Raw genomic sequence first — 56,068 nt, 5'->3', positions numbered from 1 at the left:
AGGGAGACGCGGCGGATGCCGAGGCCGGGGGCGGCCTGGAGGGCGGCGACGATGAGGAGTTCGTTCATGCCGGGGTCGGCGGAGCGGTCGCGGCGCATGAGCTCCAGGGACATGCCGTCGGGGCCCCAGGGCACGAAGTGGATCATGGCTTTGAGGTCGCCGTAGGGGGAGGCGCCGCCGGGGTCGTCGGGGTCGGTGAGGTGGGCGGTCGCTATGACGGCGTCGCCGTCGCCGGGGGCGCCGATGCGGCCGAGGGCCATGGAGAAGCCGCGTTCGGTGTCGGTGCCGCGCCAGTCGGCGGCGGCGCGGCGGACGAGGGCGAGTTCGGCGTCGTCGAGGTCGCGGACCCGGCGTACGCGTGTGGTGTAGCCGTTGCGTTCGATGCGCTTGACCATCTGGCGGACGTTGCGCATGGAGCGGCCGGAGAGGGAGAAGGCGTCGACGTCGATGACGGCCTCGTCGCCGAGTTCGAGGGCGTCGAGTCCGGTCTCGCGGGTCCAGACCTGGCCGCCGGTCTCGGAGCAGCCCATGACGGCGGGGGTCCAGGAGTGGGCGCGGGCCTCGTCCATGAAGCGTTCGATGGCGCCGGGCCAGGCTTCGACGTCGCCGATGGGGTCGCCGCTGGCGAGCATGACGCCGGAGACGACGCGGTAGCAGACGGCGGCCTTGCCGCTGGGGGAGAAGACGACGCCCTTGTCGTGGCGGAGGGCGAAGTGGCCGAGGGAGTCGCGGCCGCCGTGGCGTTCGAGGAGGGCGCGGAGGCGGGTCTCGTCGTCGGCGGTGAGGCGGGCGGCGGGGTGTTCGGGGCGGAGCGCGAGGTACAGCGTGGTGAGGGCGGTGAGCATGCCGAGGGCGCCCAGGGAGTAGCCGACGGTCCAGTCGACGCCGTGGGTGTAGGCGACGGGGCCCTCGACGCCGAAGAGTCCGAGGAGGACGTGTTCGAGGCGGTCGGTGAGGCTGGGGTCGCCGACGACGCGGCGGGGGTGGGCGCTGACGACGACGAGGCCGAGGGCGAGGGAGCCGGCGCCCAGGACGACGAAGTTGGCGAGGGCGCGCCAGCGGCTGCGGGGGTCGGGGAGGGCGGCGAACTGGTCGCGATGGCGCAGCAGCAGGGCGAGCAGGGCGAGCGAGAGCAGGGAGCCGAGGACCGAGTGGCGCCAGACGAACTGGGCGGCGGCGCCGAGGGGGAGGAGCAGGACGACGGCTCGCCAGGCGCGGCGCTTGTGGCGCTTGAGGCCGTGGGCGAGGAGGAGCAGGAGGACGCCGGCGCTCATGGAGACGGCGGCGGAGAGCGGGCCGAGGGTGCCGGGGAGGACCTCGGCGAGGGCGTGGACCCGGCTGGCGCGGAACCGGGGGAAGACCCCGCCCGCGATGTCGAGGAGTCCGATCAGGGTGCAGGCCGTACCGACGAGGGAGGGGACCTTCTCGGGGGCCGGGCCGCGGAGAATTCGGCGGACCCGAACCGGAACCGATGATGTTTTGTCCCCATCTACCGTGACAGACATCGCTTCCCGCGCTTCCCGTGCGTCCGTGGTCGTTTTCGGCCCCGTTCGGGGCTCCCCTTAGGACGTGGCTGCGCGCGGGCGGGTTCATCCGGTCACAGGAAATTCTCAGGAAGTCGTCGGGACGTCCGGGAAGTCGTACGCAGGAAGGTTCGGGCGTCTGATGGGTCTCACCAGCGGCAAAGCCCTCGTCACGGCGGTGGCGTTGGCCGTCGCGCTGTTCTCGGTCACGGTGGTGCTGTGGCCCCGGCTGGCGCGGCGGGGGTGGCGGCCGGTCTTCGGCAGGGTGGGGCTGTTGCTGGCCACGCAGGTGGCGTTGTTCGCGGCGGTGGGGCTCGCGGCGAATCGTTCCTTCCTCTTCTACGGCTCCTGGGCGGACCTGTTCGGCCAGGAGCAGGAGATGGGGGTGGTCGTCGACCACGGCGCCGGTTCCAAGGACGTGCGGGTGGTGGGGACGCGCGCCCTGGACGTGCCGGGCGGGGCGCGGCCGGCGGTGGGCGGGCAGATCCAGGAGGTGGTGGTCCGCGGGGACCGGTCGGGGATCACCTCGCCGGCCTTCGTGTACCTGCCGCCGGAGTACTTCCAGGAGCGGTACGCGAAGCGGTCGTTCCCGGCGTCGGTGGTGCTGACGGGGTATCCGGGCACGGCGGAGAACCTGATCAAGGGGCTGAAGTACCCGCGGACGGCGTACCTCCAGGCGAAGGAGGGGCGGATGCAGCCGATGGTCCTGGTGATGCTGCGGCCGACGGTGGCGCCGCCGAGGGACACGGAGTGCGTGGACGTGCCGGGCGGTCCGCGGACGGAGACCTTCTTCGCCGAGGACCTGCCGAGGGCCGTGTCGGAGACGTACCGGGTGGGGACGAAGCCGCGGAACTGGGGGTTCATGGGGAACTCGACGGGCGGGTACTGCGCGCTGAAGATCGCGCTGAACCATCCGGACCGGTTCGTGGCGGGGGCGGGCTTCTCCGCGTACTACAAGGCGGCGGAGGACGTGACGACGGGTGACCTCTTCCACGGCGACCAGGCGCTGCGGCACCGGGCCGACCTGCTGTGGAGCCTGGACCACCGGGCGCAGCCGAGGTCGTCGTTCCTGGTGACGACGTCGAAGTCGGGCGAGGGGAACCGGAAGGGGACCGAGGAGTTCATCCGGAAGGTGAAGAGCCCGGCGCGGGTCTCCTCGATCACGCTGGACAGCGGCGGGCACAACTTCACCACCTGGAACCGGGAGATCCCGCCCGGCCTGGTGTGGATGAGCGGGAAGCTCCGGGCGGACTGACGCCTACGCGGTGGCGCGGCGCAGCGCGCGGTGGACGCCGGCGGGGGTGAGGGTGCCGAGCGGCCGGCCGCCGGCGTCGGTGACGGTGAGCCGCCCGGAGTCGTCCTGGAGCAGCAGGGCGAGCGCGTCCTTCAGGCTCCCGCCGAGGGGGACGGTACGCGCGCGCGTGGCGGGGGTCCCGGCGGGGCCGGCGGGGTCCGTGGGGTCCGTGAGGCCGGTCGGGTCCGTGAGGCCGGCCGGGTCCGTGGGGCCGCTCGGGTCCGTGGGGCCGGCCGGGTCCGTGGCCGCCTCGGTGGTCCCGGCGGGCAGCGGGTCCAGGTCTTCGGCGGTGACGGGGGTGACCGCCAGCCGCTTGAGGGCGCGGTCGCCGCCGACGAAGTCGGCCACGTACGGGGTGGCGGGTGAGGCGAGCACGGTGGCCGGGGTGTCGAACTGCTCGATGCGGCCCTGCCCGTAGACGGCCATGCGGTCGCCCATCCGGACGGCCTCCTCGATGTCGTGGGTGACGAGGAGGACGGTCTTGCGCACGGTGGCCTGGAGGGCGAGGAACTCGTTCTGGAGCCGTTCGCGGACGACCGGGTCGACGGCGCCGAAGGGCTCGTCCATGAGGAGGACCGGCGGGTCGGCGGCGAGTGCGCGGGCCACGCCGACGCGCTGGCGCTGGCCGCCGGAGAGCTGCGCGGGGTAGCGGGGGCCGTGCACGGCGGGGTCGAGGCCGACGAGTTCGAGGAGTTCGGCGGCACGCGCGCGTGCCGCCGCCTTCTTCCAGCCGAGCAGGGCGGGGACGGTGGCGGTGTTGTCCAGGACCGTGCGGTGCGGGAAGAGCCCGACCTGCTGGATGACGTATCCGATCTTGCGGCGCAGGGCGACCGGGTCCACCCCGGCGATGTCCCGGCCGTCGACGAGGACGCGGCCCGAGGTCGGTTCGACCAGCCGGTTCACCATCATCATCGTGGTCGTCTTGCCGCAGCCCGAGGGGCCGACGAGCGTGACGAGCTCACCCTCGGCGACCTCGAAGGAGAGGCCGTCGACCGCGGTGGTGCCGTCCGGATAGCGCTTGGTCACCTGTTCGAACCGGATCATGGGCCCATTCTGTCCCCTCGCCACCCGGTGTGTGTGAAGGCGGTGTTGCGGCGACGTGGCGGAACGGCGGCGCGGACCGCCGGATCGGCCGGATTGTCGGTGGCGGCGGTTAGGGTCGTCCAGACACACGTTCTAGCGGCGGCGACCTGGGGGAGGTCCGGATGAGCGCGCCGAACTGCCTGGTCGCCAACGACTGGATCTGCGGGGAGTATCTGCGCACCCGCCGCGAGGAGCTGACCGACGCCCTGGTCCAGCACATCGGCATCACCACCGCCTCGGTGGTGATCGCGCTGCTCGTGGCCGTGCCGCTGGCCCTCCTCGTGCGGGCCCGGCCCCGCCTCGCCGCCCCCGTCCTCGGGCTGACCACCCTGCTCTACACGGTGCCGTCGCTCGCCATGTTCTCGCTGCTGCTGCCCGTCTTCGGGCTCTCCTCCGCCCTCGTCGTCACCGGCCTGGTGCTGTACGCGCTGACGATCCTGGTACGCAACACCCTGGCCGGCCTCGAAGCCGTCCCGGCCGAGACCCGGGCGGCCGCGCGCGGCCTGGGCTTCGGCCCCTGGCGGCTGCTCTGGCAGGTCGAACTGCCCCTCGCCCTGCCGGTCCTGATGGCCGGCGTCCGGATGGCCACCGTCTCCACGATCGCGCTCACCACCATCGGCTCGGTCGTCGGCCGCGGCGGCCTCGGCAACCTCATCGAGGACGCGCTGCCCACCTTCTTCAAGGCGCAGGTGCTCGCCGCCTCCGTGCTGTGCGTGCTGCTCGCCGTCGTCGCCGACCTGCTGCTCCTGGGTGTCCAGCGGCTGCTCACGCCCTGGTCCCGGGTCCAGGGCGCGCCGGGAGGTGGGTGAGGTGGGGGTCGTGACGGACGCGTGGGCCTGGCTCACCACCGGCGCGCACTGGTCCGGCGAGGACGGCATCACCGCGCGCCTCGCCGAGCACGCGTACGTGAGCGCGCTGGCGCTGCTGATCGCCGGCGCGGTCGCGCTGCCGCTCGGGCTCTGGCTCGGCCACGTCGGGCGCGGCGGCGCGCTGGCGGTCAACGTGTCGAACGTGGGGCGGGCGGTCCCGGTCTTCGCCGTCCTCGCCCTCTTCATGGTCTCCCCGCTGCGGAACGCGGGCTATGTGCCGACCGTCTCCGCCCTGGTCCTCTTCGCGATCCCGCCGCTGCTGACCAACGCGTACGTGGGGGTGCGCGAGGTGGACCGCGCGGCGGTCCGCGCGGCCCGGGGCATGGGCATGACGGGCGGTCAGGTCTTCCGGCGGGTCGAGCTGCCGCTGGCCGCCCCGGTGGTGATGACCGGCGTCCGCTCCGCCGCCGTGCAGGTGGTCGCCACGGCGACCATCGCCGCCATGGTCGGCCAGGGCGGCCTCGGTCGCATCATCACGGCCGGCTTCGCGCTCTACGACACCGCCCAGGTGGTCGCGGGCGCCGTCCTGGTGGCCCTGCTCGCGCTCGTCGTCGAGGGCCTGCTGATCGGCCTGGACCGGCTCCTCGTCCCCCGGCCGCCCCGGACATGACGCCGCCGCCCGGTCACGACCCGGCCGCCCCGGACATGACGTATCCGCCCCGGACTTGACGTATCAGGACACCGAGAGAGCGAAGGACTTCATCCGTGAACAGGATCTCGCGCGCCACCGGCGCGCTGCTGGGTGCCGCCGCGCTGGCCGTCTCGCTCGCCGCGTGCGGCGGCGACAGCCTGGAGCAGGGCAAGGAGAAGACGTCCGGGGGCTCCGGCGGCGACAAGGGCTCGCTGGTCGTCGGCGCGGCCGCCTTCACCGAGTCGAAGGTGCTCGCCGAGCTGTACGCGCAGCTGCTGCGCGACGAGGGGTACGCGGTCTCGGTCACCACCGTGAAGAACCGCGAGCTGTACGAGCCGGCCCTGGAGAAGGGCGAGATCGACGTCGTACCGGAATACGCGGCGACGCTCGCGGAATTCCTCAACGCGAAGGTGAACGGGCCGAAGGCGCCCGAGGAGAAGCCGGTCGCCTCCGGTGACGTGAACTCCACCGTGGCCGCGCTGCGGAAGCTCGCGGAACCGCGCGGACTGAAGGTCCTGGACGCCGGCGAGGCGGTCGACCAGAACGCCTTCGCGGTGTCGAAGGAATTCGCCGAGAAGAACAAGCTGAAGACGCTTTCCGATCTCGGCGCCGCCAAGCTGAAGGTGAAGATCGCGGCGGGTGACGAATGCGCGGTCCGCCCCTTCTGCGCCCCCGGTCTGAAGACGACCTACGGCATCGACGTGACGGGCGTCGACCCGAAGGGCGTCGGCACCCCGCAGGCCAAGCAGGCCGTCAAGGACGGCGTGGACCAGCTGGTCCTGACGACCACCACGGACGCCACGGTGGACAGCTTCGGCCTGGTCTTCCTGGAGGACGACAAGAAGCTCCAGAACGCGGACAACGTGCTGCCCGTGGTGAACGCGAAGGAGGCCGGGGCGCCCGAGGTGACCGCCGCGCTCGACAAGATCACCAAGGTGCTCACCACAGCGGATCTCGCCGAACTCAACCGCAAGGTCGACGCCGAGCGGGCCAAGCCCGAGGACGTGGCCGCCGCCTATCTGAAGGAGAAGGGGCTGGTCGGCAAGTAGGTCCCGGAGAGGGGAAGTCGGCCCGAAGCGGAAGCGGAACGCGCTCTCTCCGATTCCGTTGTCGAGAAGTGGCCAAGAGATTGCCGGGCCGACTCCCCACACCGTGCCTACGCACGGTAAATTTCAGGCCATGCCACGTGGACGCCACCGCCATTCCCCGCCTCTGCACAAGCTGATGCCGCCCTCGGCGGTCGCCGGCGCCGCGGTTGTCTGCGCCGGGGCGGCCTGGATTCCAGGGGAACTCGTGGTCGTCCGGCTGCTGGCCGTCGCGGCGGCGGCCGCCGCCGTCACCGGTGCCGTCCTCATGCGCGGCTGGGACCGCAGCGCCGGCCGCCAGGTCGCCGAGCTGACCCGGGCCCGCACCGCCGACCAGTGGAAGGCCGACGAGCGCCTCGCCGAACTGGAAGCGGACCTGGAGGAGTCCCGCGCCCTGCGTATCCGCCTCGACGCCAAGCTCCGCGCCAAGCGCGTCGAACTGGCCGGGCTGCGCGGCGAGCACGCCGACCTGCTGCGCCGCTACGCGACCGCGGAGACCGAGCGCGCCAGCGCCCTGGAGGGCCGCCGCGTCCTGGCCCAGGCGAACGCCGAGGCCCCCAAGGAGCTGCCCGCCGGCGGCTCGACGCCCACCCCTGAGGCGTACCGCCGCGCCGCCGAGGCCCTGCGCGACCTGCCCCGCAACGCCGCCGCCCAGCGGGCCCGCCGCACCGCGGCGGCGGCCCGCGCCCGCGACCTCGCCGAGCGCGCGGCCGAGACGGACGAGCCGCGCGGCCGGCACGCCGCCGAGCAGCACGCCCGCCCGGCGGCCCAGGACGGCCGGGGCGAGAAGGGAGACCCGGAGGACCCGGCGGGTCCGGCGGCCCTCGCCCCCGTGGCCGCCGCGAAGGCGCTGCCCCCGGCCGCCCCGGCGCAGGACCGCGCCCCGGCGGTCCCCGCGGCCAGCGCGATCGTCCCCTACGCGGCCCGCCGCCCCGTCCAGCGCACCGAGGGCGGCTTCGACTTCTTCGGTACGCAGAAGGCGGCGGCGATCGAGGCCGTCCAGGACACCGACCTCGCCGACGTGGTGGGCGAGGAGGTCCTGGAGGAGGTCCGCGCGGCTGCCGCGACCCCGGACCTCGCCCCGGTCCTCACCCCGGTCCCGGCCACGGCCGCCACCGGGATGCGCGAGAAGCCCGCAGCGGAGGAGTCGGAGGCCGGGCAGTCCGCGGCCGGGCAGCCGGCGCCCGAGCAGCCGGCCGCCGACGAGCCCGTCGTGGTCCGCCCCTCCGCCCACGGCCCGATCGGCCAGGTCATCGACCTGACCGCGCACGACGAGACCGAGCAGCTCGACCTCGCCGAGCTGCGCGCCGTCAACCAGTGACGCACCGCCTCGGCCTCCTCCTCCCGGAGGAGGCCCCGGCCCGCCGCGACGAGCTGATCGCCCTGTGCGCCCAGGCGTTCGCCGGAGCGCCCTGGCACGAGCCGCCGCTCGGGGCCGTACGGACCGTGAACCGGCTCCTCGACTCCGCCGCCCGGCGCCCCGACTTCCACGCGGCGACCGCCCTCGGCCCCGACGGCGAACTCCTCGGCCTCGCCGCGGGCTGGACCGACACCGCCCTCTCCGGCGCGGACCCCGCCTTCGAGCTCGCCGAACTCGTCGTCGCCCCCGCCCACCAGGGCCGGGGCCTCGGCCGGGCGCTCCACGACGCCCTGCTCGTCGTCGCCGAGGCCGGCCCCGCGCTGCTGATGACCCTCGACGTGCCGGAGCTGACGGGCCGGTACGCCCGCTGGGGCTGGTCGGTCGTCGACCGCCGCCGCCCCGCCCGGGAGGAACGCGACTACGTGGTGATGCGCCTGGCCCGGACGGACCGCGCCTGAGACACGACCGCCTCCGACCGGGCGGACCCGGACCGGGCGGATCCGGGCCGGGCGGATCCGGGCCGGGCGGATCCGGACCGGGCGGATCCGGACCGGGCGGACCCGGCCGTCACTTGTCGATGTCGCCGACGACGAAGAAGAACGAGCCCAGGATCGCCACCATGTCCGCCACCAGCGTCCCCGGCAGCAGCTCCACCAGCGCCTGGATGTTGTTGTACGAGGCCGAGCGCAGCTTCAGCCGGTACGGGGTCTTCTCCCCCTTCGACACCAGGTAGTAGCCGTTCAGCCCGAGCGGGTTCTCGGTCCAGGCGTACGTGTGCCCCTCCGGCGCCTTCAGGACCTTCGGCAGCCGCTGGTTGACGGGCCCCTGCGGCAGCTCGGCCAGCCGGTCCAGACAGGCGTCCGCCAGCTCCAGGGAGTTGTGCGTCTGCTCCAGCAGGCACTCGAAGCGGGCCAGGCAGTCGCCCTCCTCGCGGAGCACCACCCGCAGGGTGTCCTGGAGCTCCCCGTAGGCCAGGTACGGCTCGTCCCGCCGCAGGTCGAAGTCGACGCCGGAGGCGCGGGCGATCGGACCGGACACCCCGAAGGCGTGCACCGTCTCGCGGGCCAGCACGCCGACCCCGCGTGTACGGGCGCGGAAGATCTCGTTGCCGAGGACCAGACGGTCGTACACGTCCATCCGCGACCGCACGTCCGCGACCGCCTGCCGGGCCCGGCCGAGCCAGCCCGCCGGCAGGTCCTCCTTGAGGCCGCCCACCCGGTTGAACATGTAGTGCATCCGGCCGCCGGACACCTCCTCCATCACCGTCTGGAGCTCCTCGCGCTCCCGGAAGGCGTGGAAGACGGGGGTGATCCCGCCCAGCTCCAGGGGGTACGACCCCAGGAACATCAGGTGGTTGAGGACCCGGTTCAGCTCCGCGAGCAGCGTCCGCAGCCACACCGCCCGCTCCGGCACCTCCATGCCGAGCATCCGCTCGACGCCCATCACCACGCCGAGCTCGTTGGAGAAGGCCGACAGCCAGTCGTGCCGGTTCGCCAGCATGACGATCTGGCGGTAGTCACGCGCCTCGAAGAGCTTCTCGGCGCCCCGGTGCATGTAGCCCACGACCGGTTCCGCGTGGCGGATCACCTCGCCGTCGAGCACGAGCCGCAGCCGGAGCACGCCGTGCGTGGAGGGGTGCTGCGGGCCGATGTTCAGCACCATGTCGGTGCTCTCCGCCGCGCCGCCGATGCCGACCGTGGTCTCCGTCATGCCGCACAGTATCCCCCGCCGCGCACCCCCTCCGGCGGGTCGGCCCCCAGCCTGTGGACAACCCGCCCACCGGCCGGCCGGGCCCTGTGGACAACCCGTCCGCCCGTCACCCGGGCCCCGCGGACAACCCGCCCGCCCGTCACCCGGGCCCCGTGGACAACCCGCCCGCCGCTCACCCGGGCCGCCCTCCGGACGACGGCCCGGCCCGCCTGATCCCGCCGCCGGAATCCCCCGGACCCGCTGGGGTTCAGCCGCCGGAATCCCTCAGACCCGCTGGCTCAGCCACAGGAAGTCGCCCAGGCCACCCCGCGCGGTCAGCTCCGCCGCCTCCCCGGCGGCGGACAGCGCCCGCACGTACGCCACCGGGTCGGTCGAGGCCAGTGCCAGCGGCGGCCGCCCGCCGGAGACCCCGAGCCGGCGCAGCGCCTCCCGCTGGGTCGTCAGCTCCGGCGCCACGCGCGCGTGGACCGCCGCCGCGCACGCGTCCAGGGCCACATGGGCGGTGAGGTCGCCGGCGCCGTCCGGGACCGGCGCGACCTCGCGGCCCGCCCGGAAGCCGGTCAGCGTCCCGAAGGGCGGCCGGGAGTCCCGTACGTGCCCGTAGTCCACCGCCACCGCGAGGCCCGCCGCCAGAGAACCGGCCGCCGCCGCCCACGCCGCGTCCCGGGGCCCGCCGATCTCCGCCCGCTCGCCGGGTGCCGACAGCGGCCACCAGCGGGCCAGCCACTCCCGGTCCGCGCCCTCGACCGGGCCGCCGAGACGCTCCGTACCGTCGCGGCGCACCTCCACGTACCGGACCGTGCCGTCCTCGTCGACCTCGGCGACGTCCACCGGCACGTTGTCCAGCCACTCGTTCGCGAAGAGCAGCCCGCGCACCCCCTCCGGCGGCCGGCCGGTCCACTCCACCCGGGGGTCGAGCCCCTCCGGCCGGGCGGCCCGCTCGACCGCGTACGCCCGCACCCGCAGCCCCGCCGGGACGGCCGCCAGCACCCCGGTCACCAGCTCGCCCCGGCCCGCGCCCATGTCCACCAGGGCGACCTCGTCGGTGTCCAGCTCCCGCGCCGTGGCGACGAGCAGCCGGGCCACCGCCGCCGCGAAGAGCGGCGAGGCGTGCACCGAGGTGCGGAAGTGGCCCGCGGGGCCCTCGGGCCGCAGGAAGAACCCCCCGGGGCCGTACAGCGCCCGCTCCGCCGCCTCACGCCAGCCCCGCCACTCCCGCCCGTCGTCCGCGGGCGGCCGCGTCCCGTCCGTCACCTCATCCGTCACGGACCCCAGTCTCCACCCCCGGTCGTACGGGTCCCGCCGCAAGGATCGACCGCACGGTTGATCCCCCGCCCGCACGCTTTCCCTACTCTGGGTTACGTGCAGCGCCTCTACGACTTCATCCGCAGCCACCCGACGGGTTTCGACGTCTTCTGGGCCGTCGTCCTCCTCGGGATGTCCGTGCTGTGGATCGGGTCGCTCCCGGCCCTCGGCAACCCCGTCGGCTACGTGGCGGTCGCCGCGCTCTACTCGCTGGTCGTCGCGCTGCGGCGGCGGGCGCCGGAGCGGATGCTGGTGCTCACCGTCGGGCTCGGCCTGGTGCAGCTGGCCCTCGACGTCGAACCGTTCGTCGCCAACTTCGCCATGCTCGTCATGATCTTCACCGTCGCCGCCCACGACGGCCCCCGGTGGGCCTCCCGCCTCGCCCTCGTCGGCGGGCTCTGCGCCGCTCCGATCTCCCAGCTGAGATGGCCCCTGGAGGAGACCGTCTCGGTGCCGGCCCGGGTGTTCTTCACGGTGATCATGGCCGTGCCGTTCGCCCTCGCGTGGGTCCTCGGCGACTCGCTCCGGACCCGCCGCGCCTACTTCGTCCAGCTGGAGGAGAAGGCCGCCCGCCTGGAGAAGGAGCGGGAGGCGCAGGCCAAGGTCGCGGTCGCCGCCGAGCGGGCCCGGATCGCCCGCGAGCTCCACGACGTCGTCGCGCACAACGTGTCGGTGATGGTGGTGCAGGCGGACGGCGCCGCGTACGTCATGGACTCCTCCCCGGAGACCGCCAAGCAGGCCCTGGAGACCATCTCCGGCACCGGCAGGCAGGCGCTCGCCGAGATGCGCAGGCTGCTCGGCATCCTGCGCACCGGCGAGCACAAGGAGGCGGGGGAGTACGTGCCGCAGCCCGACGTGGAGCAGATCGAGGAGCTGGTCGAGCAGGTCAGGGGCGCCGGTCTCACCGTCGACCTCACCGTCGAGGGCACCCCGCGCGAGCTGCCCACCGGCGTCGGCCTGACCGCCTACCGGATCGTCCAGGAAGCCCTCACCAACACCCGCAAGCACGGCGGCCCCGACGCCGGTGCCAGCGTCCGCCTCGTCTACTTCGACGACGGCCTCGGCCTGCTCGTCGAGGACGACGGCAGGGGAGCCCCCCAGGAGATGTACGAGGACGGCGGCGCCGACGGGCGCGGGCACGGTCTCATCGGCATGCGGGAGCGGGTCGGCATGGTGGGCGGCACCCTCGACGCGGGCCCCCGCCCGGGCGGCGGTTTCCGGATCAGCGCGCTGCTGCCGCTCAAGCCAGCACACTGAGAGCCCGAGCTTCGTCCCCACTCACCGAAGGAACCGCATGTCCATCCGCGTGATGCTCGTCGACGACCAGGTGCTCCTCCGCACCGGTTTCCGCATGGTGCTGGCCGCCCAGCCGGACATGGAGGTCGTGGCGGAGGCGGGCGACGGGGCGGAGGCCCTGGAGGTGCTGCGGGCCACCCAGGTCGACGTGGTCCTCATGGACGTCCGGATGCCGCGCCTCGACGGCGTGGAGGCCACCCGCCGGATCTGCGCCCAGCCCGACGCCCCCAAGGTGCTCATCCTGACCACCTTCGACCTGGACGAGTACGCGTTCTCCGGCCTGAAGGCGGGCGCGAGCGGCTTCATGCTGAAGGACGTGCCCCCGGCCGAGCTGCTCGGCGCGATCCGCTCCGTGCACAGCGGCGACGCCGTCGTCGCCCCCTCGACCACCCGCCGCCTCCTGGACCGCTTCTCCCCGATGCTGCCGTCCTCCGGCCGCGAGCCCGAGCACCGCGAGCTGGAGAAGCTGACCGAGCGCGAGCGGGAGGTCATGCTCCTCGTCGCCCAGGGCCTCTCCAACGGCGAGATCGCCGCCCGGCTCGTGCTCTCCGAGGCGACGGTCAAGACCCACGTGGGCCGCATCCTCACCAAGCTGGGCCTCCGCGACCGCGTCCAGGTCGTCGTCCTCGCGTACGAGACGGGCCTGGTCCGCGCGGGCGGCGGCGCCAAGGGCTGACGGCGGTGCTGCGCTGAGCCGGTCCCGCCCGGCTCGGCGCAGGCCACGCCCGGCTCGGCGCGGCAGCGAGTCGGTCCCGCCCGGCTCAGCGCAGCACCGACTCCAGAAAGTCGCTGCCCAGGCGGGCGACGACCGAGAAGTCGAGCTGGTGGAGGACGTACCGGCCCCGGCGGCGGGTGGTGAGGAGCCCGGCCTTCCGCAGCACCGCCAGGTGCCGGGAGACCTCCGGCGCGGTGATGCCGTACGTGTCGGCCAGCTCGCTCGTCGAGTACGGGCCGCGCGCCAGGCTCCGGCACATCCGCATCCGCACCGGGTGGGCGAGCGCGTCCAGGCGGAGCCGCACGGTCTCGACCGACTCCAGGCCGCCGACCTCGCGGCTCGCCGCCGGATACATGATCACCGGCTGCCAGCCGGGCGAGTACAGGGCCATCAGATGCGGCCGGCCGAAGACGCTCGGCACCAGCGTGACGGCTCCGGCGCGGGCGTCCGCCCGCGCCTCCATCAGCTTGTCGACCACGATCCGGGCGCTCTCGCCGTCCTCCTCCAGGCTCAGCGCCGGAGACGCGTCCGCGAGGGCCTCGGCCAGCCCCTTGTGGCGCATCAGCTCCGTCTTGTGGCGGGCGTCGGCGGCGAGCTGCACCCGGATCCGCCGCCAGGCGTCGGCGAAGAACGCCTCGTCGCAGTCCTCCATCAGACGCCGGATCCACGCGCGCGTGGCGGCCGGCGCGGCGAGCATCCGCTCCACGAACGCGGCCTGCCGGGGACCGCGCGCGGCGGCCAGGTCCAGGGCCCGCCGCGCGGACCGCTCGTCCACCAGCGGCGACGGGATGCCGCCCCGGGCGTAGAGCGGGCTGCACGAGATCTCCAGGGCGGCGCCGACGAACTTCTCGTCGTCCAGCCGGTCCAGGTCGTCGAGCTCCTCGGCCAGCGTCTCCCGGGGCCGGGCCGGCAGCAGGAAGTCCGAGCGGGTCGACCGCCACATGAAGTCGGCCTCCAGGAGCCGGTCGGCGAGACCGGGCTCCAGGGCGGCGGTGGTCGCCGTCGCCCACGCGTGGTGGCCGGGATGGTGGCCCGGCTCCGCCAGGACGTGGACGGCGTTGCCGAGCTCGGCCAGCGGCGAGGGACAGAAGACGATCCGCTCGGGCGGCACTCCGGTGATGTCGATGGTCACGCTCACGCCCCCATGGTGCGGGACGCACCGGGGCCCGCGTCCCTCCGATTGACGAGGGCCGTCAATCGGAGCGCGGGGCGGCCGCCGGCGGCCCCAGGGTGAGGCCATGGACGCGCTGCAACAGCACCTCTTCGACAGCTACCGGGCCGCGCGGCGGGGCGAGCCCGCCCCGCCCGCCCCCGGCACCCACGACCTGGCCGTGCTGCGCGAGCTCCGCGACCACCGCCGCTTCGCGCGCGTGGTGGCCGGCCGGCCCGCCACCGGCCGCCTCGGTACGGCCCTGGCCCGGCTGCTGCGGGGCCTCAGCCGGCGACGAGCGCCAGGAAGTCCCGTACGGCCGTCCTGACGTCCTGGGGCGTCCAGTCGAGACCCGCCGCCGCCACCGTCACCTCGGTGACGGCGGTGCCCGGCGGGCCGGCCGCGCCCGGCGCGAACCACCGGCGGAACAGGCAGGTCCCGGTCCGCTCGGTCAGGGCGAGCGACGCCGCCGTGAGGACGTCCGGCGCGTACGGCAGCCACACCTGGAACTGGTGGGTGTGCGGCGCCTCCGGGTGGATCCGGAACCAGCCGGGACCGTCCTTCCCCGCGAGCTCCTCGCGCAGGGCGTCGGCCACCACGCGCGCGTGGGCCACGTACGACGGCAGCCGGGGCAGCTCGGTGTCCAGGCCGCGCAGCGCCGCGAGCGCCACCGGGTACTGCTGGAAGACCCGGCCCCCGTACCGGTGGAGCCAGACCCGGGCCTCCGCCACCAGCTCCTCGGGCCCGGCCAGCGCCGCCCCGGACATCCCGTCGAGGGACTTGTAGAAGGAGACGTACACGCTGTCCGCGAGCCCGGCGATCTCCGCGAGCGGACGGCCGAGCCGCGTGGGGCACTCCCACAGCCGGGCGCCGTCGAAGTGGACCACCGCGTCCCGCTCCCGGGCCGCTTCGACGGTCTCGGTCAGCTCCTCCCAGGACGGCAGCACGAAGCCCGCGTCCCGCAGCGGCAGCTCCAGCATCAGCGTCCCGAAGGGCTCCGGGTGGTCCCGTACCTCCTCGGCCGTCGGCAGCCGGGGCGCGTCCGTCGGGTGCACCGTCCGCAGCCCCGACACGGCCCCGAGGGCGCCGCCCTCGTGGACCTCGGGGTGGGCGAGCGGGTGGAGCGCGACGACCGGGCTGCCGGTCCGCGCCGCCCAGCAGCGCAGCGCCACCTGCTGGGCCATGGTGCCGGTCGGGAAGAAGACGGCGGCGGGCATGCCCAGCTCCGCCGCGATCCGCTCCTCCAGGACCTCCACGAGCCCGTCGCCGTACACGTCGACGGCGGCGTCCGCGAGCCCGGCGGCGTCCGCCCAGTCGGCCAGCGCGCGCAGCCGGCCGCCGGCCGTGCCCTCCACGGACGGGCGCCACAGCGAGCGCGTGGCCCCGCCCCACACCTGGGCCCGGTACCGCCGCGCCGCACCCTCGTCGGGCGCCTCTCCGGCCGCGCCGCCGATCGTCTCCCCGGCCGCGCCACCGCTCACCTCACCGGGCGTCTCCGGTGGCAGTTCATCCACATCCATGGGCAGATCATCACACCGTCATCCGCGTACCCGCTCACGACTTTCGGGCGACCGGGGGAGGGACGAAACGCTGGCGTAGCATGACCAGAAATCGTCCGGTACCCGCCGAGGACTGGAACGGAAGGCCCGTACCCACCGTGAACGCACCCGCAGCGCCAGAGCCCAGGGCCGAGGACCGGCCCGCCCGGCTCGCCGTAGGAGTCGTCGGCGCCGGCCGCGTCGGCCCCGCCCTCGCCGCCTCCCTCCAGCTCGCCGGGCACCGCCCCGTCGCCGTCTCCGCGGTCTCCGACGCCTCCCGGCGCAGGGCCGCCGAGCTGCTGCCGGACGTGCCCGTGGTGGAGCCCGCGCGCGTGCTCGCCCTCGCCGACCTCGTCCTGCTCACCGTCCCGGACGACGCCCTGCCGGGCCTCGTCGAGGGCCTCGCGGGGACCGGCGCCGTCCGGCCGGGCCAGCTGATCGTCCACACCTCCGGGCGGTACGGGGCCCGGGTCCTGGACCCGGCCCGCCGCGCGGGCGCCCTGCCGCTCGCCCTGCACCCCGCGATGACCTTCACCGGCACCGCCGTCGACGTGCAGCGGCTGGCCGGCTGCTCCTTCGGGGTGACCGCGCCGGAGGAGCTGCGGCTCGCCGCGGAGGCGCTGGTCATCGAGATGGGCGGGGAGCCCGAGTGGATCGCCGAGGAGGCCCGGCCGCTGTACCACGCGGCCCTCGCCCTCGGCGCGAACCACCTGGTCACCCTGGTGGCCCAGTCGATGGAGCTGCTCCGCACGGCCGGCGTCGCCGCCCCCGACCGGATGCTCGGCCCCCTCCTCGGCGCCGCCCTGGACAACGCCCTGCGGTCCGGGGACGCCGCCCTGACCGGCCCCGTCGCCCGCGGCGACGCCGGCACGGTCGCCGCCCACGTGGCCGAGCTCCGCAAGCACGCGCCCGGCACCGTCGCCGGCTACCTGGCGATGGCCCGTACGACCGCCGACCGGGCGCTCGCGCACGGCCTGCTCAAGCCGGAGCTGGCCCAGGACCTGCTGGGCGTCCTCGCCGCCGACCCCGCCGCCGACACGACCGGCCCCGCCGACGGGCCGCGAGGAGACGACCGATGAGCCCGTCCGACCGGAACAGCCCCGGGCGCCACGCGCCGGCGGAGCTGGTCTCCACGCTCACCGAGCTGGCACGCGCGCGTGCCGGCTTCGGCGGCACGCCCGGGCACGACGCCGTCGTCATGACCATGGGCGCCCTCCACGAGGGTCACGCGACCCTGATCCGGGCCGCCCGCGAGCGGGTCGGCCAGGACGGCTTCGTCGTCGTCACCGTCTTCGTCAACCCGCTCCAGTTCGGCGCGGGCGAGGACCTCGACCGCTACCCGCGCACCCTCGACGCCGACCTGGAGCTGGCCTTCGCCAACGGCGCGAGCGTCGTCTTCGCCCCCTCCGCGGACGAGGTCTACCCCGGCGGGCAGCCCGAGGTCCGGATCACCGCGGGCCCCATGGGCGACCTGCTGGAGGGCGCCTCCCGGCCGGGACACTTCGACGGCGTCCTCACCGTCGTCGCCAAGCTGCTCCACCTCACCCGGCCCGACCTGGCCTTCTTCGGCCAGAAGGACGCCCAGCAGCTGGCCGTCATCCGCCGCATGGCGCGTGACCTGAACTTCCCCGTCGAGATCGTGGGCGTGCCGACCGTCCGCGAGACCGACGGCCTCGCCCTGTCGAGCCGCAACCGCTACCTGTCGGCCCGCGAGCGGCACACCGCGCTCGCCCTGTCCCGGGCCCTGTTCGCCGCCCGCGACCGGCTCGCCGCGCAGGAGGCGCTGCACGCGCGTGCCGTCGCCCTGCCCGGGGCCCAGGGGCGGGCCGAGACACGCGCGGAGGCGCTGTCCCGGCTCGGCGAGGCCCGGGCCGCCGCCGACGCGCACGCGGTCGCGCAGGCCGCCGAGGGCGGTGGCGCCGAAGCCGTACGGGCCGCCGCGAGGGCGGTCCTGGACGAGGCCGCGAAGGCAGATCCGCCGCTGGTCCTCGACTACCTGGCCCTGATCGACCCGGCCGACTTCACCGAGGTCGAGGACGGCCACCGGGGCGAGGCGATCCTCGCGCTCGCCGCGCGCGTGGGCACCACCCGACTCATCGACAACATCCCGCTGACCTTCGGAGCCACCCAGGGAGCCGCCACGTGACCGGAATACGGCTGCACGCCCCCGAGCCGGGCTGGGCCATCGACGCCGACGTCGTCGTGGTCGGCTCCGGCGTCGCCGGACTGACGGCCGCGCTGCGCTGCGCCGCCTCCGGCCTCCGTACCGTCGTCGTCACCAAGGCCAATCTGGACGACGGCTCCACCCGCTGGGCCCAGGGCGGCATCGCCGCCGCGCTCGGCGAGGGCGACACCCCCGGCCAGCACCTGGACGACACCCTCGTCGCCGGAGCCGGGCTCTGCGACGAGCCGGCCGTCCGCCTCCTGGTCACCGAGGGCCCGGACGCCGTCCGCCGGCTGATGGCCACCGGCGCCGACTTCGACCGCACCGACGACGGCGAGATCGCCCTCACCCGCGAGGGCGGCCACCACCGCCGCCGGATCGCCCACGCGGGCGGCGACGCGACCGGCGCGGAGATCTCCCGCGCGCTCGTCGAGGCCATCCGCGAGCAGAACATCAGGACCGTCGAGCACGCGCTCGTCCTCGACCTCCTCAAGGACGACGAGGGCCGCACGGCCGGCGTCACCCTGCACGTCATGGGCGAGGGCCAGCACGACGGCGTCGGCGCCGTCCGCGCCCCCGCCGTCGTCCTCGCCACCGGCGGCATGGGGCAGGTCTACTCGGCCACCACCAACCCGTCCGTCTCCACCGGCGACGGCGTCGCCCTCGCGCTGCGCGCCGGCGCCGAGGTCTCCGACCTGGAGTTCGTCCAGTTCCACCCGACCGTGCTCTTCCTCGGCGCGGGCGCCGAGGGCCAGCAGCCGCTGGTCTCCGAGGCGGTACGCGGCGAGGGCGCCCACCTGGTCGACGCCGACGGCGTCCGCTTCATGCTCGGGCAGCACGAGCTGGCCGAGCTGGCGCCCCGGGACATCGTCGCCAAGGCGATCACCCGCCGCATGCAGCAGCAGGGCGCCGAGCACATGTACCTCGACGCCCGGCACTTCGGCGCCGAGATGTGGGAGCGGCGCTTCCCGACGATCCTGGCCGCCTGCCGGGCGCACGGCATCGACCCGGTCACCGACCCGATCCCGGTCGCCCCGGCCGCCCACTACGCCTCCGGCGGCATCCGCACCGACCTGAGGGGCCGCACCACCGTGCCCGGCCTGTACGCGTGCGGCGAGGTCGCCTGCACGGGCGTGCACGGCGCCAACCGGCTCGCCTCCAACTCGCTCCTGGAGGGCCTGGTCTTCGCCGAGCGGATCGCCGCGGACATCGCCGAGCACGGCCCGCACCGCGAGGGCGTGGTCCGGACCGAGCCCGCGGCGACGGTGCTGACCCTGCTCGCCCCCGAGGTCCGCCGGGAGATCCAGCGGATCATGACCAGGGACGCGGGCGTGCTGCGCTCGGCCGCCTCCCTGACCGCCGCCGCCGACGCCCTGGAAGCGCTCCGGCAGGACGCCGAGGAGGAGCGCAAGGCCGCCGAGCCGGGCGTCGACTCCTGGGAGACCACCAACCTGCTCTGCGTGGCCCGGGTCCTGGCCGCGGCCGCCCTGGCGCGCGAGGAGACCCGCGGCTGCCACTGGCGCGAGGACCGCCCGGACCGGGACGACGAGCGGTGGCGCCGCCACCTGGTCGTCCGCCTCACGCCCGACCGCCGCCCGGTGGTGCGCACCACCGAGACCGCGGACTTTCCGCCCGTAACCCCCGAAGCCCCCAGGGAGCCGCAGCCGTGAGCACGCCCGAGGAAGCCCGTCCCGAGCCCGTGGACGTCCCTCTCATCCAGATCAGCTCCTACGAGGAGTCCGGCGGCTGCGGCGACGGCTGCGGCTGCGGCGGCGAGGAGGAGTACGAGTGCGGGCTCGACCCCGCGCTCGCCCAGCTGCTCGCCGACGCCGGTCTCGACCCCGTCCAGGTCGAGGACATCGCCCACCTGGCGATCGCCGAGGACCTCGACGGCGGTGTGGACGTGACGACCGTGGCGACCGTCCCCGAGGACGCCGTCGCCACCGCCGACTTCGTGGCCCGCGAGGCCGGCGTGGTCGCCGGACTGCGGGTGGCCGAGGCGGTCCTGTCGATCGTCTGCACCGAGGAGTTCGAGGTCGAGCGGCACCGCGAGGACGGCGAGCGCGTCGAGCCCGGCGACCTGCTGCTCAGCGTCACCGCCCGCACCCGCGACCTGCTGACCGGTGAGCGCAGCGCGCTGAACATCCTCTGCCGCCTCTCCGGCATCGCCACCGCCACGCGCGCGTGGGCGGACGCCCTGGAGGGCACGAAGGCCAAGGTCCGCGACACCCGCAAGACGACGCCGGGCCTGCGCGCCCTGGAGAAGTACGCGGTCCGCTGCGGCGGCGGCGTCAACCACCGGATGTCGCTCTCGGACGCGGCGCTCGTGAAGGACAACCACGTGGTGGCCGCCGGCGGCGTCGCCGAGGCGTTCCAGGCCGTCCGTGAGGCGTTCCCCGAGGTGCCGATCGAGGTCGAGGTCGACACCATGCACCAGGTCCGCGAGGTGCTGGACGCGGGCGCCGACCTGATCCTGCTGGACAACTTCACCCCGGGCGAGACCGAGGAGGCCGTGGCCCTGGTCGGCGGCCGCGCGGTCCTGGAGTCCTCCGGCCGCCTCACCCTGGAGAACGCGGCGGCGTACGCGGCGACCGGGGTGGACTACCTGGCGGTCGGCGGCCTCACGCACTCCTCCCCGATCCTCGACATCGGCCTGGACCTGCGCGAGGTGCGCGACTGATGCTGCTCACCATCGACGTCGGCAACACGCACACGGTTCTCGGGCTCTTCGACGGCGAGGAGATCGTCGAGCACTGGCGGATCTCCACGGATCCCAGCAGGACCGCCGACGAGATGGCGGTCCTGCTCCAGGGCCTGATGGGCATGCACCCGCTGCTCGGCGCGGAGCTGAGCGACGGCATCGAGGGGATCGCGATCTGCGCGACGGTCCCCTCGGTGCTGCACGAGCTGCGCGAGGTGACCCGCCGCTACTACGGCGACGTGCCTGCGGTCCTCGTGGAGCCCGGTGTGAAGACGGGCGTCCCGATCCTCACCGACAACCCGAAGGAGGTCGGCGCGGACCGCATCATCAACGCGGTCGCCGCCGTCGAGCTCTACGGCGGCCCGGCGATCGTGGTCGACTTCGGCACGGCGACCACGTACGACGCGGTCACCGCGCGCGGGGAGTACGCGGGCGGCGCGATCGCCCCCGGCATCGAGATCTCGGTCGAGGCGCTCGGCGTGAAGGGCGCGATGCTCCGCAAGATCGAGCTGGTCCGGCCGCGCGGGGTGATCGGGAAGAACACCGTCGAGGCGATGCAGTCCGGCATCGTCTTCGGGTACGCGGGCCAGGTGGACGGCGTCGTCGCCCGGATGAAGCGCGAGCTGGTCGGCCCGAAGGGCGACCCCTCGACCGTCACGGTGATCGCCACCGGCGGACTGGCGCCGATGGTCCTGCGGGACTCGGCCGAGATCGACCGGCACGAGCCGTGGCTGACGCTGATCGGCCTGCGCCTGGTCTACGAGCGGAACGTCTCCCGCATGTGACCGCGCGCGCTCCACGCGCGCGTACGGGCGTACGGGCAGCGAGCCGCCCCACGCGCGCGTGGGGCGGGAATCCGCAGGTGGAGGGCGTCCGGCGCCGACGCGCCGGATGATCGCTTAGAGAAAATTGTCCGATTAGCGCGTATCGTCGCCCCATGCCCACGCCATACGGATCCCGCGGCGGCATGGCGTTCAGCGCGGACGAGCTGCGTGTGCTCCGACGCGCCCTCGCCAACGCCCTCCACCCCGCCCCCCTCCCGGACGAGGACGTCCGTGACGCCCTCCGCCTGGCACTTTCCGTGGACGAGGCCGTGCGCGAGGCCGGCCGGCTGCGCGCCTTCCTCCTCGACGACCTCGCCCGCTACCGCGAGGCCCTCCCCGGCTCCCTCGCCGGCTACCTGGACCTCCTGGAGGACGCCCTGGACGGCGGGTACGACCCCCAGGCCGACGACCTCGCCGCCCTGCGCGCGCTGCGCGGCCACCCCGCCGCCGCCCGGCTGCTCACCCGCTGCCAGGTCCTCGCCGAGCGTTCCGTGCGGGCCCGCCTCGCCCGCGTCTCCCAGGCCACCGCCAGCGCCCCCGCCGCCTCCCGGGCCCGGCTGCTCGCCCTGCCCGGCGGCCGCGCGGCCGAGGAGCCCCGGCCCAAGCCGCCCACCCCGGCCCCGTCCGAGCGTCCGGTGCCCAAGCCCTCCGAGGTCTTCCCGCCGCGCCGCAGGCCCGTCCCGCCGCCCCCGCCCGAGGAACGGGTCGCGGGCTAGCTACCCTGGTCGCCATGGACTACGTATCCGCGCTTTTGCCCCCCGTCGTGATGGCTGCGTTCTTCATCGCCCTCATCGTCGTGATCGTCAAGTCCCAGGGCGGCCCGAACAAGGCCAAGGAGGACGCGGCGGTCGACGCCGCGCTCGCCCGCGCGGAGGCCGCCCGCCAGCCGGACGGCAGCGACGCGTAGAACTCGCGGAACCCCGAGGGGCGTCCGGCCGCACGCGGCCGGACGCCCCTTTTGTCTTCTTCTGGCAGCATTTCATGGGCAGTGCACGCCAATAACCGTCATTCCCTATATCTCCCACTAGGGTGGACCTGTGCCCCGCCCCTTGGGAGAACTCGAAGACGCTGTCATGACGCGCATCTGGCAATGGAACCGCCCGGTGACCGTCCGGGAAGTCCTGGAAGACCTCCAGCGGGAACGCTCCATCGCCTACACCACCGTCATGACCGTCATGGACAATCTCCACCAGAAGGGCTGGGTGCGCAGGGAAGTCGAAGGCCGCGCCTATCGATATACGGCGGTCTCCACCCGCGCCGCCTACTCGGCCGCACTGATGAACGAAGCCTGGGCGCAGAGCGACAACCCCGCGGCCGCCCTGGTCGCCTTCTTCGGGATGATGTCCCCGGAACAGCGGGAGTCCCTGAACGACGCCATCCGCATCGTCCAGCGCGACAACCCGCTCCCTTCGCCCGAGGAGGGCGGAGGAGAGCCGGCGGCCTCCTAGCGGTACCGTCCCCCCATGTCGAAAGCCGTCACCGTTCGCCGTGCCCGCACCTCCGACGTCGCCGCCGTACGGCGCCTGGTCGATCCCTACGCGCGCCGCGGCATCCTCCTCGACAAGGCCACGGTGACGCTTTACGAGGACATCCAGGAGTTCTGGGTCGCGGAACGCGACGAGGACGCCGAGGTCGTCGGAGTCGGCGCCCTGCACGTCATGTGGGAAGACCTCGCGGAAGTCCGCACACTCGCCGTCGATCCCGACTTCAAGGGCGCCGGCGTCGGGCATCTGCTGCTCAACCAGTTGTTGCAGACCGCACGCTGGCTCGGTGTGCGCAGGGTTTTCTGTCTCACCTTCGAAGTCGACTTCTTCGCGAAGCACGGCTTCGTCGAGATCGGTGAGACCCCGGTCGACGGAGATGTCTACAGCGAGCTCCTCCGTTCCTATGACGAGGGTGTCGCCGAGTTCCTCGGTCTCGAACGAGTGAAGCCGAACACCTTGGGCAACAGCCGGATGCTTCTGCACCTGTGACCGGAAGCCCGGCGGAACCCCGGCGGAACCCTATGTCCGGATCGCGCACGTTTCCCGCGTTGCCGGGCTTCTGAACCTCTGCCAGGGGTTTGTGTTTTTCCGGGAAAAGCGGTTTCCTTTCCGCGTACTGCATTTTCGATGAAAGGAAATCCGGTGGCACAGAAGGTTCAGGTCCTTCTTGTCGACGACCTCGACGGCGTCGAGGCGGACGAGACCGTGACGTTCGCGCTGGACGGCAAGACCTACGAGATCGACCTCACCACCGCCAACGCGGAAAAGCTCCGTGGCCTGCTCGAGCCGTACACCGCGAACGGGCGTCGCACCGGCGGCCGCACCGCCACGGGCCGCGGCAAGGGCCGCCCCGCCGCCTCCGGCAGCCAGGACACGGCGAAGATCCGCGCGTGGGCCAAGGAGAACGGCTACGAGGTCAACGACCGCGGCCGCGTCCCCGCCCACGTCAAGGCGGCCTACGAGGACGCGAACCGCTGAGGCGTCCCCCGTCGGCCCGCCGGCCCGCCGGCCCGGGCGTCCAGCAGCCGCAGCCGATGGCACTCCACCGCGGCGGCGGCGACCAGGGGCGTCAGACACGGGGCCCCCGCACGGCCCCACGGCCCGGACCTCGGCGCCGGCAGCGAGGACTCCGCCTCGCGCCCCGGCCCGGGAGCCCGCAGCCACACGGCGGCGCCCGGCGCGCCGGAGCCGGCCCGCCCCGGAGGCGGGGGAGCGGTCATCCGGCCGTCGGCGCCCAGCGCCACGAGATCCAGTGAGATCCCGCCCCACTCCAGCCACTCCAGCAGCCCGGGAAGCTCCTCGGCGCTCCCCGCGGCCACCAGGAACCGCATGCGGCGCCCCATCAGCGCCACCGGCCCCGTCGCGGCGCCCACCCGGCGCAGCACCGCCCGGCCGGCCGCCGAGGGAAGCTCCAGCACGTCGAAGCGGAGCCCCGTCACCAGCTGTACCGGCGGGCCCGGCACCGTCGCCCAGCCGAGCTCCCGCTCGTACCAGAGCGAGAGCGCCCGTCCGCCGTCGAGCGGCGAGCGGGGAAACGGGACGGTGAGGGCCATGCCCGGGGAACTCCCGGGGAGCCGGGGAGGTTACGGCCCCGGGCCTCACCGGTGACGTAACGTTCCGGTCCGGGGACCCGAGGTGTCCGTTATCGAGACGTACGGGCGCATTCGAGAGTGCGACCTTGTTCGCTGGTAGCGGAGGGACCCCGGGTGCGCCGCATGGAGTGTCGGACCCCACGGGTAAGACATTCCTAGTGGAGAGGGGTGACTCCGCGGGTCCGGCCGTCTCACGTTCGCCATCGGCGTACTCAAGGCGTGGGTAACTGCTTGGCCTGCGGGAACATCGTCTCGCACCATCGAGTTGGAGCATTTGTCGGCTGTTCGGCAGTGGGCTACCCCAAGGACAAGGGGGTGATCCGGACGGATGTCGGCAGTTGGAATGAGCGGTCCCCGCTTGCGGGACTAAGCTGCGGAAGGACAGGGAGGGGATCGACCCCTAACTGACTGACCGCTCTGAGGAGCGATTAACGATGTTCGAGAGGTTCACCGACCGCGCGCGGCGGGTTGTCGTCCTGGCTCAGGAAGAAGCCCGGATGCTCAACCACAACTACATCGGCACCGAGCACATCCTTCTGGGCCTTATCCACGAGGGTGAGGGTGTCGCCGCTAAGGCCCTGGAGAGCCTCGGGATTTCGCTCGAGGCGGTCCGCCAGCAGGTGGAGGAGATCATCGGCCAGGGCCAGCAGGCGCCCTCCGGCCACATCCCCTTCACCCCTCGCGCCAAGAAGGTCCTGGAGCTCTCGCTCCGCGAGGCCCTCCAGCTCGGCCACAACTACATCGGCACCGAGCACATCCTGCTCGGCCTGATCCGCGAGGGCGAGGGCGTCGCCGCCCAGGTCCTCGTGAAGCTGGGCGCCGACCTCAACCGGGTGCGGCAGCAGGTCATCCAGCTGCTCTCCGGCTACCAGGGCAAGGAAGCCGCCACCGCCGGCGGTCCTGCCGAGGGCACCCCCTCGACGTCCCTGGTCCTCGACCAGTTCGGCCGCAACCTCACCCAGGCGGCCCGCGAGTCCAAGCTCGACCCGGTCATCGGGCGCGAGAAGGAGATCGAGCGGGTCATGCAGGTGCTGTCCCGCCGCACCAAGAACAACCCGGTCCTCATCGGCGAGCCCGGCGTCGGCAAGACCGCCGTCGTCGAGGGCCTGGCGCAGGCCATCGTCAAGGGCGAGGTGCCCGAGACCCTCAAGGACAAGCACCTCTACACCCTGGACCTCGGCGCGCTGGTCGCCGGCTCCCGCTACCGCGGTGACTTCGAGGAGCGCCTGAAGAAGGTCCTCAAGGAGATCCGCACCCGCGGCGACATCATCCTGTTCATCGACGAGCTCCACACCCTCGTGGGTGCGGGCGCCGCCGAGGGCGCGATCGACGCCGCCAGCATCCTCAAGCCGATGCTGGCCCGCGGTGAGCTCCAGACCATCGGCGCCACCACGCTCGACGAGTACCGCAAGTACCTGGAGAAGGACGCCGCTCTCGAGCGCCGCTTCCAGCCCATCCAGGTCGCCGAGCCGTCGCTGCCGCACACCATCGAGATCCTCAAGGGTCTCCGCGACCGGTACGAGGCGCACCACCGCGTCTCCATCACCGACGAGGCCCTCGTCCAGGCCGCGACCCTGGCCGACCGGTACATCTCGGACCGCTTCCTCCCGGACAAGGCGATCGACCTGATCGACGAGGCCGGCTCCCGGATGCGCATCCGCCGGATGACCGCGCCGCCGGACCTCCGCGAGTTCGACGAGAAGATCGCCGGCGTCCGCCGCGACAAGGAGTCCGCGATCGACTCGCAGGACTTCGAGAAGGCCGCGTCCCTGCGCGACAAGGAGAAGCAGCTCCTCGCCGCGAAGGCCAAGCGGGAGAAGGAGTGGAAGGCCGGCGACATGGACGTCGTCGCCGAGGTCGACGGCGAGCTGATCGCCGAGGTCCTCGCGACCGCCACCGGCATCCCGGTCTTCAAGCTGACCGAGGAGGAGTCCTCGCGTCTGCTCCGCATGGAGGACGAGCTCCACAAGCGCGTCATCGGCCAGAAGGACGCCGTCATCGGCCTCTCGCGCGCCATCCGGCGTACGCGTGCCGGCCTGAAGGACCCGAAGCGTCCCGGCGGCTCGTTCATCTTCGCCGGTCCGTCCGGTGTCGGTAAGACCGAGCTGTCCAAGGCGCTCGCCGAATTCCTCTTCGGCGACGAGGACGCGATGATCTCCCTCGACATGTCGGAGTTCAGCGAGAAGCACACGGTTTCCCGTCTCTTCGGCTCGCCGCCCGGATACGTCGGCTACGAAGAGGGCGGCCAGCTCACCGAGAAGGTGCGCCGCAAGCCGTTCTCCGTCGTCCTCTTCGACGAGGTCGAGAAGGCTCACCCCGATATCTTCAATTCCCTGCTCCAGATCCTGGAGGACGGTCGCCTGACCGACTCCCAGGGCCGGGTCGTGGACTTCAAGAACACGGTCATCATCATGACGACCAACCTCGGGACCAGGGACATCTCGAAGGGCTTCAACCTGGGCTTCGCCGCCCAGGGCGACACGAAGTCCAACTACGAGCGGATGAAGGCGAAGGTCAGCGAGGAGCTGAAGCAGCACTTCCGCCCCGAGTTCCTCAACCGTGTCGACGACGTCATCGTCTTCCCGCAGCTGACCCAGGACGACATCCTCCAGATCGTCGACCTGATGATCGGCCGCGTGGACGAGCGTCTGAAGGACCGGGACATGGGCATCGAGCTCTCCCAGTCCGCCAAGGAGCTCCTGGCGAAGAAGGGCTACGACCCGGTCCTGGGCGCCCGCCCGCTCCGCCGGACGATCCAGCGCGAGATCGAGGACACCCTGTCCGAGAAGATCCTCTTCGGCGACCTCCGCCCCGGCCACATCGTGGTCGTGGACACGGAGGGCGAGGGCGAGGAGCGCAAGTTCACCTTCCGCGGCGAGGAGAAGGCGGCCCTGCCGGACGCTCCGCCGGTCGCGGCGGGCGAGACGGGCCCGAACCTGTCCAAGGACGCGTGACGCACGCGCTGAGCGTGTAGCGGCTTCACAGGGGCGGCCCCGGAACCACACGGTTCCGGGGCCGCCCCTTTTCGACGTCCTCCCGGCGTTCCTGACGGCCTGCGGAGGGCTCGGGTTGCGTGACCCAGGTCCCAATGGCAGGGGCCGCGCGGTGACAAGCCGCACAGGGGGATCAAGGGGTACTAGACAGGGTCGTAGTTCTTATAACGGTCAAAGCGGGACGTTCAGGAGTCAACCAACGGGACCATGGTCCCGAGGGGGTCGAATCGGGCGGAGCGCCGCCTTCCGGGCCTCTCGGGGCCCCGCCGACATGGCGCTAAACCTAGAAGCTTGGGTTGATATGTCCGATTTCAAGGTGGGGCCGCGGAGGTGTCAAGGGCCGTATTCCGGTGGAGATCGCTACGACCTCGTGTCGTAGATGGGGTGTTTTGGGATGGCCTGGGTGGCGGGTTACCAAGGAACGGCCAGCCCGGCGCAACGCACCGATCGCGTCGGGTCCCGTTCTGCCCGGAGGTCTTCCCCCGTATGTCGAAGCGCGTCATGAACCCCGCCGTCCGAGTCACCGCCGTCGCCCTCGCCACCGCGGGACTGGGAGCGTCGCTGGTGGCCGGAGCAGGGTCCGCCTTCGCCGCCGAGAGCAAGGCCGCCCCGCTCGCCGGTACCGCGGCCGCCGCCATCGCGGCGCAGGCCGAGACCCAGGCCAAGGCCGCGGCCCACGTGAAGGCCGTCAAGACCCAGGCCGCCCAGGCCAAGGCCGTGAAGGCCGCCCAGGTGAAGGCCGCGGCCAAGAAGGCCGCCGCCAAGCCGGCCGCCGCGAAGAAGGCCAAGGGCTGGGTCAAGCCGGTCACCTCGTACACCCTCACCGCCAGCTACAACCAGGGCGGCTCCATGTGGGCCCACAAGCACTCCGGCCAGGACTTCGCCGTCCCGGTCGGCACCCCGGTCAAGGCCGCCGGCGCCGGCACCGTCGTGAAGGCCGGCCCGAACGGCGGCGGCGACGGCCCCGCGTACGGCAACGCCATCGTCGTGAAGCACGCCAACGGCACCTACTCGCAGTACGCCCACCTGTCGAAGATCCAGGTCCACCTCGGCCAGAAGGTCGGCGCCGGCCAGAAGATCGCCCTCTCGGGCAACACCGGAAACTCCTCCGGCCCGCACCTGCACTTCGAGATCCGTACGACCCCGAACTACGGCTCCGCCGTCAACCCGGCCGCGTTCCTGCGGACCCACGGCGTGTCCATCTGATCCACCCGCTAGCCGGCCCCGTGGGCCCGGTTCAGCAGATCGAGGGCGACCTCGAGGACGGCTTCGTGCTTCTCCTCGGGGTCGCCCTCGACGTTCTGCATGAAGAACGTGCCCGCGTGCAGGGTGAAGATCGCGCTCACGCAGCGGACCTGGTCCACCGTCGCGAACTCCGGCTCCTGGATCAGGCCGGTCAGCGTGATCATGCGCTCCTTGAAGGTGAGGCCGACGCTCAGGTCACGGACCGCCGCCTGGTTCTCCTGCATGAAGCGGAAGAGCGGGGCGGCGGCGCGCAGCGCCACCTGGTAGCGGCGCAGCACCTCCTGCCGGGTCTCCAGGGTCCGCGGCTGCGTCTGCGCCCACTCGATCAGCTCGTCCATCGGCCGCGTGAGGTCCTCGAAGATCCCGACGAGGATGTCCTCCTTGGTCTTGAAGTGGTAGTAGAGCGCGGCCTTGGTGACGTCGAGGCGTTCCGCGATCTCCCGGAGCGAGGTCTTCTCGTACCCCTGCTCGGCGAAGAGTTCGAGAGCCACGTCCTGGATGCGCTGGCGGGTGTTGCCTCGGGCCATGGCTGTTCACTCCCACTTTCCACAAAACTTACTTGACGACCGGCAAGTGACGGGCCTACCGTCCCCAGTGTAGTAACTAGCCGGGCGGCAAGTAAGGGGCAGTCATGACGGACACCGCGACACCATCGAAGCAGGCGGAGGAGGGGCAGGAGTCTCCGCGCAGCGTGCGCGTCGTCCTTCTCGCCCTCATGATCGCGATGCTCCTCGCGATGCTGGACAACATGATCATCGGCACCGCGATGCCGACGATCGTCGGCGAGCTCGGCGGTCTGGAGCACCTCTCCTGGGTCGTCACCGCCTACACCCTCGCCACCGCCGCCTCCACCCCCATCTGGGGCAAGCTCGGCGACATGTACGGCCGCAAGGGCGTCTTCCTCACCTCGATCGTCATCTTCCTGATCGGCTCCGCGCTCAGCGGCATGGCCCAGGACATGGGCCAGCTCATCGGCTTCCGCACCGTCCAGGGCCTCGGAGCCGGCGGACTCATGGTCGGCGTGATGGCGATCATCGGCGACCTGATCCCGCCCCGTGAGCGGGGCAGGTACCAGGGCATGATGGCCGGCGTGATGGCCCTCGCCATGATCGGCGGCCCGCTGGTCGGCGGCACCATCACCGACCACTGGGGCTGGCGCTGGTCCTTCTACATCAACCTGCCGCTGGGCGCCGTCGCCCTCGCCATGGTCACCGCCGTCCTCCACCTGCCGAAGAAGCGGCGGGCGGCCGGCACCCGGATCGACTTCCTCGGCGCCGCGCTGCTGACCGTCGGCATCACCGCGATCGTCCTCGTCACCACCTGGGGCGGGACCGAGTACGCCTGGGGCTCGGCCACCATCGTCGGCCTCGCGGTCGGCGGAGCCGCCGCCCTCGCCGCCTTCCTGTACGTGGAGACCCGCGCGAGCGACCCGATCATGCCGCTGCACATCTTCCGCAGCCGCAACTTCACGCTCATGTCGCTGATCGGCTTCATCACCGGCTTCGTCATGTTCGGCGCGGTCCTCTACCTGCCGATCTTCCAGCAGTCCGTCCAGGGCGCCTCGGCCACCAACTCCGGCCTGCTGCTCCTGCCGATGCTGCTGTCGATGATGGTCGTCTCGCTGGTCGTCGGCCGCTTCACCACCAGCACCGGCAAGTACAAGGTCTTCCCCATCGCGGGCGGCGCCCTGATGATCGCCGGCCTGTTCCTGCTCTCCACGATGGATACCGGCACGACCCGTGTGGTCTCCGGCGTCTACATGGCCCTGCTCGGCGCCGGCATGGGCTTCCTCATGCAGATCACCATGCTCGTCGCGCAGAACAGCGTCGAGATGAAGGACATGGGGGTGGCCTCCAGCTCCACCACCCTCTTCCGCACCCTCGGCTCGTCCTTCGGCGTCGCCATCATGGGCGCCCTCTTCACCAGCAGGGTCCAGGACGAGATGGCCGCCAACGGCGGCTCCGCCCTCACCGAGCGGACCGCGCAGCTCGACGCCGCGAGCCTGGCCAAGCTGCCGGAGGCGCTCCGCGAGGCGTACCAGGAGGCGGTCGCCGTCGGCACCCACTCCGCCTTCCTCGTCGGCTCGGCGGTCGCGGTCCTCGGCTTCGTCCTCGCCTTCTTCGTCAAGGAGGTGGCATTGCGCGGCGCCGGACCCGAGCCGGACGGGAAGCAGCGGGACGGCCAGGACGGGAAGCCGGCCGGGGACGGCGCCGCGAAGGTCGCCGAGACGGTCTGAGACCACCGGCACGCGCGCGTGGGGCCCGGTTTCCGCGAAACCGGGCCCCACACGCGCGTACGTACCTCCGGCCTCTCTGCCCCTCCGGCCTCTCTGCCCCTCCGGCCCCTCTGGTCCTCCGGCTCCTCCGGTCCTACTCCGGCAGCCGCAGGATCGGGAAGCTCCCCGTGTTCGTCGGCGCGTGATCGGGCAGCCACAGCACCGCGACCGCGCCGCCGACGCCCTCCGGCGCCGCCTCCGAGGCCACGTTCCGGAAGGTCAGCCGGGCGCCGAGGACCCGTGCCTGACCGGCCGCGATCGTCAGACCGAGGCCGTGGCCCTGGCCCGCGCGGTCGCTCGTACCGGTACGGAACCGGCTCGGGCCCTCGTGGAGCAGCGCCTCCGGGAAACCCGGGCCGTGGTCCCGTACCCGTACCACCCGGCCCTCGACCGTGACCTCCACCGGGCCCTTGCCGTGCTTGGCCGCGTTCGCCAGCAGGTTGCCGAGGATCCGCTCCAGCCTGCGCGGATCGGTCGACACCCAGGACTCGTGCACCACCCGGATCTCCGCGTCCGGGAACATCGACCGCACCCGGCGCTCCACGAACTCGCCGAGCGCGATCTCCTGGAGCTCGGCCCGCTCCGAGGCCCCGTCCAGCCTGGCCACCTCCAGGACGTCCTCGACCAGCGTCCGCATCGCCTGCGCCCGGTCCCGTACCAGCTCGGTCGGACGGCCGGGCGGCAGCAGCTCGGCCGCCGTGAGCAGCCCGGTCACCGGGGTGCGCAACTCGTGCGCGATGTCCGCGGTGACCCGCCGCTCCGCCTCGATCCGCTCGTTGAGGGCGTCGGTGAGCGAGTCGATGGCCCACGCCAGGTCGTCCGTCTCGTCCCGTACAACCCCGCCGACGGCGTCCCGGACCCGCACGTCACCGTTGCCCTGGGCGACCCGCCCGGCCGCCGCCGCGGCCTTCCGCAGCCGCCGGGAGAGCTGCCCGCCGACGAGGATGCCGAGCGCGCAGCCGCCGAACACCACCGAGACCGAGCCGATCACCAGCGCCCGGTCGAGGTCCTTCATGATCGTGGCGCTGCGGTCGGCGAAGGGGATGTGCAGGGACAGCACGTCGCCGTTGGCCAGCGGCACCGCCGCCCACACGTCCGGCGGCCCGCCGTGCCGGTGCTCCTGTACGTACGTGCCCCGCCGCTGGTCGCGCATCAGCTGGTCGAGCTGGTCCGGCAGCGCCGGGTCGTTGAGCTTGGCGCCGAAGCGCGGCTCCTTCGGCTTGGAGGTCTCGTACAGGCGCTGGGCGAAGAGCAGCCGCTCCATCTGGACCTCGCGCGCGTTGTCGAGCATCGAGATGCGCGCGGCGTTGTGCACGACCACGCTGAGCGTGACCGCGATCAGCGCGCCGACCGCCGCGATGGCCAGGGCGATCTTCCAGCGGACGCCGGTGCGGAGCGGGAGCGCTCTCACCGATCAGCCCCTGAGCTTGTAGCCGAAGCCGCGGACCGTCTCGATCCGGTCCTGGCCGATCTTGGCCCGCAGCCGCTGCACGTGCACGTCGACGACGCGGGTGTCGCCGCCCCAGCCGTAGTCCCAGACCCGCTCCAGGAGCTTGTCGCGGGAGAGCACCGTGTTCGGGGCGGACGAGAACTCGAGCAGCAGCCGCATCTCGGTCGGCGTCAGGGCCACCGGCTCCCCGCCCCGCCGCACCTCCATGCCCTCGGTGTCGACCTCCAGGTCCCCGTCGCCGAAGACGAGCGGCCCGCCGTCCCCGGCCGTCTCCTCCGCCTCGCCGCCGGCCCCGCTCCCGGCCGCGTGGCCGAAACGGCGCAGCACGGCCCGGATCCGGGCCATGAGCACGGCGCCGTCGAAGGGCTTGGTCACGTAGTCGTCCGCCCCGGCCTCCAGGCCGAGGACGACGTCGATCGAGTCGGCGCGCGCCGACAGCATGATCACCGGAACCGTCGACTCGTCGCGGATGCGGCGGCAGAGGCTGACCCCGTCCATGCCGGGCAGCATCACGTCGAGCAGCGCGATGTCCGGCCGGTGGGCGCGGAAGGCGTCGAGCCCGGAGAGGCCGTCGGGCATCGCGGTGACGCGGAAGCCGTCCCGCTCCAGGGCGAGCTGGGTGGCCTCGCGGATGACGTCGTCGTCCTCGACGAACAGGACATGGGTCTCGGCCATCGTGCGGGGGTCCTTCGATCGGTGTGCGTCGGCGCGGTGGGGCGGTGGGGCGGTGCTCGGTGTGGCGGCGTGCGGGGCCGGGGCGGGGCGGGTCAGGGGCGGGCGCTCAGCCGGCGGCGGAGGGTTCCGGCACGGGCTGGGGCAGCTCGGTGGCGCCGTCGCCCTCGCCGACGGCCTGGCTGTACTCGTTGTGCACCCAGTCGTGCTGCGTGAACCTGTTCCCCGACCAGCGATACGTGATCACGTCCTCGCCCGACGGGTACGCGACCGGGTCGTCCTCCGCGTACACCTGCTTCGTCACGATCAGGTCGCCGCGGTCGATGGTGCCGTAGACCGCCGCGTCCTCGGCCATGAAGACGTTCTCGTAGCCGTCGGCGGTGGCCGTGCCGGCGGTGGCGTTCCCCCCGGGCTGCTTGCGGTAGACGTACGTACCGATGCCGACCGCGTCCCCGCAGGTCATCACGTTGACGACGACGTCGGGTGCGGTGCCGTTGGTGAGGTTGCCGTAGGAGGTGTCCACCGGGTACGCGTCGGCCACGCACGGCTTCAGGTCGGCCTTCACCCGGGCGCCGATCTTCGGATCGCCCTTGAGCAGCGCGATCGGATCCACCCGCTCGGCCGCCTTCGCCGAGCCCGATCCGGAGGCCGTGGAGGGCGGCGTGGGCGCGGCGGCGGCCGTCGAGTCCGCGCGGGCCGCGCCCTCGTCGCGCGAGCCCGTACCGCCCGTGGAACAAGCGGCCACGAACAGGCCGAGGGCGGCGAGTCCGGCCATCGCCGTGACACCCGCCGCCTTGGTACCGACCGCCCGGGGCGTTTCTCCGCCCCGAGCGCCCGCGCCCGCGCCTCCACCGCCTCCGCTGCTGCTTCCGTTTCCGTTTCCGCTTCCGCCGAGGCCGGAGGTCGATCCGCTCCCGGTCCCGGTCCCGGACGTGAACCCGGATCCGGCTCGGCCGTCGGTTCTTCCGCCGCCGACTTCGCCGTCGTCTAGGCCGCGCACCGCTGGTGCCCTCCCTCGTCACCTCGCACGGCCGCCGCAGCCGACCGCTGTCCTCCGGTCCGCTCCACGGGCCGCCCCAGGGCGAGGGCGTTCAGATCGCGGCTCTCCAGCTCCTGGCGGAGCCGGGCGAGCGCGCGGTGGAGCGTCGACTTCACGGTACCGGTCGACATGCCCAGCGCCGCAGCGGTCTCCTCCGTGCTCATCTGCTCCCAGTGCCGCAGCACCACGACGCTGCGCTGCTTGGGCGCCAGCACCTTCAGGATGTCCATGAGCAGGGCCCGGTCGGCGTGCTGCTCGGTCGGGTCCTCCACGCTCGCGTCCGGAAGCTGCTCGGTCGGCACCTCCTCGAGACGGCGCGCCCGCCACCATTCCGTCCGCGTGTTGATCATGACCCGCCGCAGGTACGCGTCCGCCAGCGACTTGTCCGCGATCCCGTCCCAGCGGCCGTACGTACGGACCAGAGCCGTCTGCAGCAGATCCTGCGCGTCGACCGGATCCGGGACGAGACGGCGGGCGCTGCGCAGCAGCGCGTCCTGCCGCGTGCGGACGTACTCCTCGAAGTCGAGCACCTCGCCCTGGCTCATCCCAGCCGCCTCCACATCCCCGTGACCTGCTTGTTCTCCGTGTCGATGACGACGCTACGGAGCGGTTGTCACGGGGGTGTGCGAGGCAGCCGTCGATGGACGCACGGCTACCCATCGGTTGTGTAACAGCTCGGATCTTGGATCCAACGTCCTGGATCCAACGTCCTGGATCCAACGTCCTGGATCCAACGTCCTGGATCCAACGTCCTGGATCCAACGTCCTGGATCCAACGTCCTGGATCCAAGATCCGGGATCCAATGCCCTGGATCCAGCGTCCGGGATCCGACCTCCTGGATCCAAGGTCCGGGATCCAACCTCCGGGATCCAATGTCCTGGATCCAGGACATTGGATCCGATCCGCCGACGGGCCTCAGGTCAGCGGAAGCCGGTACCGACCACCGTCCAGCGGCTCCACCAGCCCGTCCGAGACCAGGCCGTCCAGGGCGCGGCCGCGCTGGATCGGCTCGTCCCAGACGGCGTCGAGGGCGGACTGGGGGACGGGGCCGGGGGCGTCGCGGAGGACGGCGAGGAGTCGGCCGCGGACCTGGCGGTCGGTGCCGGCGTAGGTCTGGCCGCGGCGGGGCGGGCCGTCGTGGGCGGGCTTGCCGGAGTTGAGCCAGGCGCAGCGGTCGGCGATGGGGCAGCGACCGCAGTCCTCGTTCTTCGCGGTGCAGACGAGGGCGCCGAGCTCCATCGAGGCGGCGGCCCAGCGGGCCGCGGTGCCCTCGTCGTCGGGGAGCAGGGCGCGGGCGAGGCGCCGCTCGGCGGCGGTGGTGGCGTTCGGCGGGTACTGGACGCCGCTCGCCGCGCGGGCGAAGACCCGGCGCACGTTGGTGTCGAGGACGGCGTGCCGCTGACCGTAGGCGAAGGAGGCGACGGCCGCCGCCGTGTACTCGCCGATGCCGGGGAGGGCGAGGAGCTGTCCGTGGTCGTTCGGCACGTCGCCCCGGTGCCGGTCCCTTATCGCCACGGCCGCCGCGTGCAGCCGCAGGGCCCGGCGCGGGTAGCCGAGCCGGCCCCAGGCGCGGACGGCCTCACCGGGCGGCTCGGCGGCCAGGTCGGCCGGGCGGGGCCAGCGCGCCAGCCACTGCTCGTACACCGGGAGCACCCGGACGACGGGGGTCTGCTGGAGCATGAACTCGCTGACCATGACACCCCAGGCGCCGGCCTCGGGGCGGCGCCAGGGCAGGTCGCGGGCGTGCCGGTCGAACCAGGCGAGGACCGGTCCGTGCAGCTCCGCAGGGGCGACGGCGGACGGAGCCGTACCGACGGGGGCGGACGCCGTGCCGGCGGAGCCGGAGGCCGTGCCGGTGGGCCCGGAGGCCGTGCCGAGCGGCCCGGAGGTCGTATCGGCGGGGAAGGACCGGGAGGCGGTGGAGGGCAGGGAGGCGGGGGCATCGATGGAAGTCATGGCACCCCCGATCCTGGCACGTCCGGGGAGCGATCAGTACGCGCCGTGGCGCGCGCGCGAACGGCGCTCGGGGCGCGCGGAGGCGTGCGCCGGGGTCGCGGGCCCCCGCCCCGCGCACCACACGACCGCCGCGCTCCGGCTGGAGCGGGCCGTGTCGACCAGTGCCGTCATCGGCCGACGGGCGGCGTACATGAAGAGGAAGGCGACGAGGCCGCCGAGGAGCAGCCCCGCGGTGACGTCGTGCGGGTAGTGGACGCCGACGAAGACGCGGGAGAAGGCCATGAGGATCGCCATGGGCACGGTCAGCCAGACGATTCCGCGCCAGGAGAGGGCGAGCGCGACGGCGGCGGCTCCGGCGATGGCGGAGTGGTTGCTGGGGAAGGACCAGTCGCCGTAGGCGGGGCAGTCGATGAGCGCGGCGGGTGCCCCGGCGACGGCCCGGCACGGGCGTTCCTCGTCGATCAGCGACTTCAGGCCCTCGCTCACCACGTATCCGAAGGCGGTGGCGAGCGGGGCGAGGAGCGCGAGCGTCATCGCCTGGCTCGATCCGGTCCGCGAACGCCACCACCCGGCCAGGAACAGCGCGCCGAAGAGCAGCAGTCCGAGCTCCGTCCAGACCTCGGCGAGCCACTGGAACCAGTGCGGTGTGGAGTGCGCGAAGTCGAGGACGTCGAGGTAGAGACGGTCGGAGAGGTCGAGGAGGTTGTCCATGGTGCATGACGCTAACCGGAATTCCAGGTGTCGCGCCCCTGGCCAAGGAACGATCCGACCCCTGACGAAAGTGGGGGATGGGGAGAGAGGGGGACGATTTCCGGCCATCGCGGCGAGAGTTCCCGTTCCCGCAGGATGTGATCATCGGCAAAACTTGGGCTCTCGGGCGGCGGGTGGGGCGGGAGTTGGGCCGGATCTCTCGTAAGGTTCGGGGCGTGGGATCTTTGCGCAATCCGGTCGGGCCGCTTCCCTCCACCATCTACTGGCGACGGAGGGCGGTCGCGCTGTGTCTGATCGCACTTCTCGCCCTGTTGACCCTGTGGGCCGTCACCTCTGGTGACGGTGGCGGGAAGAAGACGAACGACGCCGCCAACGGCTCGGCCCCCGCGCCATCGATCACCCCGGGACCCGCGGGGACGGGGCCGGCCATCAGCCAACAGCCGGGCGGACGCGACGAGTCGGAAGACTCCGGCGACACGGGCGAGTCCGGTACGGGCGACGGCTCGGGCTCCGGTTCCGACTCCGGCTCGGGTGCGGGCTCCGACGCCGGTTCCGGTACGGACGCGGGCGCGGGCTCCGGCGAAGGCTCCGACGCGGCCGGTTCCGGTTCGGCCGGCAAGAACGGTGACACCGACGGCGCGGGCGGCGACGGGGGTGCCGGCAGCGGCACGGGCGGGCGGCTCCCGGCCGGCTCCCAGCTCCCGAACTGCCCCTCCGGGTCCCTGGAGTTGACGCTGCGCAGCGCCAAGCTCACGTACGAGCCCGGCGAGAAGCCCCGTTTCCACCTGGCCGTCAAGAACACCTCGGGCGCCGACTGCAAGGCCGACCTCGGACCCCGTACGGCCGTGCTGAAGATCAGCGACGCGCAGAACGACCGGCTGTGGGCCTCGGACGACTGCCCGAGCCCCGGCGACCCGGTACTGCTGAAGGTCCCCGCGCGCGGCACGATCACCCACACCGTGGAGTGGGACCTCCGCCGCAGCGCCCCGCAGTGCGCCACGGCTCCGGCGGGCGAGGCGGGTCCGGGCAACTACCTGGTCGAGGCGACCGTGCCCGGCGAGAAGGCGTTCGCGGCGCCGTTCGCCCTCGCCAAGGACTGAGGGCCGGGGTCGGCGGCCGGAACCGACGGCCGTAGCCGGCGGCCGGAACCGACGGCAGGAACCGACGAACGGGGCTGACGGGCAGGTCCCTGCCCGTCAGACGTACCGCTCGGCGGTCCGAAGCAGACGTACCGCTCGGCGATCCGGATCAGACGTCCGGAATCAGACGTACCGCTCCAGGATCGACGACTCCGCCAGCCGCGACAGCCCCTCGCGGACGCTGCGCGCCCGCGCCTCGCCGACGCCGTCCACGGTCTGGAGGTCGTCCACACTCGCCGCGAGCAGCTTCTGCAGCCCGCCGAAGTGCTCCACCAGGCGCTCGATGATCGCGCCGGGCAGGCGCGGCACCTTGGCGAGAAGCCGGTAGCCGCGCGGCGAGACCGCCGAGTCGAGCGTCTCGGGGGAGCCGCTGTAGCCGAGGGCCCGCGCGACGACGGGCAGCTCCAGGAGTTCGGTGTGGGTGAGCGCGTCCAGCTCGGTCAGCGCCTCGGCGACCGTGCGGGAACGCTTCGCCGTCGGCTCCGGCACGTAGTCCCGGATCACCAGCTCGCGCTCCGGCTCCACGCCCGCGATCAGCTCGTCGAGCTGGAGCGAGAGCAGCCGGCCGTCGGTGCCGAGCTCGACCACGTACTCCGCGATCTCGGTGGCGATCCGGCGGACCATCTCCAGGCGCTGGGCGACGGCGGTGACGTCCCGGACGGTCACCAGGTCCTCGATCTCCAGGGCGGAGAGCGTGCCGGCCACCTCGTCGAGGCGGAGCTTGTACCGCTCCAGCGTCGCGAGCGCCTGGTTGGCCCGGGAGAGGATCGCGGCCGACTCCTCCAGGACCCGCCGCTCGCCGTTCACGTACAGCGCGATCAGCCGCATCGACTGGGAGACGGAGACGACGGGGAAGTTGCACTGCTTGGAGACCCGGTCCGCAGTGCGGTGGCGGGTGCCGGTCTCCTCGGTCGGGATGGAGGCGTCCGGGACCAGCTGCACACCGGCCCGGTGGATCTTGGTGATGTCCTTGTCCAGGACGAGCGCCCCGTCGAGCTTGCACAGCTCGCGCAGGCGGGTGGCGGCGAACTCGACGTCGATCACGAAGCCGCCGGTGCACATCGAGTCGACCGTCTTGTCCATGCCGAGGACGATGAGGCCACCGGTGTTCCCGCGCAGGATCCGCTCCAGGCCGTCACGCAGTGCGGTGCCGGGCGCGACGGCGCTCAGGGCCGCGCGCATGAGCGCTTCGTTGCCGGAGCCCGCGCCGGACTTTCCAGGAGCTGCTGCCCCGTCCTTGGCTGCCACTGCACTCCTCCGGCTCGTACGGATGGGCGAGACCAGGGCAAAGTCTAGCGACACCACCCCGCCGCCCTGGGCCGCACGCCGGTCCAGGGTGCTCCGGACGGGCGCCCGCCGGGGCGGCCCGGTCGCGATCCGCCCTACCCGCTCGACCGCGCGCCTACCCCTCCACGCCGCCACGGGGAGGCCCCGGACACCGCGTCGGCGGGCCGACGAGCGGGCTCGCCGGCTCCGCCACACCCTCCCTCAGCCCGCCGCCTCCTCCGACTTCCTGGCCGCGCGGCGGCTCTGCGGCAGCACCCGCAGGGCGTCCCCCATGTCCGCGACCTCCGTCACCTTCATGCCCGCCGGTACCTTCCCGGGGTCCCCGGGGACCAGCGCGTGGGTGAAGCCCAGCCGGTGCGCCTCGGCGAGGCGGCGCTGTACGCCGGTGACCCGCCGGACCTCTCCCGCGAGGCCGACCTCGCCGATCGCCACCAGGTTCTTCGGCAGCGGGGTGTCGCTCGCCGCGGAGGCCAGCGCCAGCGCGATGGCCAGGTCGGCGGCCGGCTCGGAGAGCTTCACCCCGCCCACGGTGGCGCTGTAGATGTCCCGCTTGCCCAGCGCGCTGATCCGGCCCCGCTGCTCCAGGACGGCCAGCATCATCGAGACCCGGGAGGTCTCCAGACCGGAGGTGGTCCGGCGCGGGGACGGGATCTGGGAGTCCACGGTCAGCGCCTGCACCTCGGCGACCAGCGGCCGGCGGCCCTCCAGGGTGACAGTGAGGCAGGTGCCGGGCACGGCCACGTCACGGCGGGTCAGGAAGAGTCCGGACGGGTCGGCGAGCCCGGTGATCCCCTCGTCGTGGAGCTCGAAGCAGCCCACCTCGTCGGTCGCCCCGTACCGGTTCTTCACGCCGCGGACCAGGCGCAGGCGCGCGTGCCGGTCGCCCTCGAAGTGCAGGACGACGTCCACCAGGTGCTCCAGGAGCCGGGGACCGGCGATCGCCCCGTCCTTCGTCACGTGGCCGACGAGGAGCGTGGACATCCCGCGCTCCTTGGAGGCCCGGATCAGCGCGCCCGCGACCTCGCGGACCTGCGCCATGCCGCCGGGGGCGCCGTCGATCTCCGGGGAGGCGACCGTCTGCACCGAGTCCATGATCAACAGGGAGGGCTTCACCTCGTCCAGGTGGCCGAGGACCGCCGACAGGTCGGTCTCCGCGGCCAGGTACAGGTGGTCGCTGAGCGCGTTGATCCGGTCCGCGCGGAGCCGGACCTGGCTGGCGGACTCCTCGCCCGTCACGTACAGGGTGCGGTGGGCGTCGCTCGCCGCCTTCGCCGCCACGTCGAGCAGCAGCGTGGACTTGCCGACGCCGGGCTCGCCCGCGAGCAGCACCACCGCGCCGGGCACCAGGCCGCCGCCGAGGACCCGGTCGAGCTCGTCGACACCGGTCGAGCGGGCGGTCGCCTGCCGGCCGTCGACCTGGCCGATGGGGAGCGCGGCCGTGGAGACGCGGCCGGCGGCGGTGGTCCGGACGGCGGGCGCGCCGTACTCCTCGACCGTCCCCCACGCCTGGCATTCGGGGCAGCGGCCGAGCCACTTGGCCGTCTGCCAGCCGCACTCGGTGCAGCGGTACGACGGACGGTCCTTGGCGGATTTCGTACGGGCAGCCATGCCCCACACCGTAGCCGCCGCCACCGACAGCGGACCGCCGTCCGCCCCCGGCCTGTGGACGGACCCTCCACGACCTGTGGACAGTCCGCTCCCGGACCGTCGCCACGGCAGCGGAACACCCCGTTCCCGTCCCCTTTCGAGTGATGGGTTCACCCGTAAGACTGAGAAGTGCGGATCCGGTATGAAGAGTGCCCCCTCGCGCGCCTACGGTCGCCCAGTGACGAGCAGCAGGCTGGAATCCTCCCGCACCCCGGGCGCCCACCGGGCGCGCCGCGGCCCGCAGCAGGGACCGCGCACGCTCGGCCAGCGACCCCCCGCCCGCTACGAGGACGCCCTCGACGGGCTCTTCACGTACTGCCTCTCGGTCCTCTGCGACCACGACACGGCCACCGCCGTCCTCGGCGACGTCCTCGCCGCCGCCGAGCGCCACCACGGCCGCTGCCCCTCCGACGAGGAGGGCCGCACCGCGTGGCTGTACGCGCTGGCCCGCTGGGCCTGCCTGCGCAGCCTCGGCGAGCAGCGCCGCCGGCGCCAGGGCGCGCACACCGGCCGTCCCGCCGTCACCCCGCCCGCGCCGCCGCCGGTCTCCGCCGGGACGGCCGAGCGCCGCCGCGCCGAGCTGGCCACCCTCGCCTGGCCCGAGGCCGCCGGTACCACCCCCGAACAGCGCGAAGCCCTCGAACTGGCCGTCCGGCACGGTCTGAGCCCGCGCCAGGTCGCCGCCGTCCTCGCCCTCGACCCGCAGGCCGCCCGCGAGCTGCTGGCCACCGCCGGCTGCGAGGTCGAGCGCACCCGGGCGGCGCTCGCCGTCGTCTCGACCGGCAGCTGCCCCACCGTCTCCCGGCTCCTCACCGGCGACCGGCAGCTGATCCTGTCGGCGGCGCTGCGTGCCGAACTCGTCCGGCACGTGGACGACTGCCCGGTCTGCCGGCGCACCGCCGAGCGGGTCGGCGCCACCGCCCCCTGGCCGGGCGGCGGGCCGCGCGCCGTCCAGGAGCGGCTGCCGCTCGTCGAGGCGCCCCGGGCCGCCGCGTACATGGCGATGCGGCACGTCCCACGCGCGCGTGCGGGTGCCCCACGCTTCGCCCCGACCGGCTTCCCGATCGACCCGAAGGACGTCGTCGCCCGCCGGGACCGGATGCGGGCCCGCGCGGTCACCACCACCGTGGTCGCGGCCGTCGTCGCCGCCCCGGTCCTCGCCCTGTGGACCTCCTACCGGGGCGTCCCCGCCGCCGCGGAGGCCGGCCGGGACGGCTCCCGGGTCAGCGCGGGCGAGCGGGGGGACGGCACGGGCGCCGACGGCCGGCCGTACGACCGCTACGAGAACGCGGGCAACGCCCGTACGACCCCCGAGACGGGCTCCACCCAGGCGAGCCGTTCCCCGGACGTCTCCGTCGAGGTCGTCACCCCGGCGCGCCCCTCGGGGCCCACCGCGCCCGCGCGGCCCGGGGACCCGGTACCGGGCTGGATCGGCGTCACCGCGCGGTGCCTCGGCGACGTCACCCTGATCACCCTCACCGGGGAGGGCGGCACCCCGGTCGAATGGTCGCTGTGGACGGACGCGCCCTGGCTGTACGTGAACCGGGCCTCCGGCACGCTGGCGCCGGGCGAGACCGTCACCGTCGCCGTCCGCGTCGACCGGAACCGTGAACCGCGCGGTCCCTGGAGCGCCCGGATCGGCGTCCACCCCACCGGGGCGGAGCTGCGGATCAGCGGCCAGGGGCCCGTCGCGCCGATCGACGACCGGGTGATCCCGCCCCCGCCGGTCACCACCGAGCCCACCACCCCGCCGACCTCCCCGCCGCCCACCGGCGGACCGGTCGACCCGCCGTCGACCCCGCCCCCCACGGAGCCGACGGAGCCCACGGAACCGACGGAGCCGACGACGCCCCCGCCGACGACCGAGCCCCCCACCACGCCCCCGCCGACGACGGAGCCGACGACGCCCCCGCCGACGACGGAACCCCCCACCACACCACCGCCGACGACGGAGCCCACGACCCCGCCGCCGACGACCGAACCGACGACACCCCCGCCGACCACGGACGCACCGCCCCCGGAAACGCCCTGAGGAGGCGCTACGGGCTCGGGTCGGGCCTCAGGAGGGGCTACAGGCTCGGGTCGGGCCTCAGGAGGGGCTACCGCTTCGGGTCGGCCGGGTGCGGGGCCACCATCGGCAGCGTCGAGGCGAGCCGCGCCTCGCAGAGCCCGACCAGCACGTCGTACGCGTCCTTGCCCATCATCTCGATCAGTTCCGGCCGGTACGAGACGTAGACCGGCTCCCCGCCACCGTGGGCCGAGGTCGCCGACGTGCACCACCAGTGCAGGTCGTGACCGCCCGGACCCCAGCCCCGCCGGTCGTACTCGCCGATCGAGACCTGGAGCACGCGCGTGTCGTCGGGCCGGTCGATCCAGTCGTACGTCCGGCGCACCGGCAGCTGCCAGCACACGTCCGGCTTGGTCTCCAGCGGCTCCCGGCCCTCCTTGAGGGCGAGGATGTGCAGCGAGCAGCCGGCGCCGCCCGCGAAGCCGGGCCGGTTCTGGAAGATGCACGAGCCCTTCCAGCGGCGGGTCTGCCGGTCGCCGTCCTCGTCGACCTGCGTCCAGCCCGTCTCACTGCCGACGTCGTGGAACTGCCACAGCTCTGGCGTCAGCTTCGCCACGTGCTCCGCGACCCGCTTCTCGTCGTCCTCGTCGGAGAAGTGGGCGCCCAGCGTGCAGCAGCCGTCCGCCGCCCGGCCCGCCTGGATGCCCTGGCAGCCGCTGCCGAAGACACAGGTCCAGCGCGAGGTCAGCCAGGTCAGGTCGCAGCGGAAGACCTGCTCCTCGTCGGCCGGATCCGCGAACTCCACCCACGCGCGCGGGAAGTCGAGACCCTGCTCGTCCGGCTCCGCGCCCTTGCGCTGCTTCGTCACACCCTTGACGGGCGGCTTCGCGCCCTCCACGTGGTGGGCGTATTTCACATCGCGAACGTCCCGCGCGTCGGTCGCGGCCTCGTCGCGAACGGCACCGTCGCCGGCGGCGGCACTGTCTTTGTCCGGCTTCGCCTTTTTCGTCTTTGGCACAACCCCAAGCGTATGCGGGCGGGCGCAGTAGCGTTTCCGCCATGAGACTCGGAGTCCTCGACGTCGGTTCGAACACTGTGCACCTGCTCGTGGTGGACGCCCACCCCGGCGCCCGCCCGCTGCCCGCCCACTCCCACAAGGCGGAGCTGCGGCTCGCCGAACTCCTCGATCCGCGCGGCGCCATCGCGCCCGGCGGCGTCGAGCGGCTCATCGGGACCGTCCGGGACGCGCTCCACGCGGCGGAGGACAAGGGATGCGAGGAGGTTCTGCCGTTCGCGACCTCCGCGGTCCGCGAGGCCACCAACGCCGACGAGGTCCTGGCCCGGGTCAAGGGCGAGACCGGAGTGGACCTCCAGGTCCTCACCGGCGAGGAGGAGGCGCGGCTCACCTTCCTCGCCGCCCGCCGCTGGTTCGGCTGGTCCGCCGGCAAGCTGCTCCTCCTCGACATCGGCGGCGGCTCCCTGGAGGTCGCCTACGGCATCGACGAGGACCCCGACACGGCCGTCTCCCTGCCGCTCGGCGCCGGCCGGCTCACCGCCGGCTGGCTGCCCGGCGACCCGCCGGACACCGAGGACGTCAAGGCGCTGCGCCGCCATGTGCGCGCGCAGATCGCCCGGACGGTCGGCGAGTTCAGCCGCTTCGGAAAGCCCGACCACGTCGTCGCCACCTCCAAGACCTTCAAGCAGCTCGCCCGGATCGCCGGCGCGCCCGGCTCCGGCGAGGGCCTGTACGTGGAGCGGCTGCTGACCCGCGCCTCGCTGGAGGAGTGGGTGCCGCGGCTGGCCGCCATGACCGGCGGCGAGCGCGCGGCCCTGCCCGGCGTCTCCGAGGGCCGCGCCGCCCAGCTCCTCGCCGGTGCCCTCGTCGCGGAGGGCGCGATGGACCTGCTCGGCGTGGAGAAGCTGGAGATCTGCCCCTGGGCGCTGCGCGAGGGCGTCATCCTGCGCCGCCTCGACCACCTCCCCGAGGTGCTGGCGGGCATGTGACGGCCCCCACGCGCGCGTGGCGGGCGGGCATGTGACGGCCCACACGCGCGCGTGGCTGGCATGTGACGGCCCCCACGCGCGCGTGGCACTCGAAAACCGCCGGAACCGCTCGCACACGCGCCCGCCACGGCACGCGTACGCCTCCGGTGCCGGAGGCGTGCGGGGGGTGACCGGAACCACCCTCCCGCGCCCAGGTGCGCCCCGTACCCTGTCTGTCGTGGCAGAACCAGCGGTGCGCGTCCCGGATGCGAAGGTCGCCCTGTCGACGGCCTCGGTCTATCCGGAGTCGACGGCGACGGCCTTCGAGGTCGCCGCGCGCCTCGGGTACGACGGCGTCGAGGTCATGGTGTGGACCGACCCGGTCAGCCAGGACATCGAGGCCCTGCGCCGGCTCTCCGACTACCACCAGGTGCCGATCCTGGCCGTCCACGCCCCCTGCCTCCTCATCACCCAGCGCGTCTGGTCCACCGACCCGTGGGTCAAGCTCCAGCGCGCCCAGGCGGCCGCCGAGAAGCTCGGCGCGTCCACGGTCGTCGTCCATCCGCCGTTCCGCTGGCAGCGCCAGTACGCCCGCGACTTCGTGACCGGCATCTGGCGGATGGCCGACGAGACCGACGTCCGCTTCGCCGTCGAGAACATGTACCCGTGGCGGTACAAGGACCGCGAGATGCTCGCGTACGCCCCCGAGTGGGACGTCACCAAGGACGACTACCGGCACTTCACCCTCGACCTCTCGCACACGGCGACCGCCCGCACCGACACCCTCGCGATGGTCGACCGCATGGGCGACCGGCTCGGCCACGTCCACCTCGCCGACGGGCGCGGCTCCGCCAAGGACGAGCACCTGGTGCCGGGCCGCGGCACCCAGCCCTGCGCCGAACTCCTGGAGCGGCTGGCGGTGACCGGCTTCGACGGCCACGTCGTCATCGAGGTCAACACCCGGCGCGCGATGTCCGCCGCCGAACGGGAGGCCGACCTCGCCGAGGCGCTCGCCTTCACCCGGCTCCACCTGGCCTCGGCCACCCGGGGCACGCGCGCGTGAGCGAGCCGTCCCCCCGGCGCCGCGGCCGCCCCGCGCGCGCCGCCGCCGAAGACAGCGGCCCCGGCGCCCGCGAGCGCATCCTTGCCGCGGCCCGGGCGCAGTTCGCCGAGCGCGGCTACGACAAGACCTCGGTCCGCGGCATCGCCAAGGCGGCCGGGGTCGACCCGGCACTCGTGCACCACTACTTCGGCACCAAGGACGAGGTGTTCGCGGCGGCCATCGAGGTCTCCTTCGAGCCCGCGCTCGTCGTCCCGGCCATCATCGACGGCCCCCGCGACGCGGTCGGCGAGCGGCTGGCCCGCTTCTTCATCGGGGTCTGGGAGAACCCGGCGACCCGCGCCCCGCTGCTCGCCGTGATCCGCTCGGCGGTCACCCACGAGGCGGCGGCGAAGGTCCTGCGGAGCTTCGTCCTGCGCCGGCTCCTGGAGCGGATCGCCGCCGACCTGGCCGTACCGGACCCGAAGTTCCGGGCCGAGCTGGCGGCCTCGCAGATGATCGGGATCGTGATCCTGCGGTATGTGATCCAGGTCGAGCCGCTGGCCTCGGCGGATCCGGAGCAGATCGTGGCCGAGGTGGCCCCGACCCTCCAGCGCTACCTCACCCAAGCCTGACGGCACGGCCCCCGCCCACCGGGCCGACCCTGATGGCCCTGACCGATCCCCGACCTGCCCCTGACCGATCCCTGAACTTCGGTCCCGCATTCCGGACAGGCTGTCCAGATCTTGGAGCGGCGGCGTACGCTCGAAGGAAGCACACCCATCACGAGGAGCGAGCGACGATGCCCGAGCTGAGGTCCCGCACAGTCACCCACGGCCGCAATATGGCGGGCGCCCGCGCCCTTATGCGCGCCTCCGGTGTACCGGGCGCGGACATCGGCCGGAAGCCGATCATCGCCGTGGCGAACTCCTTCACCGAGTTCGTCCCCGGCCACACCCACCTCCAGCCGGTCGGCCGGATCGTCTCCGAGGCCATCACCGCCGCCGGCGGCATCGCCCGCGAGTTCAACACGATCGCCGTCGACGACGGCATCGCCATGGGCCACGGCGGCATGCTCTACAGCCTGCCCTCCCGCGACCTGATCGCCGACAGCGTCGAGTACATGGTCGAGGCCCACTGCGCCGACGCCCTGATCTGCATCTCCAACTGCGACAAGATCACCCCCGGCATGCTGAACGCGGCCCTGCGGCTCAACATCCCGACGGTCTTCGTCTCCGGCGGCCCGATGGAGTCCGGCCGCGCCACGCTCGTCGACGGCACCGTCCGCACGCTCGACCTGGTCGACGCGATCTCCGACGCCGTCAACGACAAGATCTCCGACGAGGACATCCTCCGCATCGAGGAGAACGCCTGCCCGACCTGCGGCTCGTGTTCCGGCATGTTCACCGCCAACTCGATGAACTGCCTGACCGAGGCCATCGGCCTCTCCCTCCCCGGCAACGGCTCGATGCTCGCCACCCACACCGGCCGCCGCGCCCTCTACGAGAACGCGGCCCGCACGGTCGTCGAGATCACCCGCCGCTACTACGACGAGGACGACGCCTCCGTCCTGCCGCGCTCCATCGCCACCCGCGCGGCCTTCGAGAACGCCATGGCGCTGGACATCGCCATGGGCGGCTCGACCAACACGATCCTGCACCTGCTGGCCGCCGCCCAGGAGGCCGAGCTCGACTACGGCCTGTCCGACATGGACGAGGTCTCCCGCCGCGTCCCCTGCCTGGCCAAGGTCGCCCCGAACGTCGCCCCGCGCGGCACGTACTACATGGAGGACGTGCACCGGGCCGGCGGCATCCCCGCCATCCTCGGCGAGCTGTACCGCGCCGGGCTGCTCAACGAGGACGTCCACGCGGTCCACTCCCGCTCCGTCAAGGAGTGGCTGGACGCCTGGGACGTGCGCGGCGGCTCGCCCACCGACGAGGCCGTCGAGCTGTTCCACGCGGCTCCCGGCTGCGTCCGCTCCGCGGAGGCGTTCTCCCAGTCCGAGCGCTGGGAGACCCTCGACCTGGACGCCGCCGGCGGCTGCATCCGCGACGCGGCCCACGCCTACTCCAAGGACGGCGGCCTCGCCGTCCTGCGCGGCAACATCGCCGTCGACGGCTGCGTGGTGAAGACCGCCGGAGTCGACGAGTCGATCTGGACGTTCGAGGGCCCGGCCGTCGTCTGCGAGTCGCAGGAGGAGGCCGTCGAGAAGATCCTGAACAAGCGGGTCAAGGACGGCGACGTGGTCGTCATCCGGTACGAGGGCCCCAAGGGCGGCCCCGGCATGCAGGAGATGCTCTACCCGACCTCCTTCCTGAAGGGCCGCGGCCTGGGCAAGACCTGCGCCCTGGTGACCGACGGCCGCTTCTCCGGCGGCACCTCCGGCCTCTCCATCGGCCACGCCTCCCCGGAGGCGGCCTCGGGCGGCACCATCGCCCTCGTGGAGGACGGCGACCGGATCCGCATCGACATCCCCGGCCGGTCGATCGAGCTCCTCGTCGACGACGAGACCCTCGCCGCCCGCCGCGAGGCGCTCGGCGGCGTCTACGCGCCGAAGAACCGCGAGCGCAAGGTGTCGGCCGCCCTGCGCGCCTACGCGGCGATGGCGACCAGCGCCGACAAGGGCGCGGTCCGGGACGTGTCGAAGCTCGGCTGACACCCGGCCGCACGCGCGCGTGGGGGAGCGGTTCGAAGGCCCCGCTCCCTCAGCGCGTACCGGCGCGAGGCGGTCGCCGGACCCCCGCGCGCGTACCGGCGCGAAGCCGGCTCCGGACCCTCGCGCTTCCCACGCGCGCGTACCGGCGCGAAGCCGGCTCCGGACCCCCGTGCCTCCCCACGCGCGCGTACCGATGCGAGGGTGGTCGCCGGACCCCCGTGCTCCCCACGCGCGCGTACCGGCGTGAGGCGTACGTCTACCAGGACTCCGCCACCCGCGCGTCCACCGCGAAGACCGAGCCGTCCGGGGCCGTGCCGAACACCCGGTCCCCGGCGACCAGCGGAGCCGGTACCTGCGTCGCGTACCCCAGCCGCCCGTTCCGCAGCCGGGGCCGGGTCTGTCCGACGACCGCGCCGCGCGCGGTGTCCACGGCGAACAGCCGCCCGTCCGCCGCCGAGAGGTAGAGCCGGTCGTCCGGGCCGAGAACCGGCCGGGAGACGTTCGAGGCCCCCGTCTCCAGCTCCCACAGCCGCCCGCCCTTCTCCACCGCCGTGTCCAAGGCGAGCAGCCGCCCGTCCAGCGAGAGCAGGTACACGACCGCGCCCCGCACGGCGATCCCGCTGAGCTGGATCCGCTCCTGGGTCTCGACCCGGCGCTCCGACCTGGCGTCCGGCCCGCTCCCCGGATCGTCCGGGTCGCCCGGCGCGAGCAGCACCAGCGCGTCGACCAGATCGCCCTGGTAGCGCGAGGCGAGGACCAGCGTCCCGTCTCCGGTGCGGCCCACCGGGGCGGCGTCCCCGGACACCACCCGGCTCCACACGAGCTCGCCCGTCGCCGGCAGCACGGCCGCGATCCGGCTGCTCCGCCCGTCCGCCGCCGTCTCGGAGACGGTGAGCAGCCCCGTCGGGGCGTCGTACGCGCCGAGCACCGGCGCGTCGAACCCGGCCAGACGGTGGGCCCACCGCTCGGCCCCGGTCCGCGCGTCGACGGCCCGCAGCGCGCCGCGCCCGTCGGAGAGTACGACCACCTGCCCCGCCGGGCGGTACGTCTCGGGGACGTCCGAGTCCGCGGCCCAGCCGGGCGTACCGTCCTCGACGCCGTACGCGCGCAGGGGACCGGTCCTCGGCGCGGCGCCGACCAGCGGGGCCGGCCCGCCGGCGAGCGGCACCGGCGGGTCCGGCGGCTCGGTGGCGACCGGACCGGTCCGCTTCCACAGGACCTCGCCGGTCCGCGGGTCGAGGCGGGAGAGCGCCACGCCCCTGGCCGCGCAGTACAGGGAGCCGGCCTCGTGGACACAGGCGGGCGCGGCGGAGGCGCCGTACTCCTGGAGCCGGGTGTGCCAGCCGTCGAACGCGGTCGCCACCTCGGCGGGGTGGGCGGGTCCCTCGGCCGCGGGCCGGGCCGGCGGGCGCAGCGCCGCGTACACCCCGGCCCCGGCGAGGACGAGCACGACCGCCGCGGAGACCGTCAGGCGGGGAGCGAGCCGGTGGCGCCTCCGGCGCGCGGGCGGCGCGGTCACGGCCGCCCGGGTCGTGGTGTCGCCGCTGCCGAGGCCGTCGGTGCGGGCTCCGGCGGAGCCGTCCGTACGCCCGTCCGGCGCGAACGGGTCCGCGGGCAGCACCGGCCGCCGCCGCTGGGACGGTATGAACGCCTCGGCCTCGTACGAGGGCGGCAGCAGCGCCGCCATGATCTCGGCGGGGGTGGGCCGGCCCGCCGGGTCCTTCGCGAGGCAGCGCGCGACCAGCGGCGCGAGCTCGGCGGGCACCCCGGCGAGGTCCGGCTCGTCGTGGACCACCTGGTAGGCCACGACGTACGGGCTGTCCGAGTCGAAGGGGCCGTGACCGGTCGCCGCGTGCACCAGGACCGAACCGAGCGCGAAGACGTCGGCGGACGGCCCGACCTCGCGGGGCCGCTGGAACTGCTCGGGCGCCATGAAGGGCGGCGAGCCGATCAGCTTCCCGGTCTCGGTGTGCAGGTCGCTGTCGACGGGCCGGGAGATGCCGAAGTCGATGACCTTGGGCCCGGAGTCGGTGAGGAGGACGTTGCTCGGCTTGAGGTCCCGGTGCACCACCCCGGCGCGGTGGATGTCGCGCAGCGCCTCGGCGAGCCCGGCGGTCAGCCGGCGCAGCTCGGCGGGGGAGAGGGGGCCGCGCTGGCGGACCTGGTCGGCGAGGGTGGGGCCGGGGACGTAGAGGGTGGCCATCCAGGGACGCTCGGCGTCCGGGTCGGCGTCCACGACGGGGGCGGTGAAGGCGCCGCTGACCCGGCGGGCGGCGGCCACCTCCTGCCGGAACCGGGCCCGGAAGTCGGGATCCTCCGCGTAGCGCGCGTGCACCACCTTCACCGCGAGCCGCAGCCCGGAGGGCGAGGCGGCCAGGTGGACGACGCCCATGCCGCCCGCGCCGAGCACCGCCTGGAGCCGGTACTCCCCTGCGTACTCGGGCCCTTCGGCGCCTCTGTCGTCGTCGGTGCTGCTCAACGGCGGCATCTCCCACCCCCGTGTGGTTCCGCGTCCGTCCACGCGCGCGTGCGCGACGCGACGGAGCCTAGTCGATGGCCTCCGCGATGTCGGAGGAGCTTGCTAGCCTGCGCGCGTCGCACAGAGAGTGAACCCAGGGGGAGAACATCATGGCGGTGAAGTACTACCCGGTCGCACCGGGCTACCGGGTCAACGTCCGCTCCGGTCCGAGCACGAAGTACCCGGTGGTCCGGGTCCTCGCCGAGGGCGCGACCGTTCCGATCCACTGCCAGAAGGCGGGCGAGTGGGTCTCCGGACCGTACGGCACGACCCGCCTGTGGGACAGCATCGCGCCGGGCCAGTACGTCTCCGACGCCTATGTCCGTACCGGCAGCGACGACTACGTGGCGCCGCGCTGCGCCTGAGGACCTTCGCCTCGGCGCTCCGGGCGCCGCACCGGGGATAATCGACCTCGTGAGCGAGGACAAGCAGACCCCCGGAACCGGCACGAGCGGACCCCAGCCCGAGGAGATCCGTTTCTTCGGGACGACCTGGGTCGACCACAGCGCCCACTACGGACTGCGGCGCGCCGGCCTCGCCGCCGGCGCGCTCGCCGCGGCCGCCGCGGGCGCCTTCGTCCTGCGCTTCGCCTATCAGGGCCTCGAAGTCGCGGAGGTCGGCGGCATCGTGAACACCCTGGTCATCCTGATGTTCGCGATCTGCTCGGCCATCGCCTTCACCAAGACCTGGGAGGGCTTCGGCCGCCGCCCCGCCGACCAGGCCCGCGAGGACTCCCTCAAGAGCCTCAAGGCCATCGGCTTCATCGGCGTCCTCCTCGCCTACGCCCTGCGCTGCCTCGTGGAGGCACCCGGCGAGAAGCTCCGCCGGGCCGAGTACGAGACCGCCCGCACCCGCTACGAGAAGCGACGCGGCACCCGCACCGGCAACCCGGCCGCCCGCAAGAAGCCCAAGCGGCCCTGAGACCCGGCCCGCCGACTCCGACTCCGGCTCCACCGCCGGCGTCCGGCCCGAGCCCCAGCCCCCGCGATCCTTGACGCGGGGGCTTCTCCGTCCCCACTATTCACCGCATGATGAATTATGGCGCGGGAGAGCCCGGAGACCCCGCCGGACCCCAGCCCCCCGACCCGGGCCCCGCCCTCACCGCCCACGCCCTCACCGCCGTACGCGGCGACCACACGGTCCTGCGCGACCTCGCCTTCACCGTCCCCGCCGGCCACGTCACCGGCCTCCTCGGCCCCTCCGGCTGCGGCAAGACCACCCTCATGCGCGCCATCGTCGGCACCCAGGCCAAGGTCACCGGCACCCTCACCGTCCTCGACCGCCCCGCCGGCCACCCCGGCCTCCGCCCCCGCATCGGCTACGTCACCCAGGCCCCCTCCGTCTACGACGACCTCACCGTCCGGCAGAACCTCGACTACTTCGCCTCCGTCCTCCTGCCCGGCCGCGCCCACCGCCCCGCCCGCCGCACCGCCGTCGACCGGGCCCTCACCGACGTCGACCTCACCGACCACGCCGACGCCCTCGCCGGACGCCTCTCCGGCGGCCAGCGCAGCCGCGTCTCCCTCGCCGTCGCCCTCCTCGGCACCCCCGACCTGCTCGTCCTCGACGAACCCACCGTCGGCCTCGACCCCGTCCTCCGCCGCGACCTGTGGGACCTCTTCCACCGCCTCGCCGCCGACCGGGGCACCACCCTCCTCGTCTCCTCCCACGTCATGGACGAGGCCGAGCGCTGCCACCGCCTCCTGCTCATGCGCGAAGGCGAGATCCTCGCCGAAGGCACCCCCGACGCCCTCCGCCGGCAGAGCGGCACCACCACCGTCGAAGCGGCCTTCCTCCACCTGGTCGACGCCGCGACCCGCGCCGCCCACGAGGAGAACCGCCCATGACCACCGCACGCACCCTCGCCACCGCCGCCCGCGTCCTGCGCCAGCTCCGCCACGACCCCCGCTCCATCGCGCTGATGCTCCTCGTCCCCTGCGCGATGCTCTTCCTGCTCCGCTACGTCTTCGACGGCAGCCCCGGCACCTTCGACACCATCGGCGCCTCGCTGCTCGGCATCTTCCCCCTCATCACGATGTTCCTGGTGACCTCGATCGCCACCCTGCGCGAACGCACCTCCGGCACCCTCGAACGCCTCCTCGCCATGCCCCTCGGCAAGGCCGACCTCATCGCCGGCTACGCCCTCGCCTTCGGCCTCGTCGCCGTCGTCCAGTCCGTCCTCGCCACCGGCCTCGCCGTCGGACTCCTCGGCCTCGACGTCACCGGCTCCCCCTGGCTCCTCCTCCTGGTCGCCCTCCTCGACGCCCTCCTCGGCACCGCCCTCGGACTCTTCGTCTCCGCCTTCGCCGCCTCCGAGTTCCAGGCCGTCCAGTTCATGCCGGCCGTGATCTTCCCCCAGCTCCTCCTCTGCGGCCTCTTCACCCCGCGCGACAAGATGGCCCCCGCCCTCGAAGCGATCTCGAACGTCCTCCCCATGTCGTACGCCGTCGACGGCATGAACGAGGTCCTCCGCCACCCCGACATCACCGCCGCCTTCGTCCGCGACGCCCTCGTCGTCGCGGGCTGCGCCGTCCTCGTCCTCGCCCTCGGCGCCGCCACCCTCCGCCGCCGCACCGCGTGACCGGCCCTCGGACACCCCGCGCACCCGGAGCCCCACCGGTGCGAGGATGACGGCACGTACCCCCTCCCGAGGTGAACAGAGCCATGACCCAGACCGTCGCAGTCCTCGGCACCGGCAAGATCGGTGAAGCCCTCCTCAGCGGCATGATCCGAGCCGGCTGGCGCCCCGCGCACCTCCTGGTCACCACCCGCCGCGCCGAACGCGCCGCCGAGCTCCGCGACCGCTACGGCGTCGAGACCGTCACCAACGCCGAGGCCGCGAAGCGCGCCGACACCCTCATCCTGGCCGTCAAGCCCCAGGACATGGGCCGCCTCCTCGACGAACTCGGCCCCCACGTCGCCACCGACCGTCTCGTCATCAGCGCCGCCGCCGGCATCCCCACCTCCTTCATCGAGGAGCGCCTCACCCAGGGCACCCCCGTCGTCCGCGTCATGCCCAACACCCCCGTCCTCGTCGACGAGGGCATGTCCGTGATCTCCGGCGGCAGCCACGCCACCCCCGACCACCTCGCCCACACCGAGGAGATCTTCGACGGTGTCGGCAAGACCCTTCGCGTCCCCGAGTCCCAGCAGGACGCCGCCACCGCCCTCTCCGGCTCCGGCCCCGCGTACTTCTACTTCCTCGTCGAGGCCATGACCGACGCCGGCATCCTCCTCGGCCTGCCCCGCGCCCAGGCCCACGACCTCATCGTCCAGGCCGCCATCGGCGCCGCCGTGATGCTCCGCGACAGCGGCGAGCACCCCGTGAAGCTCCGCGAGGCCGTCACCTCTCCCGCCGGCACCACGATCAGCGCCATCCGCGAGCTGGAGAACCACGGCGTCCGCGCCGCCCTCATCGCCGCCCTGGAGGCGGCCCGCGACCGCAGCCGCGAGCTCGCCTCCGGCAACGGCTGACCGTCACGCGGCGGGCATCAGCCCGATCGCCCGGTAGGCCCGGTCCACCAGTGGCCGGGCCATCCCCCGGGCCCGCTCCGCCCCCTTCCGCAGCACGCCGTCCACGTACCCCGGATCCGCTGCGAGCTCGGCATGCCGCTCCCGCACCGGCCGGAGCAGCTCGACGACCGCGTCCGCCGTGTCCTTCTTCAACGCTCCGTACGACTCGTATACACCGGCCAGCTCCTCCGGGTTCCCACCCGTCGCCGCCGCCATCAGATCGAGCAGATTTGCGAGACCCGGCTTGACGTCCCGGTCGTAGACGACCTCCCGCCCGCTGTCCGTCACGGCCCGCATGACCTTCCGCCGCACGGTGTCCGCGTCGTCCAGCAGATAGACGATCCCGGTCCCGTTCTCGTGCGACTTCCCCATCTTCGACCGGGGGTCCTGGAGGTCCATCACCCGCGCCGCCACCGCGGGCCGGGTCGCCCTCGGCACGGTGAAGGTGTGCCCGTACCGCTGGTTGAACCGCACCGCGAGGTCCCGCGTGAGCTCCACGTGCTGCGTCTGGTCCTCACCCACCGGCACCTCGTCCGCCCCGTAGGCCAGGATGTCGGCGGCCATCAGCACGGGATAGGTGAGGAGCGACAGCCGCACCCCCTGCCCGGACTCCCGCGCCCGCACGCTCTTCTCCTTGTACTGGATCATCCGCCGCAGCTCGCCGTCGGTGGCCGTGCACTCCAGGAGGTACGAGAGCCGGGCGTGCTCGTCCACGTGGCTCTGCACGAACAGCGTGCAGCGTTCCGGATCGAGCCCCGACGCCAGCAGCAGCGTCGCCGCCTGCCGGCTGAGCCTGCGCACCCGCGCGGGGTCGTGCTCCACGGTCAGCGCGTGCAGATCCACCACGCTGAACAGCGCCTCGCCCCGGTGCTGGTCCACCTCGACCCACCGCCGTACGGCCCCGAGGTAGTTGCCCAGCGTCAGATGCCCGGTCGGCTTGACCCCGCTGAAGATCCTCGTCATCGCGTTCCGCTTCCTCTCTCCGCGCCGGCCCGACGGCCCGGCTCCCGGAGGGGGATACGCGAACGGCCGCCGAGGCGGCGGCCGTGTGCATGCGTCAGTACGGGCCGCCGTCAGGCGGCCCACCACTGGGTGGTGTGCGCACGCGTAGTCATACGGAGAGCGTACGCCCCAGGACGGGGGTTGACACGGGATTGACCGGTCCGTAGTGTTCTCCGAGTTGTCCGACGTGAGCACCGACTCCGGTCGGCCCCGGACAGCGATTCCGCAAGAACCACTGAGCCTGACGGCTGCGATTCGTCGTGCCGTTCTGCTTTCCGTGCGCTTTTGCGAAATGAGGAATCCACGTTCGAAGTCCGGACGAGGGCCCCGATTCGCTTCGGGGCCGGGGAATCCGCTAAAGTCTCACTCGTCGGAACGGACCAACAGCCGGGAAGACAAACCCCGCTGACTGGGAATCAGACGCCGAAAGGATCTGATAGAGTCGGAAACGCCGGAAGGGCCCGGAGCGAAAGCGAAAGGGACCGGAAAGCACCGAGGAAATCGGATCGGAAAGGTCTGATAGAGTCGGAAACGAAGGAAGCGCCCGGAGGGCCTGGAAACAGGAACGAAGGAAGCGTCCGCACCTTGAGAACTCAACAGCGTGCCAAAA

Annotated in this window: 52 protein-coding genes (1 of these 52 cut by a window edge); 33 read left to right on the top strand and 19 right to left on the bottom strand. The window is 73.3% G+C overall.

From position 1 onward, the window contains the following. Positions 1-1,505 carry the 5' portion of a phosphatidylglycerol lysyltransferase domain-containing protein gene (locus ACIGHB_RS08070; protein WP_360314751.1) on the bottom strand. 346 nt of this gene lie to the left of the window's left edge, so the window shows 1,505 of its 1,851 coding nt (coding positions 1-1,505); it begins with the start codon at positions 1,503-1,505; its stop codon lies off the left edge, out of view. A gap of 160 nt (positions 1,506-1,665) precedes the next feature. On the opposite strand from ACIGHB_RS08070, the gene ACIGHB_RS08065 reads away from it, so the two are divergent. Next, a complete protein-coding gene (locus ACIGHB_RS08065) occupies positions 1,666-2,778 on the top strand; it encodes an alpha/beta hydrolase-fold protein (RefSeq protein ID WP_360314753.1) in 1,113 nt (370 codons plus the stop codon). Positions 2,779-2,781: 3 nt separating this feature from the next. Here ACIGHB_RS08065 and ACIGHB_RS08060 read toward each other — a convergent pair whose 3' ends face one another. Next, the gene (locus ACIGHB_RS08060) at positions 2,782-3,861 is read right to left on the bottom strand and encodes an ABC transporter ATP-binding protein (protein ID WP_399910573.1); all 1,080 of its coding nucleotides are present in this window, start codon (positions 3,859-3,861) and stop codon (positions 2,782-2,784) included. 161 nt (positions 3,862-4,022) lie between these two features. Between ACIGHB_RS08060 and ACIGHB_RS08055 the strand changes: the two genes are divergently transcribed. The 5 genes from ACIGHB_RS08055 (at position 4,023) to ACIGHB_RS08035 (ending at position 8,303) form a co-directional block, all read left to right on the top strand. Further along, on the top strand, positions 4,023-4,709 hold the full coding sequence (locus tag ACIGHB_RS08055; RefSeq protein ID WP_399910570.1) for an ABC transporter permease: 687 nt from the start codon (positions 4,023-4,025) through the stop codon (positions 4,707-4,709). Position 4,710: 1 nt separating this feature from the next. Continuing rightward, positions 4,711-5,379 carry an ABC transporter permease gene (locus ACIGHB_RS08050; RefSeq protein ID WP_360314759.1) on the top strand — a complete coding sequence of 223 codons (669 nt, stop codon included), beginning with the start codon at positions 4,711-4,713 and terminating at the stop codon, positions 5,377-5,379. 95 nt (positions 5,380-5,474) lie between these two features. Next, positions 5,475-6,449, top strand: a complete 975-nt coding sequence (locus ACIGHB_RS08045) for an ABC transporter substrate-binding protein (RefSeq protein WP_360314761.1) — start codon at positions 5,475-5,477, stop codon at positions 6,447-6,449. Positions 6,450-6,579: 130 nt separating this feature from the next. Continuing rightward, positions 6,580-7,806 (top strand): hypothetical protein, encoded by a 1,227-nt coding sequence (locus ACIGHB_RS08040; protein WP_399910565.1) that lies wholly within the window; start codon positions 6,580-6,582, stop codon positions 7,804-7,806. After that, positions 7,803-8,303, top strand: a complete 501-nt coding sequence (locus ACIGHB_RS08035) for a GNAT family N-acetyltransferase (RefSeq protein ID WP_360306871.1) — start codon at positions 7,803-7,805, stop codon at positions 8,301-8,303. The genes ACIGHB_RS08040 and ACIGHB_RS08035 overlap by 4 nt, the downstream gene beginning before the upstream one ends. 109 nt (positions 8,304-8,412) lie before the next feature. Here the strand turns inward: ACIGHB_RS08035 and ACIGHB_RS08030 are convergent, their stop codons facing one another. Both ACIGHB_RS08030 and ACIGHB_RS08025 read right to left on the bottom strand, forming a co-directional pair. Continuing rightward, positions 8,413-9,555: an NADH-quinone oxidoreductase subunit D gene (locus tag ACIGHB_RS08030; RefSeq protein ID WP_360306874.1), complete on the bottom strand. Its 1,143-nt coding sequence runs from the start codon at positions 9,553-9,555 to the stop codon at positions 8,413-8,415. A gap of 264 nt (positions 9,556-9,819) precedes the next feature. Continuing rightward, entirely contained in the window at positions 9,820-10,821 is a 1,002-nt protein-coding gene (locus ACIGHB_RS08025; RefSeq protein WP_399910562.1) for an SAM-dependent methyltransferase, read from the bottom strand. A gap of 96 nt (positions 10,822-10,917) precedes the next feature. Here ACIGHB_RS08025 and ACIGHB_RS08020 point away from each other — a divergent pair, with 96 nt between their 5' ends. Together ACIGHB_RS08020 and ACIGHB_RS08015 are read left to right on the top strand one after the other, a co-directional pair. Next, positions 10,918-12,117 carry a sensor histidine kinase gene (locus ACIGHB_RS08020; protein WP_399910558.1) on the top strand — a complete coding sequence of 400 codons (1,200 nt, stop codon included), beginning with the start codon at positions 10,918-10,920 and terminating at the stop codon, positions 12,115-12,117. A gap of 37 nt (positions 12,118-12,154) precedes the next feature. After that, positions 12,155-12,832: a response regulator gene (locus tag ACIGHB_RS08015; RefSeq protein WP_399910555.1), complete on the top strand. Its 678-nt coding sequence runs from the start codon at positions 12,155-12,157 to the stop codon at positions 12,830-12,832. A gap of 85 nt (positions 12,833-12,917) precedes the next feature. On the opposite strand, the gene ACIGHB_RS08010 is transcribed toward ACIGHB_RS08015, so the two are convergent. After that, positions 12,918-14,009, bottom strand: coding sequence for a DUF5937 family protein (locus ACIGHB_RS08010; RefSeq protein ID WP_360318327.1), 1,092 nt, complete (start codon positions 14,007-14,009; stop codon positions 12,918-12,920). Positions 14,010-14,109: 100 nt separating this feature from the next. Between ACIGHB_RS08010 and ACIGHB_RS08005 the strand changes: the two genes are divergently transcribed. Further along, positions 14,110-14,349 (top strand): hypothetical protein, encoded by a 240-nt coding sequence (locus tag ACIGHB_RS08005; protein ID WP_360318325.1) that lies wholly within the window; start codon positions 14,110-14,112, stop codon positions 14,347-14,349. Here ACIGHB_RS08005 and ACIGHB_RS08000 read toward each other — a convergent pair. Then, a complete protein-coding gene (locus tag ACIGHB_RS08000; RefSeq protein ID WP_399910550.1) occupies positions 14,306-15,541 on the bottom strand; it encodes a threonine aldolase family protein in 1,236 nt (411 codons plus the stop codon). The two genes, ACIGHB_RS08005 and ACIGHB_RS08000, sit on opposite strands and share 44 nt — an antisense overlap. Positions 15,542-15,678: 137 nt before the next feature. Between ACIGHB_RS08000 and ACIGHB_RS07995 the strand changes: the two genes are divergently transcribed. The 10 genes from ACIGHB_RS07995 (at position 15,679) to ACIGHB_RS07950 (ending at position 23,710) form a co-directional block, all read left to right on the top strand. Further along, complete coding sequence (locus tag ACIGHB_RS07995) at positions 15,679-16,638, top strand: DUF2520 domain-containing protein (protein ID WP_360318320.1); 960 nt, start codon at positions 15,679-15,681, stop codon at positions 16,636-16,638. Continuing rightward, a complete protein-coding gene (panC, locus tag ACIGHB_RS07990) occupies positions 16,635-17,705 on the top strand; it encodes a pantoate--beta-alanine ligase (RefSeq protein WP_399910547.1) in 1,071 nt (356 codons plus the stop codon). The genes ACIGHB_RS07995 and panC overlap by 4 nt, the downstream gene beginning before the upstream one ends. Continuing rightward, positions 17,702-19,393, top strand: coding sequence for an L-aspartate oxidase (locus ACIGHB_RS07985; protein ID WP_399910544.1), 1,692 nt, complete (start codon positions 17,702-17,704; stop codon positions 19,391-19,393). Before panC ends, ACIGHB_RS07985 begins: the two co-directional genes overlap by 4 nt. Further along, on the top strand, positions 19,390-20,403 hold the full coding sequence (gene nadC, locus ACIGHB_RS07980; protein ID WP_360318314.1) for a carboxylating nicotinate-nucleotide diphosphorylase: 1,014 nt from the start codon (positions 19,390-19,392) through the stop codon (positions 20,401-20,403). The genes ACIGHB_RS07985 and nadC overlap by 4 nt, the downstream gene beginning before the upstream one ends. Then, the gene (locus ACIGHB_RS07975; protein WP_169093168.1) at positions 20,403-21,209 is read left to right on the top strand and encodes a type III pantothenate kinase; all 807 of its coding nucleotides are present in this window, start codon (positions 20,403-20,405) and stop codon (positions 21,207-21,209) included. Before nadC ends, ACIGHB_RS07975 begins: the two co-directional genes overlap by 1 nt. A gap of 182 nt (positions 21,210-21,391) precedes the next feature. Further along, on the top strand, positions 21,392-21,964 hold the full coding sequence (locus ACIGHB_RS07970; protein WP_399911602.1) for a hypothetical protein: 573 nt from the start codon (positions 21,392-21,394) through the stop codon (positions 21,962-21,964). 14 nt (positions 21,965-21,978) lie between these two features. Then, positions 21,979-22,155: a hypothetical protein gene (locus tag ACIGHB_RS07965; RefSeq protein WP_360318312.1), complete on the top strand. Its 177-nt coding sequence runs from the start codon at positions 21,979-21,981 to the stop codon at positions 22,153-22,155. A 130-nt stretch (positions 22,156-22,285) separates the two neighbouring features. Further along, the gene (locus tag ACIGHB_RS07960; RefSeq protein WP_360318310.1) at positions 22,286-22,696 is read left to right on the top strand and encodes a BlaI/MecI/CopY family transcriptional regulator; all 411 of its coding nucleotides are present in this window, start codon (positions 22,286-22,288) and stop codon (positions 22,694-22,696) included. Between the two features lie 15 nt (positions 22,697-22,711). Next, on the top strand, positions 22,712-23,221 hold the full coding sequence (locus ACIGHB_RS07955) for an amino-acid N-acetyltransferase (RefSeq protein ID WP_360318308.1): 510 nt from the start codon (positions 22,712-22,714) through the stop codon (positions 23,219-23,221). Between the two features lie 153 nt (positions 23,222-23,374). After that, positions 23,375-23,710, top strand: a complete 336-nt coding sequence (locus ACIGHB_RS07950; protein WP_360318305.1) for an Lsr2 family protein — start codon at positions 23,375-23,377, stop codon at positions 23,708-23,710. Here the strand turns inward: ACIGHB_RS07950 and ACIGHB_RS07945 are convergent. Next, complete coding sequence (locus tag ACIGHB_RS07945) at positions 23,689-24,285, bottom strand: SCO3374 family protein (RefSeq protein WP_360318302.1); 597 nt, start codon at positions 24,283-24,285, stop codon at positions 23,689-23,691. The genes ACIGHB_RS07950 and ACIGHB_RS07945 overlap by 22 nt on opposite strands. 473 nt (positions 24,286-24,758) lie before the next feature. Here ACIGHB_RS07945 and ACIGHB_RS07940 point away from each other — a divergent pair, with 473 nt between their 5' ends. Beyond that, positions 24,759-27,278: an ATP-dependent Clp protease ATP-binding subunit gene (locus ACIGHB_RS07940; protein WP_360318299.1), complete on the top strand. Its 2,520-nt coding sequence runs from the start codon at positions 24,759-24,761 to the stop codon at positions 27,276-27,278. A 525-nt stretch (positions 27,279-27,803) separates the two neighbouring features. Beyond that, positions 27,804-28,523 carry a M23 family metallopeptidase gene (locus ACIGHB_RS07935; protein ID WP_399910538.1) on the top strand — a complete coding sequence of 240 codons (720 nt, stop codon included), beginning with the start codon at positions 27,804-27,806 and terminating at the stop codon, positions 28,521-28,523. Positions 28,524-28,531: 8 nt separating this feature from the next. Here ACIGHB_RS07935 and ACIGHB_RS07930 read toward each other — a convergent pair whose 3' ends face one another. After that, positions 28,532-29,089: a helix-turn-helix domain-containing protein gene (locus ACIGHB_RS07930; RefSeq protein WP_360318294.1), complete on the bottom strand. Its 558-nt coding sequence runs from the start codon at positions 29,087-29,089 to the stop codon at positions 28,532-28,534. A 104-nt stretch (positions 29,090-29,193) separates the two neighbouring features. On the opposite strand from ACIGHB_RS07930, the gene ACIGHB_RS07925 reads away from it, so the two are divergent. After that, positions 29,194-30,798, top strand: a complete 1,605-nt coding sequence (locus ACIGHB_RS07925; RefSeq protein WP_399910534.1) for an MDR family MFS transporter — start codon at positions 29,194-29,196, stop codon at positions 30,796-30,798. Between the two features lie 133 nt (positions 30,799-30,931). Here the strand turns inward: ACIGHB_RS07925 and cseC are convergent, their stop codons facing one another. The 6 genes from cseC to ACIGHB_RS07895 all read right to left on the bottom strand — a co-directional run bounded on the left by cseC (position 30,932) and on the right by ACIGHB_RS07895 (position 36,666). Next, positions 30,932-32,248, bottom strand: coding sequence for a two-component system sensor histidine kinase CseC (gene cseC / locus ACIGHB_RS07920; protein WP_360318289.1), 1,317 nt, complete (start codon positions 32,246-32,248; stop codon positions 30,932-30,934). A 3-nt stretch (positions 32,249-32,251) separates the two neighbouring features. Beyond that, complete coding sequence (cseB, locus tag ACIGHB_RS07915; protein ID WP_360318286.1) at positions 32,252-32,962, bottom strand: two-component system response regulator CseB; 711 nt, start codon at positions 32,960-32,962, stop codon at positions 32,252-32,254. 106 nt (positions 32,963-33,068) lie between these two features. Then, a complete protein-coding gene (locus ACIGHB_RS07910) occupies positions 33,069-33,734 on the bottom strand; it encodes a hypothetical protein (RefSeq protein ID WP_399910530.1) in 666 nt (221 codons plus the stop codon). A 212-nt stretch (positions 33,735-33,946) separates the two neighbouring features. Beyond that, a complete protein-coding gene (locus ACIGHB_RS07905) occupies positions 33,947-34,543 on the bottom strand; it encodes a SigE family RNA polymerase sigma factor (RefSeq protein ID WP_360318283.1) in 597 nt (198 codons plus the stop codon). Between the two features lie 371 nt (positions 34,544-34,914). Next, complete coding sequence (locus tag ACIGHB_RS07900) at positions 34,915-35,955, bottom strand: A/G-specific adenine glycosylase (protein WP_399910528.1); 1,041 nt, start codon at positions 35,953-35,955, stop codon at positions 34,915-34,917. A gap of 33 nt (positions 35,956-35,988) precedes the next feature. After that, entirely contained in the window at positions 35,989-36,666 is a 678-nt protein-coding gene (locus ACIGHB_RS07895; protein WP_360318281.1) for a phosphatase PAP2 family protein, read from the bottom strand. 215 nt (positions 36,667-36,881) lie between these two features. Here ACIGHB_RS07895 and ACIGHB_RS07890 point away from each other — a divergent pair, with 215 nt between their 5' ends. After that, positions 36,882-37,766, top strand: coding sequence for a hypothetical protein (locus tag ACIGHB_RS07890; RefSeq protein ID WP_399910524.1), 885 nt, complete (start codon positions 36,882-36,884; stop codon positions 37,764-37,766). 162 nt (positions 37,767-37,928) lie between these two features. Here ACIGHB_RS07890 and disA read toward each other — a convergent pair whose 3' ends face one another. Further along, positions 37,929-39,053: a DNA integrity scanning diadenylate cyclase DisA gene (disA, locus tag ACIGHB_RS07885; RefSeq protein ID WP_360318275.1), complete on the bottom strand. Its 1,125-nt coding sequence runs from the start codon at positions 39,051-39,053 to the stop codon at positions 37,929-37,931. Between the two features lie 240 nt (positions 39,054-39,293). Next, entirely contained in the window at positions 39,294-40,700 is a 1,407-nt protein-coding gene (gene radA / locus ACIGHB_RS07880) for a DNA repair protein RadA (protein ID WP_360318272.1), read from the bottom strand. Positions 40,701-40,917: 217 nt separating this feature from the next. Between radA and ACIGHB_RS07875 the strand changes: the two genes are divergently transcribed. Then, positions 40,918-42,771 carry a hypothetical protein gene (locus ACIGHB_RS07875; protein WP_399910520.1) on the top strand — a complete coding sequence of 618 codons (1,854 nt, stop codon included), beginning with the start codon at positions 40,918-40,920 and terminating at the stop codon, positions 42,769-42,771. Positions 42,772-42,838: 67 nt separating this feature from the next. On the opposite strand, the gene ACIGHB_RS07870 is transcribed toward ACIGHB_RS07875, so the two are convergent. Beyond that, on the bottom strand, positions 42,839-43,765 hold the full coding sequence (locus ACIGHB_RS07870; protein WP_399910517.1) for a hypothetical protein: 927 nt from the start codon (positions 43,763-43,765) through the stop codon (positions 42,839-42,841). A 41-nt stretch (positions 43,766-43,806) separates the two neighbouring features. Between ACIGHB_RS07870 and ACIGHB_RS07865 the strand changes: the two genes are divergently transcribed. The 4 genes from ACIGHB_RS07865 (at position 43,807) to ilvD (ending at position 48,425) form a co-directional block, all read left to right on the top strand. Further along, entirely contained in the window at positions 43,807-44,751 is a 945-nt protein-coding gene (locus ACIGHB_RS07865; RefSeq protein WP_360318264.1) for a Ppx/GppA phosphatase family protein, read from the top strand. Between the two features lie 217 nt (positions 44,752-44,968). Continuing rightward, the gene (locus ACIGHB_RS07860) at positions 44,969-45,793 is read left to right on the top strand and encodes a sugar phosphate isomerase/epimerase family protein (RefSeq protein WP_399910513.1); all 825 of its coding nucleotides are present in this window, start codon (positions 44,969-44,971) and stop codon (positions 45,791-45,793) included. Beyond that, positions 45,790-46,404 carry a TetR family transcriptional regulator gene (locus tag ACIGHB_RS07855; RefSeq protein ID WP_391079236.1) on the top strand — a complete coding sequence of 205 codons (615 nt, stop codon included), beginning with the start codon at positions 45,790-45,792 and terminating at the stop codon, positions 46,402-46,404. The genes ACIGHB_RS07860 and ACIGHB_RS07855 overlap by 4 nt, the downstream gene beginning before the upstream one ends. 167 nt (positions 46,405-46,571) lie before the next feature. Further along, on the top strand, positions 46,572-48,425 hold the full coding sequence (ilvD, locus tag ACIGHB_RS07850) for a dihydroxy-acid dehydratase (RefSeq protein WP_360318255.1): 1,854 nt from the start codon (positions 46,572-46,574) through the stop codon (positions 48,423-48,425). Positions 48,426-48,681: 256 nt separating this feature from the next. On the opposite strand, the gene ACIGHB_RS07845 is transcribed toward ilvD, so the two are convergent. Then, positions 48,682-50,913, bottom strand: coding sequence for a protein kinase (locus tag ACIGHB_RS07845; protein WP_399910508.1), 2,232 nt, complete (start codon positions 50,911-50,913; stop codon positions 48,682-48,684). Between the two features lie 140 nt (positions 50,914-51,053). Here ACIGHB_RS07845 and ACIGHB_RS07840 point away from each other — a divergent pair, with 140 nt between their 5' ends. The 5 genes from ACIGHB_RS07840 (at position 51,054) to proC (ending at position 54,417) form a co-directional block, all read left to right on the top strand. Next, positions 51,054-51,308, top strand: coding sequence for an SH3 domain-containing protein (locus ACIGHB_RS07840; protein WP_360318247.1), 255 nt, complete (start codon positions 51,054-51,056; stop codon positions 51,306-51,308). A gap of 49 nt (positions 51,309-51,357) precedes the next feature. Continuing rightward, positions 51,358-51,864 carry a hypothetical protein gene (locus tag ACIGHB_RS07835; protein ID WP_360318244.1) on the top strand — a complete coding sequence of 169 codons (507 nt, stop codon included), beginning with the start codon at positions 51,358-51,360 and terminating at the stop codon, positions 51,862-51,864. A 107-nt stretch (positions 51,865-51,971) separates the two neighbouring features. After that, entirely contained in the window at positions 51,972-52,790 is an 819-nt protein-coding gene (locus tag ACIGHB_RS07830; protein ID WP_399910504.1) for an ABC transporter ATP-binding protein, read from the top strand. Then, positions 52,787-53,524, top strand: coding sequence for an ABC transporter permease (locus ACIGHB_RS07825; RefSeq protein ID WP_399910501.1), 738 nt, complete (start codon positions 52,787-52,789; stop codon positions 53,522-53,524). Before ACIGHB_RS07830 ends, ACIGHB_RS07825 begins: the two co-directional genes overlap by 4 nt. 83 nt (positions 53,525-53,607) lie before the next feature. Beyond that, the gene (proC, locus tag ACIGHB_RS07820; RefSeq protein ID WP_399910498.1) at positions 53,608-54,417 is read left to right on the top strand and encodes a pyrroline-5-carboxylate reductase; all 810 of its coding nucleotides are present in this window, start codon (positions 53,608-53,610) and stop codon (positions 54,415-54,417) included. Between the two features lie 3 nt (positions 54,418-54,420). Here the strand turns inward: proC and trpS are convergent, their stop codons facing one another. Then, on the bottom strand, positions 54,421-55,419 hold the full coding sequence (gene trpS / locus ACIGHB_RS07815) for a tryptophan--tRNA ligase (protein WP_360318233.1): 999 nt from the start codon (positions 55,417-55,419) through the stop codon (positions 54,421-54,423). Between the last annotated feature and the right edge of the window lie 649 nt (positions 55,420-56,068).

This window comes from Streptomyces sp. NPDC085460, assembly GCF_044541975.1.
Taxonomy (GTDB): domain Bacteria; phylum Actinomycetota; class Actinomycetes; order Streptomycetales; family Streptomycetaceae; genus Streptomyces.
The sequence above is the reverse complement of the archived record's forward strand: the minus strand, read 5'-3'. Positions and strand labels throughout refer to the sequence as shown.

Excerpts from the sequence above, each read along its gene's own strand:
- ACIGHB_RS08065 (WP_360314753.1), top strand. The coding sequence starts at position 1,666 with ATGGGTCTCACCAGCGGCAAAGCCCTCGTCACGGCGGTGGCGTTGGCC.
- ACIGHB_RS08060 (WP_399910573.1), bottom strand. The coding sequence starts at position 3,861 with ATGATCCGGTTCGAACAGGTGACCAAGCGCTATCCGGACGGCACCACC.
- ACIGHB_RS08055 (WP_399910570.1), top strand. The coding sequence starts at position 4,023 with ATGAGCGCGCCGAACTGCCTGGTCGCCAACGACTGGATCTGCGGGGAG.
- ACIGHB_RS08040 (WP_399910565.1), top strand. The coding sequence starts at position 6,580 with ATGCCACGTGGACGCCACCGCCATTCCCCGCCTCTGCACAAGCTGATG.
- ACIGHB_RS08030 (WP_360306874.1), bottom strand. The coding sequence starts at position 9,555 with ATGACGGAGACCACGGTCGGCATCGGCGGCGCGGCGGAGAGCACCGAC.
- ACIGHB_RS08015 (WP_399910555.1), top strand. The coding sequence starts at position 12,155 with ATGTCCATCCGCGTGATGCTCGTCGACGACCAGGTGCTCCTCCGCACC.
- ACIGHB_RS08005 (WP_360318325.1), top strand. The coding sequence starts at position 14,110 with ATGGACGCGCTGCAACAGCACCTCTTCGACAGCTACCGGGCCGCGCGG.
- ACIGHB_RS08000 (WP_399910550.1), bottom strand. The coding sequence starts at position 15,541 with ATGGATGTGGATGAACTGCCACCGGAGACGCCCGGTGAGGTGAGCGGT.
- panC (WP_399910547.1), top strand. The coding sequence starts at position 16,635 with ATGAGCCCGTCCGACCGGAACAGCCCCGGGCGCCACGCGCCGGCGGAG.
- ACIGHB_RS07975 (WP_169093168.1), top strand. The coding sequence starts at position 20,403 with ATGCTGCTCACCATCGACGTCGGCAACACGCACACGGTTCTCGGGCTC.
- ACIGHB_RS07970 (WP_399911602.1), top strand. The coding sequence starts at position 21,392 with ATGGCGTTCAGCGCGGACGAGCTGCGTGTGCTCCGACGCGCCCTCGCC.
- ACIGHB_RS07965 (WP_360318312.1), top strand. The coding sequence starts at position 21,979 with ATGGACTACGTATCCGCGCTTTTGCCCCCCGTCGTGATGGCTGCGTTC.
- ACIGHB_RS07955 (WP_360318308.1), top strand. The coding sequence starts at position 22,712 with ATGTCGAAAGCCGTCACCGTTCGCCGTGCCCGCACCTCCGACGTCGCC.
- ACIGHB_RS07945 (WP_360318302.1), bottom strand. The coding sequence starts at position 24,285 with ATGGCCCTCACCGTCCCGTTTCCCCGCTCGCCGCTCGACGGCGGACGG.
- ACIGHB_RS07940 (WP_360318299.1), top strand. The coding sequence starts at position 24,759 with ATGTTCGAGAGGTTCACCGACCGCGCGCGGCGGGTTGTCGTCCTGGCT.
- ACIGHB_RS07935 (WP_399910538.1), top strand. The coding sequence starts at position 27,804 with ATGTCGAAGCGCGTCATGAACCCCGCCGTCCGAGTCACCGCCGTCGCC.
- ACIGHB_RS07930 (WP_360318294.1), bottom strand. The coding sequence starts at position 29,089 with ATGGCCCGAGGCAACACCCGCCAGCGCATCCAGGACGTGGCTCTCGAA.
- ACIGHB_RS07925 (WP_399910534.1), top strand. The coding sequence starts at position 29,194 with ATGACGGACACCGCGACACCATCGAAGCAGGCGGAGGAGGGGCAGGAG.
- cseB (WP_360318286.1), bottom strand. The coding sequence starts at position 32,962 with ATGGCCGAGACCCATGTCCTGTTCGTCGAGGACGACGACGTCATCCGC.
- ACIGHB_RS07910 (WP_399910530.1), bottom strand. The coding sequence starts at position 33,734 with ATGGCCGGACTCGCCGCCCTCGGCCTGTTCGTGGCCGCTTGTTCCACG.
- ACIGHB_RS07905 (WP_360318283.1), bottom strand. The coding sequence starts at position 34,543 with ATGAGCCAGGGCGAGGTGCTCGACTTCGAGGAGTACGTCCGCACGCGG.
- ACIGHB_RS07900 (WP_399910528.1), bottom strand. The coding sequence starts at position 35,955 with ATGACTTCCATCGATGCCCCCGCCTCCCTGCCCTCCACCGCCTCCCGG.
- ACIGHB_RS07895 (WP_360318281.1), bottom strand. The coding sequence starts at position 36,666 with ATGGACAACCTCCTCGACCTCTCCGACCGTCTCTACCTCGACGTCCTC.
- radA (WP_360318272.1), bottom strand. The coding sequence starts at position 40,700 with ATGGCTGCCCGTACGAAATCCGCCAAGGACCGTCCGTCGTACCGCTGC.
- ACIGHB_RS07865 (WP_360318264.1), top strand. The coding sequence starts at position 43,807 with ATGAGACTCGGAGTCCTCGACGTCGGTTCGAACACTGTGCACCTGCTC.
- ilvD (WP_360318255.1), top strand. The coding sequence starts at position 46,572 with ATGCCCGAGCTGAGGTCCCGCACAGTCACCCACGGCCGCAATATGGCG.
- ACIGHB_RS07845 (WP_399910508.1), bottom strand. The coding sequence starts at position 50,913 with ATGCCGCCGTTGAGCAGCACCGACGACGACAGAGGCGCCGAAGGGCCC.
- ACIGHB_RS07840 (WP_360318247.1), top strand. The coding sequence starts at position 51,054 with ATGGCGGTGAAGTACTACCCGGTCGCACCGGGCTACCGGGTCAACGTC.
- ACIGHB_RS07830 (WP_399910504.1), top strand. The coding sequence starts at position 51,972 with ATGATGAATTATGGCGCGGGAGAGCCCGGAGACCCCGCCGGACCCCAG.
- ACIGHB_RS07825 (WP_399910501.1), top strand. The coding sequence starts at position 52,787 with ATGACCACCGCACGCACCCTCGCCACCGCCGCCCGCGTCCTGCGCCAG.
- proC (WP_399910498.1), top strand. The coding sequence starts at position 53,608 with ATGACCCAGACCGTCGCAGTCCTCGGCACCGGCAAGATCGGTGAAGCC.
- trpS (WP_360318233.1), bottom strand. The coding sequence starts at position 55,419 with ATGACGAGGATCTTCAGCGGGGTCAAGCCGACCGGGCATCTGACGCTG.